Raw genomic sequence first — 57,202 nt, forward strand, 5'->3', positions numbered from 1 at the left:
GGACTTCGACAACACCGAGGCGGCCCGGATCACCACGGTCCGGGTGCTTCCCGGCTGGGGAACCTGGCCGCGCCGACGTGGCCGGGGGTGACCTGGCCTGGGATGACCTGGCCGGGGGTGATGCGGTTATGTCCGGCCTGACTTCCGGGCCTTCCGGCTGCCGGGCTTCGCGCCGCTCATTGCCGCACGGTCAGCCGCAGGGCCGAGGGCCGGCTCGCCTCCAGTTCGAATCCGCAGGCCATCAGGAACCGGACGGCACCGAACTCACCTACCGCCCGCGCCGTGGTGATCCGAGCTCGCTGCATCTCCTCGGTGAGCAGCGCGACCAGCCGACGGCCGATGCCCAGTTGTCGCAGCTCCGGCGCCACGACCACGCCATCCAGGACGATCTCGCGCTGGTCACCGAGATCGACGCCTCGCAGCAGGTCCTCGCTCCGCTCGTGCGCGCGCAGCTCACCGACCAACGCGCCGCCCGGTAGCTCAGCGAGGAACCGCCACGATCCGTCCGGCAGGCCCTGGCGCTCCCGCCTTACCCGGATTTGCCGGCGGAGCCGTTCACGCCAACGCCGCTCGTCCCGGCGTTCACGGTCGAGGTCGTAGGTCACCTCTGGAACCCGTAACGGCCACTTCTCAGGTGGCAGCGTGTACCAGTGCGCCCACCACGCGCCCGGCCAGTCGGTGAGCTTGCGCACCTCCCGCAGGTCCAGGTGTGGCGGGTAGCGCCGGCCCGCCTCGTCCCGCCGCCCGTCGTCCGCCGGGATGGGCAGATCGTCGGACCCGTTGTCGCCGGTCAGGGCGGCGCGCGGCACTCCCACCGTCAGCGCTCCCCCGGCCGCCCGGACCAGCCGATCCACCGTCGCGAATCTCGGCTCGGTGCCCTGGCCGCTCTCGATGCGCGCGAGGGTGCTCTTGGGGACGCCCGAGCGCTCGGCGAGTTCCCGCTGGCTGAGGTCGGCCTGCCGACGCAACGCACGGAGCATCGCCCCCACGTCGATCCGGTCGCTGGTGTCCGTCACCTAGCGATCGTCCCGAGCCGGCTCTCCCGTTTCAACAGCCTCGGCGCTGCCTGTGGATAACCCTGTGGACTGTGGATAACCCGCCTGCACGGAGTAGGTCTCCTTCGCTGCCTGTCGAGCTGCCCCATATTTGAGACCAGCTACAAAAGGATGCATACGGCGCAAATCCAATGCCGCCAGCCCCGGCCGCAAATCCCAACGGTCTCGCCGGGGACGGACGAACGCGGTGCCCGCGAGCGCCCGTCCCACCCGGCAGGCAAGGCACGTCGAGGGGGCTTGAGCCGCCTCGGCCGCTGCGCCGCGTGAGCCGCGTGAGCCGCCTCGGCCGCTGCGCCGCCCGGACCGCTGAGCCGCGCGAGCCGCCCCGGCCGCTACACCGCCTGGACCGCCTGGACCGCTGAGCGGCGTGAGCCACCTCCGCCGCTACACCGCCTAGACCGCTGAGCCGCGTGAGCCACCTCCGCCGCTACACCGCCTGGGCCGCCTGGACCGCTGAGCCGCGTGAGCCGCCTCCGCCGCTGCGCCGCCTGGGCCGCCTGCACCTCGGCACCCTTCGTCCGTCGCGGGCGCACCCGTGCCCCATTTCTGGGGCAGCTCGACAGCGTCCACAGGAGCACTACCGGCGGGGCTGAGCGCCGGCTTCGATAGCCGCCGCGGCGCCGCAGTGGCGAGGCGGCGAGGCGGCCACGCGGTCACACGCGCCCCGGCCACACGCCCCCGGTCACCGTCTCGCGGGTCACGGGGTCACGGGGTCACGGCAAGCGGCCACAGGCACGGGCCACGGGCACGGGGCACGGGCCACGGGCACGGGGCACGGGCCACGGCCACGGGGCACGGGCCACGGCCACGGGCCACAGGCCACAGGCCACAGGCCACGGCCGCGGGCACGGGGCACGGGTCACATCGTGGGGCCGGGTGGGGAGATGATGCGAAGGCGGGACTACGGTGGGGTCGTGGCGCTCTCGTTGGCATTCTCGCCCTGCCCCAACGACACCTTCATCTTCCACGCCCTGGTGCACGGCCGCGTGGCCGGCGCTCCGCCGGTCGACGTGACCTACGCCGATGTGGACGTCACCAACACCGCGGCCGAGCGTGGGGCGTTCGACCTGGTGAAGGTGAGCTACGCAGCGCTGCCGTGGCTGCTGGACAAGTACCACCTGCTGCCCTGCGGCGGGGCGCTGGGCCGCGGTTGCGGCCCGCTGGTGCTCACCCGCGGCGACCGTACCGACCTCTCGGGCGCGACCGTGGCGGTCCCCGGCGACCGCACCACCGCGTACCTGCTCTTCCGGCTCTGGGCAGCCGACCGCCCGCCGGCGCGGATCGAGGTGGTTCCGTTCCACGAGATCATGCCCGGCGTGGCCGCCGGCCGATACGACGCCGGCCTGGTCATCCACGAGGCCCGATTCACCTACCACCGGCACGGCCTGACCGCCCTGGTCGACCTCGGCGAGTGGTGGGAGGCCGACACCGGTCTCCCCATCCCGCTCGGCGCGATCCTGGCCCGGCGCGGCGTGGTCGACCCAGAGGCCGCCGCCGGGTGGATCCGCGAATCCGTGCGGCAGGCCTGGGCCGACCCGGCCGCCAGCCGCGACTACGTGCTCTCGCACGCCCAGGAGATGGAGCTCGACGTGGTGGACCGGCACATCGGTCTCTACGTCAACGAGTTCTCCGCCGACCTGGGAGATGCGGGATTCGCCGCCGTCGACGCGCTGCTGGGCCGGGCCGCCGCCGCCGGGCTGGTGCCTCAGACCTCCAGCTCGCGCGCCACCGCGTGGACCAGCTGAGCGATCTTCTGCGCGGTCTTCCGGTCCGGGAATCGACCCCGGCGCAGGTCCGGCTGAACCTTCGCCTCAAGCACCTTGATCATGTCCTCGACGAGGCCGTGCAACTCCTCCGCCGGCCGGCGGCGCAACTCGGCCATCGACGGCGGCGCCTCCAGCAGCTTGACCCCCATGGCCTGCGCGCCACGCCGGCTGTCGACCACACTGAAGTCGATTCGCTGACCACCCTTGAGGTCGGTGACACCCGCCGGTAGCGCGCCCTTCGGCAGGAACACGTCGCCACCCTCGTCGCTGGTGACGAAACCGTATCCCTTGGTCGCGTCGTACCACTTCACTCGACCCGTAGGCACCTGAGATCCCCTGCTTCGTTTGAGACGTTTACTGCTCCAAGGCTAGCTGGATCATGCGGTCCAGTGCCCCTGGGAATCCGCTGAGATCGTCGAGCACCACTTCCGCCCCAGCCGACCGCAGCTCATCGGCCGAACAAGGGCCGGTCGCCACGCCTATCCCCGGCACCCCGGCCGCCTCCGCGGCGACCATGTCCGCCACATGATCACCGACGTAGTGGGTCGCACCGTGCTCGCGCAGGGCGGTGGCCTTCCCCTCGGCGAAGAGGTCGCCGGCCACCTCGTCCACCGCCAGTCCGAGGTGATCCAGGTGCAGCCGGGCCAGCCGGCCGAGCTTGGACGTGACCACCAGCACACGTCCGCCCCGCGCCCGGACCAGCTCGATCGCCTCGCGGGCGCCGGGCAGCGGGACGGTCGGGGTGATCGCGTACGCCGGGTAGAGCTCGCGGAAGATCGACACTGCCGGCTCGACCTGCTCCGGCGGGAACCACCGGGCGATCTCGGAGCGCAGCGGCGGCCCGAGCCGGGACACCGCCGCGTCCGCGTCGACGGGCACCCCGGTGCGCGCCGTGAGCGCCCGGTACGTGGCGGCGATGCCAGGGCGCGAGTCGACCAGGGTCATGTCGAGATCGAACCCGACCGTCAGTGCAGGCATGCGGAGAACGTACCGGCCGGCGCCACAGCGCTCCGGAGGCCGGTACCCGGTGAGCCAGCCGGACGTCCGAGGGGCGGGAGCACCCTGTGCCGGGCTAGCGTGGAATGACGATGACCACCTCACTCGCCGACCACCTGCGGTCGCTTCCCGACGAGTCGCTGGCCGCCCTCCTGCAGCTGCGGCCGGACCTCGTCGTGCCCGTGCCGGCCGACGTCTCCGCGCTCGCCACCCGGGCGCAGTCCCGCGTGTCGGTGGCCCGGGCCCTGGACGGGCTGGACCAGTTCACCCTTCAGATCCTCGACGCCGCCCGGCTGACCCGGGACCCGGCCGACGGCACCACCTCCACGGAGGCCGTGCTCGCCATGGCGACATCCGGGGCACGGCCGCCCGCGCCGGCCACCATCCGGGGCGCGGTCGACCGGCTGCGCGCGCTCTTCCTGCTGTACGGCACACCGGAGGCGCTCAGCGTGGTCGCGAGCGTCGACGAGGTGTCGCCGTACCCGGCGGGGCTGGGCCGACCAGCCGCGGACCTGGACTCGCGTAGCGCCGCGCTCTGCGCGGACCCGGCGAAGCTGCGCCGGACGCTGCTGGCCGCGCCGCCCTCCGCCCGGGCGATCCTGGACCGGCTCGCGGCCGGACCGCCGGTGGGCAGCGTGCCTCCGGGCGCCCTGCAGGCGCCGCCGCTCGGCGAGGAGGACCAACTGCCACCAGACCCCGTGAACGGTGGCGCGCCGACCGGGTCGCCCGTGCGCTGGCTGGTGGAGCACCGGCTGCTCGTACCGGTCTCCGCCGGCACCGTGGAACTTCCCCGCGAGGTCGGGCTGTTGCTACGCCGCGACACCGGGCCGCTCGGACCGCTGCGGACCAGCCCGCCGGCGGTCGCCGCGGCGCCCCGCGAGCCGAAGGCCGTCGACTCCGCCGGGGCCGGCCAGACCATGGAGGTCGTACGCCACACCGAGGGGCTGATGGAGCAGCTCGCCGCCGAACCGGCCCCGGTGCTCCGTTCCGGCGGCATCGGCGTACGGGACCTGCGCCGCCTGGCCCGCACCGGCGGGCTGGACGAGCCGACGACGGCACTGCTGATCGAGGTGGCGTACGCCGCCGGGCTCCTCGGCGAGCTGGAGCTGCCCGGCGTCACCACCAGCCGCTACGGCGCCGACCAGCAGGTGCTGCCGGCCGCAGGCTACGAGGTGTGGCGGGCCGCCTCCCTGGCCCAGCGCTGGGAACAGCTGGCCCGGGCCTGGCTGACGATGACCCGGCAAGTGGGGCTGGTCGGGCAGCGCGACGACCGGGACCGGCCGATCACGGCGCTCTCGGCCGAGGCGGAGCGCGCCGGCGCCCCGGCCGCCCGGCGGGCCGTGCTCGGGGTGCTCGCCGACCTGGAACCGGCCACCGTGCCCACCACCGACGAGGTGCTGGCGCTGCTCGATTGGCGCTCGCCCCGGCGCAGCCGGGGGCGGGAGAACGCGCACCGGGAGGTGCTCGCCGAGGCCGCTCAGCTCGGCGTGACCGGCCTGGGGGCGCTCACCTCGTACGGGCGGCTGCTGCTGGCCAACGTCACCCACGCCGACGACGGCACCGACGACCCGCTCGGGCTGCACCTGGAGGCCGACAGCGAGGAACCGTCGACGGCGGCGCGAGCGCTGGACGCGCTCCTGCCCGCCCCGGTGGATCACTTCCTGATGCAGGCCGACCTGACCCTCGTGGTACCGGGCCCGCCCGAGCCGACGCTCGCCGCCGAACTGGACGCGGTGGCCGAGCCGGAGTCGGCGGGCGGCGCCAGCGTGCACCGGGTGACCACGGCGAGCGTGCGCCGGGCGTTGGACGCGGGCTACACCGCCGACGACCTGCACGGGCTCTTCCGGCGGAGGTCCCGGACACCGGTGCCGCAGTCGCTCACGTACCTGATCGACGACGTGGCCCGCCGGCACGGCGGGCTGCGGGCCGGGTCCGCCGGCGCGTACCTGCGCAGTGACGACGAGGCGTTGCTCAGCGAGGTCTGCGCCGACCGGCGGTTGGAGTCGCTGGCGTTGCGCCGGCTGGCGCCGACCGTGCTGGTGAGCCCGTACCAGGTGGGGCGCCTGCTGGGCGCGCTGCGCGACGCCGGGTACGCCCCGGTGCCGGAGGACGCCAGCGGCGCGGCGGTGCTGTCCCGCCCGAAGACACGGCGAGCGCCGGCCCGGGTGTCGGTGGCCACCCGGACGCTGGACCCGCTGGCCGCGCCGAGGGTGCCGATGCCGCGCCTGCTCGGAGTGGTGGAGCAGATCCGGCGCGGCGACGCGGCGGCGCGGGCGGCCCGACGGGCCCCGGCGGCGGTACGGGGCGGCGGACGAGGTGCCGCCGGTCCGGCGCCGGTGCAGGGCCACAGCGACGCTCTCGCGGTGCTCCAGCAGGCGGTCCGGGACAAGGCGCTGGTCTGGGTCGGCTACGTCGACGCGCACGGGGCGACCGCCTCCCGGCTGGTCAAGCCGGTCTCCATCGGTGCCGGCTACCTGCGCGCGGAGGACGAGCGGACGGAGATGCTGCACACCTTCGCGCTGCACCGGATCACCGCGGCGGTACGCCCCGACTGAGCCGCCGACCGACCGTCGCCGGGCGGGTGGCCGACGCCGGCAACCGCGCCGGTCAGCGGCGGCTACGTCGTACCGTGCCGACGATCGAGACGATCAGCAGCAGCGCGAACCCGGTGCCGGCCGCCTCGCCCACCGAATTGACGAAACCCTGCCGGAGCACGAGCCAGCCGTAGAGGAACCAGCCGAAGACGGCCACCGCGGCGACCACGTACGCGACCACTGTCGCGGTTGACACCTTCTCGCCCTGGTCGTGCTCCCGGGCCACGTCATGATCGAGCGCCATCTGCGCCTCCCCGTCCGGTACGACGCCGGACGTTCAGCGTGGCACCGTTGTGGCGCGAGTGACAGGGCGAAACACCCTGGTTTCCGCCCCGCTGACCAGCCGCTCAGGTCGGTGCCGTCCCGTTCTTGGACGTTCGCGAGTGCCGGGACGGTTGCAGCCGGTACGCGTTTCCCTGCCCAACTCCGGCCGCGTGCAACACTGGATGGTCGGCCCTCGGTGGGTACTCCACCGTGCCGGGCAGCCCATCGGACGGAAGGACGCTGGCGTGAGCGGTGGACCCCTGATCGTGCAGTCGGACAAGACCCTGCTGCTGGAGATCGACCACCCTGACGCGCAGGCGTGCCGGATGGCCATCGCCCCGTTCGCCGAGTTGGAACGTTCCCCGGAGCACGTGCACACCTACCGGCTCACGCCGCTCGGCCTGTGGAACGCCCGGGCCGCCGGCCATGACGCCGAGGGTGTCGTCGACTCGCTGATCAAGTTCTCCCGCTATCCGGTGCCGCACGCCCTGCTGGTCGACGTGGCGGAGACCATGGACCGGTACGGCCGGCTCCAGCTCGTCAACGACCCGGTGCACGGCCTCGTCCTGCGGGCACTGGACCGGCTGGTACTGGTCGAGGTCGCCAAGAGCAAGAAGCTCGCCGGCATGCTCGGCGCGAAGATCGACGACGACACGATCGCGGTGCACCCGTCCGAGCGGGGCCGGCTCAAGCAGGCGCTGCTGAAGCTCGGCTGGCCTGCCGAGGACCTCGCCGGGTACGTCGACGGCGAGGCCCACCCGATCGATCTGGCGGAGGCCGGCAAGGAAGGCCGGAAGCCGTGGACGCTGCGGTCGTACCAGCGGGAGGCCGTCGAGGCGTTCTGGGCCGGCGGCTCGGGCGTGGTCGTGCTCCCCTGCGGCGCGGGCAAGACGCTCGTCGGGGCGGCCGCGATGGCCGAGGCGAAGGCGACCACGCTGATCCTGGTCACCAACACGGTGGCCGGGCGGCAGTGGAAGCGTGAGCTGATCGCGCGCACCTCGCTGACCGAGGAGGAGATCGGCGAGTACTCGGGCGAGCGCAAGGAGATCCGCCCGGTCACCATCGCCACGTACCAGGTGCTCACCTCACGGCGCGGCGGCGCGTTCACCCACCTGGACCTGTTCGGCGCCCGCGACTGGGGCCTGGTCATCTACGACGAGGTGCACCTGCTGCCCGCACCGATCTTCCGGTTCACCGCGGACCTCCAGGCTCGCCGCCGGCTGGGCCTGACCGCGACGCTGGTCCGGGAGGACGGCCGGGAGGGCGACGTGTTCAGCCTGATCGGCCCGAAGCGCTACGACGCGCCGTGGAAGGACATCGAGTCGCAGGGCTGGATCGCCCCGGCCGAGTGCACCGAGGTCCGGGTGACGCTGACCGATGCGGAGCGGATGGCGTACGCGACGGCGGAGGCCGAGGAGCGGTACCGGATGGCGGCAACCGCCCGGACCAAGCTGCCGGTGGTGAAGGCGCTGGTCGACCGGCACCCGGACGACCAGGTGCTGGTGATCGGGGCGTACATCGACCAGCTGCACCAGCTCGGCGAATACCTCGACGCGCCGATCGTGCAGGGTTCGACCACGAACAAGGAGCGGGAGCGGCTGTTCGACGCGTTCCGCTCCGGGGAGCTGCGCACCCTGGTCATCTCGAAGGTCGGCAACTTCTCCATCGACCTGCCCGAGGCGGCCGTCGCGATCCAGGTGTCCGGCACGTTCGGGTCGCGCCAGGAGGAGGCGCAGCGGCTCGGCCGGGTGCTCCGCCCGAAGGCCGACGGCCGGCAGGCGCACTTCTACACGGTGGTCTCCCGGGACACCATCGACACCGAGTACGCCGCGCACCGGCAGCGCTTCCTCGCCGAGCAGGGGTACGCGTACACCATCGTGGACGCCGACGACGTCCTCGGCCCCTCGCTGCCCTCGTTCGACTAGCGCGTGTTGCCCACCGCGGCCCGACTGGGATCGAGCGGCGTGGGGCCTGGGTGGCGGGTTGACGGGCCGCCGTGCCGCGGCCCGTCAACCCCGCTAGTTTTGATCAGCTCTTGCCGCCGCCGGCCCGGAAGGCGACCCAGGCGTCGCTCATCCGGTCCGCCTGACCCGGCGTGAACATGTTCATGCAGGAGTCCTGCGTGTAGTCCATGAAGTTGTGGATCGGGTCCAGGCCGGGCGCGGTGCAGGTGTCGGCGCCCACCGGGCAGTCGAACTGGGGCGCCGCCTCCCGCGGAGTGTCCGCCACGAAGTCACCGGACGCGGAGCACCCGTGCGCGAAGGTGTGCTCCAGCATCAGCCAGTGCCCGACCTCGTGCGTCAGCGTGTCACCGAGGGAGTACTTGCCCGCCGTGCCGCCCGGCATCGACTCGTCGAGCATCACCACGCCGTCGATGTAGTCGCGGCCGTTGTTGTAGCCCTTCGGGAAGTACGCCCAGCCGAGGAGCCCGCCGCCGATGTTGGCCGCGTACACGTTCAGGGTGCGGGCGTCTCCGGTGTAGAGCGCCTTCTTCATGTCCCGCTCGTTCTTGCCCGGCACGACGGTGTACCAGTCGCTGTTCACCGTCCACGTCGTGTCGACCAGCGAGAACCGGAACGGCGTGTCGGAGGCGTCCGGCGCGGTGCGGCCGGCGTATGAGTCGTTCAGCACCTCCATCTGGTCCTCGATCATCGTGTTCCAGCGGGCCGTCTCCGCCGAGCTCAGCGGGTGGTCGGAGATCATGTGGAAGACCGTGGGGATGGTGACGCTGCCGTTGGGCAGGCGCGGCGAGTCCTTGATGACCCCGTACGCGTTCGCCTCGTTCTTCGAGTACAGCTCCGGCTCCTGCGCGGTGGCGCCCTCGGCGACCCGGGCCACGCTGGACGCGTCGGTGCCCGGCTCACACACCGCGCCGCCCGGGGAGACGGTCACGGGTGCCGCCGCCACCGCGCTGTAGGCACCGCCGGACGCGAGGAACGTCGCGGCGGAGGCGGTGAGGACCGCCAGTCGGAAGATCGGTCTCCTGCTCATCGGTGCACCTTTCAGGGGATGGAAGCGGTGCGGCATCGACGCGGGGTTGCCACGACCAGGTCGATGGCGTCGTCTGTCCGGTATGAGACCACGTCAAGAGCGTCGGCAAAAGCCCTGCTCAAGGGGCTGACGTCGATGTAACGAAAGGCAGCCGGGGAACGCTTTCGAAGAGGCACCCGGACGGGCGGGAGGAACGCCCGTAGCGAAGATCGGCGTCGCCCACAACCCGGTGAAGGTCCGGTTTACCCAGCCGGATGCAGTTGGCAACATCGATGCGACCGCTCGCGCGTGACGATCCCTTCCAGCAGCGCCGGCTCGACGTTTCGGGTGATCCCACGCGCCCGCCCTCCTGGCAGACGGGAGCCTTCATGGGCAACAGCACTGATGCCACCGCGACACCGACCACAACGGAAGGCGCCCGGCCGGGCGTCAGCCGCCGGTTCCTGCTCGGCGGCGGTGCCGCGGCGGCCGGTGCGACGGTGGCCGGCCTCGTCACCGCACAACCGGCCGCAGCCGCCCCTGACTCCACTCCGGACCTGCTCACGCAGCTGCCGCCGGTCGGCCGGATCCCGCGCCGGTCGCGGATCGTGGACTACGAGCTCAGTGAGCTGATCGTCCTGCTGCGGGCCCGGAAGGTGACCTCGGTCGAGCTGACCGAGGCCTACCTCGACCGCATCGACCGGCTGAACGGCCCGTTCGAGGTCTACGGCGACAACGGCGGGTACAACGCGTTCGTCCGGATCGACCGGGAGGGTGCCCTCGCCCAGGCCGCGGCGGCGGACAGGCTGCTCCGCCACGGCCGGCGGTCGCCCCTGCTGTGTGGCATTCCCTTCGGAATCAAGGACTCGATCGCGGTCAAGGGGCTGGAGGCGAAGAACGGCACCCACGCGTACGACGGGAACCTGTCGCGCCGCGACGCGACCATCGTGGCGCGACTGCGCGCCCAGGGTGCGGTGATCATCGGCCACACCATCGCCTCGGCGTTCTCCGGCAGCATCGCCGGCACGTTCGCCGGCAACGCCTGGAACCCACGCTTCATCCCCGGCGGGTCGAGCCAGGGATCCGGGGTGGCCGCCGTGGCTCGACTGGCTGCGGCCACGATCGGTGAGGAGACCGGAGGCTCCATCATCATGCCGGCGGCGGCGAACGGCGCGAGCGCCATCAAGCCCTCGCTGGGCCTCGTCTCCACCGCCGGGACGATGCCGCTCTCGCCGGGCTACGACGTGCTCGGGCCGATCACCCGTTCGATCCGGGACGCGTCGCTCGTGCTGGCCGCCGTCCTCGGACCGGACCCCGCGTCCGACCCGCTCACCCTCTCCGCCCCGGACCCGTTCCCCGCGCTGCCGGTGGCCGCGCGGCGTGGCGGTCGCCCCCTGGCTGGTACGACCATCGGCATCCCAGAGACCGACTGGATGACCCGAGGCGGCACGGGGGTCCCGCCCGCAGAGACGTACGACGGCGACTACCGGGCCGCCTTTGAACGGTTCAAGGCCGAGCTGGCCGCCCTGGGAGCCACGGTCAGGGAGTTCCCCGGCCTCGACGTCACCGTGGCGGCGAACGACCCGTACTTCCGCACCACCGAACGTCTCCCGCTGCCCGACGGCAGTGTGGTGTCGCCCGCCACGGCGCTGCTCAATCCGAACCGGTACGAGATCCGCTACTGGCAGGCGATCCAGGCGTTCGCCGAGTCGCACCCCGAGAACGCCCCCGCGTTGACCCGGCAGTTCGGCGACCTCGCCGAGGCCGCGGCGATCGCCGGCGCGATCCCCACCGCCGTGCGTGACGAGGGCGAACGCCGCCGCCGTACGCTGCAGGCCAACTACCAGCGGGCGCTCGACGAGGCCGGCGTCGACTTCATGCTCGTGCTGCCGATGGGCGCGCAGATCGGGCCCCGGTTCGGCGGCACCCAGCTCCGCAACTACCGCAGCTTCTACCAGCTCCCCAACGCGCTCACCTGGCCCATGGTGACCTTCCCGATCGGTTACGACAGCACGGAAGGGCTGCCGATCAACGCCGCCTTCTGGGGACCCCGGTTCTCCGAGCCGGAGCTGGTCCAGGCTGCTCTGGACTACCAGGACCGGCATCCGCAGCACCATCGAGCGGCTCCGCCCGATCCCGTCTTCGTGCCGCAGCACACGCGGGGTCTGGCTCCGGCCGAGGAGACGGTGCCGCCTGAGCTGTCGAACGACCCGCTCGTCGCGGAGAGGGCGTGGTCATGACCGAGCCCTTCCTGACCGTGGAGTGGCAGCCGCTGCTCAACGCGGGCCTCCCGCTGCGTGAGCCGGACGATGAGCCCGAGCCGGCGCTGACCGTCGAGTGGGGGCCGAAGCTCGGCACGAGCTGGTACGCCTACGGCGAGGACCTCTCCGAGGAGGCCGACGCCCGGTAACGAACCGCGACCGCCCGCCAGCTGCCTGCTTGATCGACTCGGCTTCCTTGAAGTCGGGGTGTCCAGCCCGAGCCGGACACCCCGACTTGTCTGCCAGCCGAGTCGGTCGAGCGGTTCAGCGCCGGTAGCGGATCAGCTCCAGATTGCGGCGACTGCCTCGGCGTGGGCGGCGCCGACGGCCCGGCCCGCCTGGGCAGCCGGACCCCGGGTCGCGGGTGACAGGGCGTTGGTGCCGAACGCGTCGACGGAGGCCTGGTCGGCGCTGATCACGTGCACCTTGGCCGGGGCAAGCTTGGCGATCTCGTCGTCGAGGTTGCCCCACGGCTGCGGGGTGCCCTCCAGGATGGGCTGGATGATCAGCACCCGGTCGGCACCGGCGGCGAGGTCGGCATTGGTCATCGAGCGCACCCCGCCGTCGATGTAGTGGCGGTCGCCGATCGCCACGGGCGGCCAGATGCCGGGCACCGCGCAGCTGGCGGCCACCGCATCGCGCAGGGACACCCCGGAGTCGCCGGTGAAGACGGTCACCTCACCGCTCTCGGCGTCGACGGCGGGCAGCCGTACGTCCCGACTCGGCCAGGCCTTGACCGGGAGCCGGGCGTCGATCGCGGCGAGTCGAGCAGCAGGGTCCACGTTCTGCGCGGCGAGTGCGAGCGCACCCAGGCGGCGGCGGGCCTCCGCCGGATCGGAGATGCCGGTCAGCACCGCGCCGTACTCGCCGAAGAGCTTCTCCGTGTCGACGTCCACCTCGATCTCCGCGGTCTCCGCGCGCAGCTGAGCCGCGTACAGGTCGTCGAGCGGGGTGCCGCTGGTGATCTGCGCGGCGACCGCCGAACCGGCCGAGGTGCCCACCACCAGGTCGGCGGCGAGGATCCGGTCGGCGAGCGCCGGATCGGCGTCGGCGAGGCCGCGCAGGACCCCGAGTTCCCAGGCGATGCCGGCGACTCCGCCGCCGGCCAATACCAGTGCGCTACCCATGAACGGAGCCTTTCACAGCGCCCAGGAGCCAGGAAGGCGGTTCGGCTGTGACGCGCGTCGTTGACTCCGGCGGCCCGGGGGCGGCACGCGGCTCCGCCATGCCGCCGAAGCGGAGCCGAAGCCGGAGCCCGATCCGGCAGGCCGTCAGGCGGTCAGAGCACTCGGGTGACCTGCTCGGCGACGATGCGGGCGTCGAGCGTGGACCGGTCCAGGTTCGCGCAGATCAGCACGGACGCTCCGACGGAGAGCGGGGCGAGCAGCCACTTGAGTGGCTGTTCGTGCTCGGCCGCGTCGACCAGCAGCCGGTCGCCGACGCCCAGGCCCCACATCTCGGCCATCTCCCGTGCGAGCCCGCCCCACTCGCCGTACGTGGTGCCGTCCGGACTCGCCGGGTCGGACGGGCGGATCTCGGTGTAGTTGGGCGTGGTGCCCGAGTGCCGCAGCACCTCGGTGGACCAGTCGAGGAAACCCACCGGCACGTCGGCCAACGGCTCCGGCCCGGTGCCGACCAGGTAGCGGTGCGTCCCGTCCGGCACGTCCTCCAGCCAGTCGTCGAGGCGCTCCGGGGTCACGAACACCGCGTCGTACGGCCGGTCACCGCCCGGTTCGAGCACCGGAAGGCCGGCGAGGGCCCGTGGCCGGTAGGACACCGACATCCCGACCGACCAGGCGCCCAGCAGCACGGCGGCGGTACGCCAGTGCGGCGGCAGCAGCACCGCCACCCGGCTACCGGGCGCAAGCCCGCAGCCGTCGCGCAGCAGGCCAGCGCTGCGTGCCGCCCATTCACCGAGCTGCGTCGCGGTCAGGTCGATCCGCGCGCCGGTCGCCTCGTCGAGGTAGCTGAGCATCGGCCGGTCGGCGTCGTGCGGAGCCTGCCGAACGGTGGTCACGGGGGTGCTGGCGGTCATCGTGGACGCTCCTCCCTGCCGGTGCGCCCCACCTTAGCCACCGACGCGCCGGTCGGCGCGGCACCCGGGCTCACCCCGTTGTCGACGAATCACCAAGAGCGTGAGCTGCCCGCGACCGTCGGGCCGCGGGCAGCTCAGGTAGGAGGGACTACTGCTTGACCTTGACGACGTCGGCGGGACGCTCCACCTTCACCTCGACGCCGTAGTCGAAGAGTTCGAGCGTCGCGGTGGAGTTGCCGGTGTCGAGCCGGCCCTTCGCCGTGGACCGCCAGGTGCTGTCCAGCACCACTGTCGCGATCCGGCCGTCGGCGTCGAGCGTGACCTCGCCGGAGGCGCTCGTCGATCCAGCCGTGGACTCGGTCGCATACTCGAAGTGCAGCGTGCCGTCCGGGTTCTCGGTGATCGTCGCGTCCGCCCGCTTCAACGCCGTGAAGAGGGCCGCCGGGTCGGGTGAGGCGGCACCCAGGACGTCGTTCCCGTCGGCGAAGAAGGACAGCCGGTCGTACTTGCCCGGGTACTGACCGTAGCGGCCGTACGTCTCACCGGGGCCCTTGTCGGCCGGCAGCGGGCCCTGCGGTCGTTCGCCGCCCTCGTACCGGGTGCCGTTGATCAGCAGCTCGACCATGACCGAGTCGTCCTTCGGGGCACGCACGTACCCGGTGGCGGTCCTCGGGTCGAACGCCCCCTCGTACTTCTGGCCGCCGCCCGTCTGGGTCAGCCGCATCCGGTAACTGATGTTCTCGCTGGCGGTGACCGCCGAGACCAGCTTCATCCCAGGCGAGGTCGGCTGCGACACGCCCTCGGCGGTGACCGCAGGGCGGTCCGACGTGGGCACCGTCGCCACGGTCACCGCCGTGGCGGCCCCGAGTGCCAGGAACGCGCACGTCGCGCCGGCCATCACGGTGTTCCGGCGCCGCCGCGCCCGCCGGCCCTGGCCGAGCAGCGCTTCCATCGGAGGTACGGAGTCCGGTTCGCCGTCGACGATGTCGTGCAGTCGGTGGGCGAGCTGCTCATCGAGTGTGTTCATGACTGATCACCTGCTTACCGCGTAGGAGGATTCATCGAGTAGGTGGCGGAGCTTGTCCAGCGCCTTGGCGTTCTGGCTCTTGACCGTGCCGAGCGAGCAACCCAGCACCCGGGCGACCTCACGCTCGGTCAGGTCCTCGTAGTGGCGCAGCACCACGACCGCGCGCTGCTTCGCCGGGAGCGACATGAGCGCCCCGCGCAGGACGAGGGCGTCGGGGCCGACTTCGCCGGCCGGAGCGGCCCGGTCGGGGACGTCCGCCACGAGGTTCTCCCGGCGACGCCGCCGCCAGCCGGACGTGTGGTTGTTGACCAGGGCGCGACGCAGGTAGGCGTGCGGGTCGTCGAGCCGGGACAGCCGCCGCCACCGCTCGTACACCTTCACCAGGCTGTCCTGGAGCAGCTCCTCGGCCCGCCAGCGATCGCCGGTCAGCAGCATGGCGAGCCGGATGTGTCGCCGCCAGGCCACCTCGACGAACGCCACGTACGACCGATCCGCCGTGGACATCGCTTCTTCTTGGTCGGTCACGCCCCTACCACGCATCAACGCCGGGAAAGGTTGTCCGCGGCGCGCCGGTTGGCGGCGGCGTGGATGCTGCGCGCCCTTCGTCGACTGTTCACGTGCACGCAAGCTGATGCTCCCCGAAGGGTGCCAGCCTCCGACCGGGCACGACCTTACGGAGGAAGTCCTTTGACCCTGAGAAGAGCCTTCACCGCGCTGACCGCAGCCGGTGTCGCCGCCGCCAGCCTGACCGGCGCCACCCCCGCCTCGGCCGGCGGTAACCACCACCCGGGCAAGCCTCTCGCCTTTGACCGGGTCGCCACCTACCCCGTCTTCCAGAACCGCCCCGCCGGTGAGGACCCCACGTCTCCCACCGTCGCCGAGATCTCGGCGGTCAGCGAGGACGGGCGCACCCTGATCTACACCGACGCCCTCGGACGCCGGATCGGTTTCCTCGACATCTCCCGGGCCGACAAGCCCCTGGGCCTCGGCACTCTTTCCCTGTCGCAGCTCGGTGACGCGGAGGACGAGCCGACCTCGGTCGCCGTGGTCGGCAAGTACGTGCTCGTGGTGGTGAACACCAGCCGCAGCTACACCGAGCCGTCCGGGCGACTGGACGTGGTCGAGTTGGCCACCCGTAAGCGGGTTCGCAGCTTCGACCTCGGCGGCCAACCCGACTCCATCGCCATCAGCAAGGACCAGCGGTACGCCGCGATCGCCATCGAGAACGAGCGCGACGAGGAGGCCACCCCGCCCGGCGGCGAGGAGGGCGACCTGCCTCAGCTCCCCGGCGGTTTCGTGCAGATCGTCGACCTGACCGGCGTGAACCCGGCCGGATGGCGGGTGCGGCCGGTGCCGCTGACCGGTCCGGACGGCCAGGCGCTGCCCGCCCTCGTCAAGGCCGGCCTCACCGCGCCCATCGATCCGGAGCCGGAGTACGTCTCCATCAACAGCCGCAACGAGCTGGCGGTGACGCTGCAGGAGAACAACGGCGTCGCACTGATCGACCTGCCGAGCGGTCGGATCAACAACGTGTTCAGTGCGGGTACCGCGACGATCAGCGGGGTCGACACCAAGAAGGACGGCGTCATCGACCTGACCGGCACGATCACCGACGTGCCGCGGGAGCCGGACGCGGTGGCCTGGATCGACGACCGCTACCTCGCGACGGCCAACGAGGGCGACTGGAAGGGCGGCACCCGGGGCTGGACCGTCTTCGACAGCCGCACCGGCAAGGTCGCCTGGGACGCGGGCAACACGTTCGAACGGCTCGCCGCGACGTACGGCCTGCACAACGAGGACCGCGCCGGCAAGAAGGGCACCGAGCCGGAGGGCGTGGCGGTCGCCGAGTACGACGGCGTGCGGTACGGCTTCGTGGGTTCGGAGCGGAGCAACTTCGTCGCCGTCTACGACCTCGGCAACCCGACCAAGCCGGTCTTCAAGCAGGTGCTGCCGTCCACCAACGGGCCGGAAGGGCTGCTGCCCATCCCGTCTCGGGGGCTGTTCGCCATCTCCAGCGAGGAGGACGACGCCTCGGTCAACGTCCGGGCCTCGGTCTCCCTCTACCAGCTGGGCAAGGGCACGCCCGCGTTCCCGAGCATCGTGTCGGCCTCGGACGAGCAGGGCACGCCGATCGGCTGGGGTGCCCTCGGCGCCCTGAGCGCCGTCCCCGGTGAGCCGAACCAGCTCGTCAGCGTCACCGACGCGGCGTACTCGCAAACCCGCATCCTGACCGTCGACGTGAGGCACTCGCCGGCCGTCATCAGCGGCGCGCTGCCCGTCAAGGACACCGCCGGCAAGCCGGTCGGCTACGACGCCGAGGGCATCTTCGCCCGTCCGCAGGGCGGCTACTGGCTCGCCGTCGAGGGTGCCACCGGTCCGGAGAACGCACTGGTCCGCCTGGACGCCGCCGGGGTCACCCGCCAGGTCGTCCCGCTGCCGGCGGACGTCGCCGCCGGGCTCGGCAAGCAGGGCCTGGAAGGGGTCACCGCCACGACCGACCGGCGCGGCCGGGAGATCGTCTGGGTGGCCGTGCAGCGTGAGCTCTCCACCGATCCGGCCGGCATCGTCCGGCTCGGCCGGTACGACGTCGCGGCCGGCACCTGGAGCTGGTTCGGTTACCAGTTGAACAGCACGGACGTGCCGGCAGACTGGGTCGGCCTCTCCGAGATCACGGTGGTCGGTGACCGGCTCGCGGTGATCGAGCGGGACAAGCTGAACGGCCCTGCCGCCGCCCTGAAGCGGGTCTACACCGTGCCGATGCCCGACTCGGCGGCGGCACCCGGCCCGCTGCGCGTACTGCCGAAGACCCTCGCGCTCGACGTGCTGCCCGCGCTGCGCGCGACGAACGGGTGGACGCAGGAGAAGCTCGAGGGTCTGACCGTGGCCGGCAACGGCCAGGTGTACGCGGTCACCGACAACGACGCGCTCCAGGACGCGACCGGCGAGACGGTCTTCCTGCAGCTGGGAACCAGCCGGAAGGTCTTCGGCCGCGACTGAGCCTCGGTAACGTTCGACTGCTCTGCCGCCGGCCCGGCGTCCACCCCGCGTGGGCGCCGGGCCGGCGGTCTTCTGGGGCGGCGCACCCGCGCCCGTTCACGCTCGCCTCAGGCGCGGCGGAGCAGGTAACGGGCTCGCCGGCCGGCGTCGGCGAAGCCCAGCCGTCGGTACAGCTCGCCGGCCGGGTTGTCGTCGTTGACGCAGAGCCAGGCCTCGCGGGCCCCCTCGGCGGCGAGCGACCGCAGCACGCTCGCCACCAGGTACGCCCCGACCCGCCGTTTCCGCCACGCCGGTACCACCCCGACCTGGTCGATCCAGGCGCCGACGACGTTGACGAAGCCGACGGCCTCTCCGTCCGGGCCTCGGGCCAGCAGGGACAGGTCCGGCCGGTATTCGTCGTCCTCGCGCAACTCCCCCAGCCACTCGTCGGCCTCGGGCGCCACGAAGCCCGGCCGGTCGGTGAACGCCGCACAGTAGGTGGCGAAGCGATCCGCACCGGATTCGGCGGTCACCGGCTCGGTCACCACCGTCTCGGGCAGCGGAACGGCGGGCACGACGTCGAGGTGGTGTCGCAGCACCGACTCGGAGAAGGTCCGGTGCAAGCCGTGGGCCGTGAAGAGCCGCTCCGCGGCGGCGCTCCACGTCTCGGTGGTCAGCAGCAGGTCGGCGTGGCCGGCCCGCTGGTCGGCCCAGCTGATCAGCCGGGTGCCGAGTCCTCGACCGCGCCACCGCGGGTGCACGAGCCCGGTGGCGGTGGCCGGTCCCTGCGGACCGGCGCTCGGCGGCGCGCTGTCTCCGACGCCGACCGCGGCGACGAGCTGACCGTCGTGCCAGGCGCCGAGCGTGTACGACTTGAGCAGGCGCGCCCGCAGCAGCGGAGGTCGGGCGAACAACGGCAGGCCGCCGTCGACCGCGAGGCAGGCCTCGGCCAGCCCGGTCAGCGCCGCGAGGTGTTCCTCGTCGAGCTCACCCCAGCTGAGGGTGTCCATCGGTTCCACGTGTCCTTCTCACCGGTTGGGAAGGCCGCGCCGACCACGCGCCCGGTGGCAGTAGGCGACGCGAGCGGTTCAGGTGTCAACCGGATTCACGGCCCAGCGCGAGCCCTTCACCGGGCGCGATCCCATCACCGAGCGCGACTTCGACGCCGCCCACGGCCCACCCAATCCAGACGCTTTGCTCTGCACCCGTATACGCACCAGCCACGTTTAGTGATCGCCCCTAGGATCGGTGCTGGTGCCGGGCGATCCCATATCCGCAGGTCCAGACGGTGGCGCATATGAGGGTGCAGAGCAAAGCGGCGAAGTGCGGTACCAGTCCGCGCCACGTCGGGTCACGCCGCGTCACTTTGGGTCGACGTCACGCTGGGTGACTCAGGTGTCGGGCAGTTCGGGACCGCCGTCGAGCAGTGGGGCCAGCAGGTCACCGGACTTGTCCACCCGCCTGAGCACCTCGTCCGCCGTGTACGGCTTCGCCGCCGGCCGCTTACCGGCCGCGCCCGCCTCGACCTCGTCCCAGGTCAGCGGCGTCGACACCGAGGGGACCGACTGGGCCCGCAACGAGTAGGGAGCGACAGTGGTCTTCGCCGCGTTGTTCTGGCTCCAGTCGATGAAGACCTTCCCGGGCCGCAGGTTCTTCGCCATCTTCGACACGACGACCTTCGGCTGCGCCCGCTCCAACTCCTGGGCGATCCGCTTCGCGTACGCCGACACGTCGTCCGACGATTGCGTGCCGGCGATCGGGCAGCAGAGTTGCATGCCCTTCTTGCCGGACGTCTTGGGGTAGCTGTCAATGCCGTCCTGGGCCAGGCGGTCGCGCATCGACAGCGCCACCTGGCAGCACTGTTTCAACGCCGCCGGCGCTCCCGGATCGAGGTCGACGACCATCATGTCCGGGTGCTCGCCGACCTTCCACTGCGGTGTGTGCAGTTCCAGCGCGGCGAGGTTGGCCAGCCAGACCAGGGTGGGCAGGTCGTCGGCGACCACGTAGTCGATGGTCTCCCGTCCCTTGCTCGACCCGGGCGCGGGCAGTGTCTCCGTACGCACCCAGCCGGGAGTGGCGGCCGGGGCGTTCTTCTCGAAGAACGAACCCCCTTCGACGCCGTTGGGGAAGCGGATGCGGGTCAGCGCCCGGTCCCGCAGGTGCGGCAGGAGCACGGGGGCGATCCGCGTGTAGTAGTCGATCACCTCGCCCTTGGTGAACCCGGCGGCCGGGTAGAGCACCTTGTCCAGGTTGGACAACTCCAGCGCGCGTCCCTCGACGTCCACCCGCAGCCGCTCAGCTGGCATCGTCTACCTCCTCGGCCGGCTTGTCCGGTCGGAGCCGGAGCACCCGCGGGAAGCGCAGCCGCCCGTCCGGGGTGCGCTGGCCGTACTTCACCTCCACCACGACCCGTGGTGTTACCCAGATCGCGCCGCGCGCATCCTCGCGGGGCACGTCCCCGACGAATGGGGGGTCCGGCGTGCGCAGCGGCTCCAACTCGGCGAGGAGTTGTCGTTCCAGGCCGGCCCCGATCCCACCGCCGACCCGGCCACGGTAGGTGAGCCGTCCGTCCGGGCGAGGAACCCCGACGAGCAGTCCGCCGATCTTCCGCGCCCCCGGGCGCCATCCACCGATGACGAAGTCCCCGGTCACCTCCAGCTTGACCTTCACCCAGTCCGGCGAGCGCACCCCGGCCCGGTAGACGGCACCCAGCCGTTTGGCCATCACCCCCTCCAGACCGTGCTCGCCGGCCGCCTGATAGGTGGCCGGGCCGTCGGAGAAGACCGGCGGCACGGCCCAGCGGGCCCCGCCCAGGCCGAGGCCGTCCAGGGCCGCACGGCGGCGTTCGTACGGCCAGCCCGTCAGGTCCTCGCCGTCGTGGCGGAGCAGGTCGAAGATCATGTAGGTCACCGGCATGACCGCCGCCAGACGAGCGGCCTTGTTCCGGTCCCGTACGTGCATCCGCTCGGCGAGCGCGGTGAACGAGGGCTGCCCCGACTCGCCGAGCAACACCACCTCGCCGTCGAGCAGCGCGTCGTCCACCTGCTCGCGCAGCGTGGCCAGCTCCGGGTACGCCACGGTGATCTCCACGCCGGAGCGCGCGTACAGGTGCTGCCGGCCGCCGGAGATGTCGGCGAGTGCTCGGACGCCGTCCCATTTGAACTCGTACGCCCAGCCGGCACCCGCCGGGAGCTGCCCGGTCATCGCGAGCATCGGCTTCAGAGGCGCGCCGGGCACCTTCTGACTGTAGTTCGCGGCGGAAGTCCTCGCGCCCGCTTCGATCCTTTGCGATCCTGAGCTTTACCGGGGAGAGGAGCCGACATGCGGGCCATCTGGAAAGGAGCGGTCTCGTTCGGGCTGGTCTCGATCGCGGTCAAGCTCTACTCCGCCACCGAGGAGAAGGACATCCGCTTCCACCAGGTGCACCGGGAGGACGGCGGACGGATCAAGTACAAGCGCACCTGCTCGATCGACGGTGAAGAGGTCACCTACGACGACATCGCCAAGGGGTACGACATCGGCGGCGGCGAGATGGTGATCCTCACCGACGAGGACTTCGCCGACCTGCCGCTGAGCACGTCCCGTGCGATCGACGTGCTGGAGTTCGTACCGGCCGACCAGGTCGACCCGATCCTCTACAACAAGGCGTACTTCCTCGAGCCGGACGGTTCGGCTACCAAGCCGTACGTGCTGCTGCGTGACGCGCTGCTCGACTCGGAGCGGGTGGCCATCGTCAAGGTGGCGCTGCGCCAGCGGGAACAGCTCGCCACCCTGCGCGTACGTGAGGGTGTGCTGCTGCTCAACACCATGCTCTGGCCGGACGAGGTGCGCCGGCCCGATTTCGGTTTCCTCGACGAGGATCTCAAGGTCCGCCCCCCGGAGCTGGCGATGGCCAGCTCGCTGATCGACTCGATGACCGGCGACTTCGAGCCGGACGTGTTCACCGACGACTACCGCGCGGCGTTGCAGGAGGTCATCGACGCCAAGGTGGAGGGCCGGGAGGTGGTCCAGCCGGAGGAGGTCGAGGAGGCTCCCGCCGCCGCGGTGGACCTGATGGCCGCGTTGAAGGCCTCCGTGGAGCGGGCCCGTTCGGCGCGTGGTGAACCGGCGGGTGGCGGGCGGGCTGCGGAGCCGACTCCGATCTCGGCGGCCCGCTCGGCGCAGAAGAAGGCGGCGGAGAAGAAGGCCGCCAAGGCACCGGCGAAGAAGACCGCCGAGAAGAAGGCCGCCCCGAAGAAGGCGGCGGCCAAGAAGGCGGCGCCGAAGAAGGCCGCCGGGGCCGAGAAGAAGGCCGCGCCCAAGAAGGCCGCGGCCAAGAAGACCACCCGCAAGACCGCCTGAGCGCTGCCCGCGGGCCGATCTGTCGACTCCGGGGTGGGCACGGATGGCGTTGGGGCGGGTACCGTGTGCGTCGGCTGTCCCCCCGGCACCGGTGCCGGCCACCCACCTCTTCCCAGGGAGTCGACGAGTGAGCGAGCGGACCCAGAACCGGTCGAAAACGGAGCGGCGGCTGGCTGCTCAGCTGGCCGCGCAGAAGGCGGCTGAGGCGAAGCGCCGCCGGCAGGCGTGGCTCGGCGGGCTTGCCGCCCTGGCCGTGGTCGCGGTGCTGGTCACCGTCTTCGTGCTCGTCAACCCCGGAGGCGACGACAAGTCCGCCCCGCAGGCCGGGGCCACCCCGTCCGCGGCCGCCGAAGGCGAGCAGGCCCCCGCCACCCCCGGCGCCCCGCAGCTGCCCGAGGGCGCTGACCCGGCCCTGGGCACCGCGCCGAAGGTCACCGCCGGCAAGGGCGAGCTGAAGAAGCTCACCGTCACCCCGCTGATCAAGGGCACCGGGCCGGCGGTCAAGGCCGGCCAGACGATCACCACGAACTACGTGGGCGTGCTGTACAAGGACGGCAAGGAGTTCGACTCCTCCTGGAGCCGGGGCGAGCCCGCGAGCTTCCCGATCGGCGTCGGCCAGGTCATCCCCGGCTGGGACCAGGGCCTCGTCGGGGTCAACGTGGGCAGCCGGGTGCAGCTCGACATCCCCTCCGAGCTGGCGTACGGCGACGACGCCGCCAACGGCGTCTCCGGTCCGCTGCGCTTCGTGGTCGACGTCCTGGCCGCGCAGTAGCCGGGCGGCATTCCGGTTCGTCCCGATCCGTCAGCTAGTGGCGGTGCAGTTCCCCACAGAGGTCTTCCAGCCCCTTCCTCACGTCCAGTAGGTTCCGGATCACCCTGGGCACTCACGCCCGGGGTGACCCGGACGCGACGTGGAGGTACCCGTGACGGCGCTGGACGGCCCCGGGCCGACCGCTCGGCTCATGTGGCGGCACTACGAACCGGTACACGCGGTCACCTACTTCCATCCGCGATCACGAGCCGCGTACGAAGCGGCCGGGCTTCGCGGGTACTGGCGGGGCTACTTCGCCGGCCGGGCCGCTCCGCTCGGCGCGACCGCCGCCGCCCCGGTGATCGCCGCGTTCTACACGTTCGCCCCACCGATGGTGAGCCGGGCGCTGCCCGCCGTATGGCGGCTGGCCACCCCGCAGGAGGCATTGCGGGCCCGGCTCACCGGTGCGGTGCAGGCGCTGGCGGAGTTTACGTACGAGCTGCCCGAGACGCATCTGGTCGAGGCCGCTGACCTGCTCGAGGAGGCGGCCGGCGAGGTGGAGCCCGGTGGCCGGGTGCTCGGCGCCGCCAACGCCGCCCTGCCGGCCGGCGAGTACCCGCTGGCCCGGCTCTGGCAGGCCGCCACCACCCTGCGGGAACACCGGGGCGACGGGCACATAGCCGCGCTCGTCGCCGCCGACCTCGATCCGGTGGAGACGCTGGCCTGGCGGGTCGCGGTCGACATGCCCGCGCAGAACCTGCTCGGACGAGGCTGGACCGAGGAACAGTGGCAGGCCGCCCGCGAGCGGCTGACCGAGCGGGGTTGGCTCACGCCGGAGGGGCAGCCCACCGAGCGGGGCCACGCCGCGTTCCGGGCGGTCGAGGACGCGACCGACGCCGCGGCCGCCCGGCCCTGGCGCGTCCTCGGCGCGGACCGTGTCGAGCGGTTGTGCGAGCTGCTGCACCCGATCGCCGGCGCCTGTCATTCGGTCCTGCCGCCGGAAAATCCGATCGGCCTGCCGGCGCTGGCGGGCTGATCGCTCGCCCGGCCCGGTGCCGGTGCCGGTGCCGGTGCCCAGGGTCGGGCCGTCGGAGGGGCGGGCTCGCCGAGGCGTCAGGTCGTCGAAGGTGCGGGCTCCCGGCAGGCGTCCGGCCTTCGTGGTCGCCCGGCCGTGCAAGACCACGCGCGGTCGGGGACGCTCGGCACACCTGGCTTGCCGATCAACGACGATCGGGCAGGATGGGGGCGTGGTGGACGCAGTGATCTTCGACCTGGACGGCGTGATCGTGGACTCGGAGCCGGTCTGGGAGGAGGTTCGGCGGGCGTACGTGGCGACACACGGCGGCACCTGGCAGCCGGACAGTCAGCGCCGGCTGATGGGGATGAGCACCGGCGAGTGGGCCCGCTACCTGAGCGACGAGCTGGGTGTGTCCCGTACGGCCGAGCAGGTGGCCACCGAGGTGATCGACGAGATGACCCGGCGGTACGCGGAGCGCGTACCGCTGATCGACGACGCCGACGAGGTGGTACGCCGGGTGGCCGCGCGCTGGCCGCTGGGGTTGGCGAGTTCCTCACCGACCCGGCTGATCGCCGCGACGCTCGCGGCGACCGGGCTGACCGGCTCGTTCCGCACGACGCTCTCCACCGAGGAGACCGCCCGGGGCAAGCCGGCGCCGGACGTCTACCTCGCCGTGGCGGAGCGGCTGGGGTTCGATCCCAGGCGCTGCGCCGCCGTGGAGGACTCGTCGAACGGGGTGCGTTCGGCGGCCGCCGCCGGTATGCGGGTGGTGGCGATCCCGCACGGGTCGTACCCGCTGGACGAGGACGCCGCCGAGCTCGCCGCCGTGACGCTCGGCTCGGTCGACGAACTGACGCCAGAGGTGGTGGAGCGGCTCTCTTGAACCGCCGCCCCGGCAGTGCCGACCGCCTACGGTCGGTGCAGGGGGCGGCGGGTGGGCCAGGGGTTACGGAACAGGGCAGGTCAGGAGGAGACGGCGATGAAGGCGATCGTTTACGAGCACACCGGCGACCCGTCGGTGCTTCAGCTGGTCGATCGGCCGGTGCCGGAGCCCGGCCCGGGTGAGGTCCTGGTGCGGGTTGCCGTCTCCGGCGTGAACCCGACCGACTGGAAGGCCCGGCGGCACGGGCCGATACCGGGTGAGTGGCAGATCCCCGGGCAGGACGGCGCCGGGGTGGTCGAGGCGGTCGGCGAGGGTGTGGACCAGCAGCTGATCGGCGAGCGGGTCTGGATCTGGGAGGCCGCCTGGCAGCGGCCGTGGGGCACCGCCGCCGAGTACACGGTGGTTCCGGTCCGGCAGGCGGTGAGCCTGGGTTCCGCCTCGTTCGATCTGGGCGCGTCCCTCGGCATTCCGTTCCTCACCGCGCACCGGTGCCTGACCGTCGGCGAGTACATGCCCCAGAAGCTGCACGCCGGCGCGCTCAGCGACCACACGGTGTTAGTGCAGGGTGGGGCGGGCGCGGTGGGCAACGCCGCGATCCAGCTGGCCCGCTGGGCCGACGCGTGCGTCATCGCCACGGTGAGCAGCGCGGAGAAGGCGCAGCTCGCGGCGGCGGCCGGCGCCAGCCACGTGATCAACTACCGCGAGCAGAACGTGGTCGAGGAGGTCCGCAAGATCGCGCCCGACGGGGTACACACGATCGTCGAGGTCGCTCCCGCGACGAACGCGGCCACTGACGCGCAGGTGCTGCGCAACGGCGGTGCGATCTGCGTCTACGCCAACGAGGGCGGCGACGAGGTCACCGTTCCGATCCGTCCTTCGATGACGCCCAACGCACGCTGGCAGTTCGTGCTGGTCTACACCGAGCCGAAGGCGGCGAAGGCGCACGCGATCCGCGACGTCTGCGCGGCGGTCGTCCAGGGGGCGGTACGGGTGGGCCCGGAGGCCGGGCTGCCGCTGCACCACCATTCGCTGTCCGCAGCCGCTGCGGCCCATCAGGCGGTGGAGAACTCGGTGGTCGGAAAGGTGCTGATCAGCACCAGTGAGCAGTGACGACCTGCGCTGAACGGATTTCTCCGTCATCGGGACGGAGGCGAACAACTTTCGCAATAATGGCATTGCGGGTCGCCCCGCGTGGAACGGGCGGCCCCGGCGCGGTGCGAACGCCGGGGCCGCCCCTGGGGAGGCAGGTCTGCGAGAGTCCACTCCCTCTGACAGGCGTCGGCCCGTGCAGAAACGTTACTGGGGACTCAACTCTCGTACGGTGAGTTCACCGTCCGCGTACCGCGAACGGACGACCTTCTTGTCGAACTTGCCGACGCTCGTCTTCGGCACCGCGTCGATGAAGGCCCACCGCTCCGGCAACTGCCAGCGGGCCACCGAAGCGGAGAGGAAGTCCCGCAGCTCCTCGGCGTCGACCGAAGCGCCCTCCCGGATCACCACCGTCGCCAGCGGACGTTCGTCCCAGCGCTCGTCCGGCACCCCGACCACGCACGCCTCGAGCACGGCCGGGTGCGCCATCAGGGCGTTCTCCAACTCGACCGAGGAGATCCACTCCCCACCCGACTTGATGACGTCCTTAGCCCGGTCGGTGAGCGTGATGAAGCCGTCCGGCGAGAGCATCCCCACGTCGCCGGTACGCAGCCAGCCACCGCGGAACTTCTCCTCGTCCGGGGCGTCCTCGCCGACGTACCGCGCGGTGACCCACGGCCCGCGGACCTCCAGCTCGCCCACGGACGTGCCGTCGGCGGGCATCGGCCTCCCGTCCGGCCCGACGATCCGCGCCTGCACGCCGGCCGGGATCCGCCCCTGCGTGTAGCGGTAGCGCCAGGCCTCCTCTCCGGTCGCCCCGGCGGGCGGCCGGGAGACCGAACCCAGCGGCGACATCTCCGTCATGCCCCAGGCGTGCACCACCTGGATGCCGTACCGCTCGGCGAAGGCGCGCATCAGCGCCGGCGGGCAGGCCGAACCGCCGACGATCACCTCCTTCAAGGAGGAGACGTCCACCTCGTGGGTGTCCAGGTGGTTCAGCAGATCGGCCCAGATCGTCGGCACCGCGCCCGCCAGGGTGGGCCGCTCGGCGGCGATCATCTCGGCGATCGGCGCGGCCTGGAGGAAGCGGTCCGGCATGAGCAACGAGGCGCCGGAGAGGAACGCCGCGAACGGCAGCCCCCAGGACATCGCGTGGAACATGGGCACGATGGCCAATTCCCGGTCGGTCGGGCTGAGGCCGAACCCCTCCGGCATGCAGACCTGGAGCGAGTGCAGGTAGATCGAGCGGTGCGAGTACGCCACGCCCTTCGGGTTGCCGGTGGTGCCGGACGTGTAGCAGAGCGCGGCCGCGTCCCGCTCGTCCACCTCCGGCCAGTCGTACGTGTCGGGGCGGCCGGCCAGCAGGTCGTCCCACCGGTGCACGACGATCCGGTCGCCGGCCGCCTCGACGAGGGGTGCCGGATCGCCGCCACCGACCACGACCACGTGCCGCACCGTGGTCATCGCCCCGATCGACCGCGCCAGGAGCGGAATCAGTGTGGTGTCGACCAGCACCACCCGGTCCTCGGCGTGGTTCGCGATGTAGGCGACCTGGTCCGGGAAGAGGCGGATGTTCAGCGTGTGCAGCACGGCGCCCATGCTCGGCACCGCGAAGTACGCGATCAGGTGCTCGTTGTTGTTCCACATGAAGGTGGCGACCCGCTCGTCGCCGGTCACGCCGCACTCGGCGCGCAATCCGTGGGCGAGGCGGGCGGCGTCCCGGCCGACCTCGGCGTACGTCATCCGGTGGGGCTCGGCGCCGGTCCACGTGACCGACTCGGCCGTGCCGTGCACGGTGGCGCCGTGGTCGAGGATCCGGGAGACCTGAAGGGGGGCGTCCATCATCGTGCTCCGCATGGGTGACAAATTAGTGTCGCCGGTCACACCTTGGGAACCCCGGAAACCCGCCTACCCCCGGCCGTGACTCGTAGATTGTCCGGGTGAGCATCTCCTGGGCCGATTCGTACGTGGGTCAGCTGCGCGCCCTGGCCGGGGACCGGACGCTGATGTTCGTCGGGGCCCGAGCCGTGGTGCGGGACAACGCCGGTCGGGTTCTGCTGATCCGGCGGTCGGACAACGGCCAGTGGGCGATGCCGGCCGGCGCGATGGAACTGGGTGAGTCGATCGCCGACTGCGCGGTACGCGAGGTGCGCGAGGAGACCGGGCTGCGGGCACTTCGGGTGTGCGCCTTCGCCCTCTACACCGGCCCCGACCGGACGCACACCAACATGTACGGCCACACGTACCAGATCTTCACGACCGCGTTCCGGGTCGAGGAGTGGGACGGCACGCTGTCCAAGGTGACCGACGAGACCACCGACGCCAGCTTCTTCCACCGGGAGCAGTTCCCGTCGCCGCTCTCCCCCTCGGTCCTGGAGACCCTCGCCGATCTGGACGTCTTCGAACAGACCAACCGCCTGATCCTCAAGTGACCGCCGCGCCCCGTCGGGGCCCGGATCGGCGCCCGGCCACGGGCCGGGATCGGTTCCCGCCCACGGGCCCGGATCGATGCCCGGCTTCACGCCCGCGGTCCAGGCCCGGGCCGAGGGTCAGATCATCGTCTGGGAATTGGCCTCCATCTGCGCGGCGGCCTGCTCCTTCGACTCCTTCGACAGTGGTTTGCCGCCGGCCGCCGGCGCCTTGCCGCCGAGCGGGTCGACACCGCCGGTGGCGCCCTGCGGGCCGGCGCCGCGCAGCTGCGCGTTCGGCATGAAGACGGTGACCAGCACGGCCACGATCGCGATCAGCCCGGCGGTCAGGAAGACCGGGTGCAGCGCCGCCACGAACGCGTCCTGGATCGCGTTACGCACGGGGCCGGGCAGCGCCATGATGGTCGCCGGGTCGTTGATCGAGATGCTCGTCCCGCCGGCCGCCTCCGCGGCGGCCCGCTGGTCGGGGGGCAACTGGGCGAGCGCGCCGGGCAACCGGCTGGCCAGCCCGGTGGCGAGCCCCGACGAGAGCACGGTGCCGAGGATGGCAACCCCGAACGAACCGCCGAGCGACCGGAAGAAGGTCGCCGAGGAGGTACCGGCGCCCAGGTCCCGGACGGAGACGGCGTTCTGCACGGCGAGGATCAGCGACTGCATGCAGAGCCCCAGCCCGACGCCGATCACGACCATGTAGAAGAAGGCCAGCCAGAGCGTGGTCGCGACGTGCAGCTGGGTGAAGAGCAGCATGCCGACGACCAGCACCACCGAGCCGGCGACCGGGAACCACTTGTACCGCCCGATCCGGGTCATGGCCCGGCCCGTGAGGATCGAGGTGCCGATGATGCCGACCATCATCGGCAGCATCAGCAGACCGCTCTGGGTCGGCGAGGCGCCCTTGACGATCTGGAGGTAGAGCGGGATGAAGATGATCGACCCGAACATCACCAGGCCGATGACGAAGATGGCGGTGTTGGCCAGCGCGAAGGTACGCAGGCGGAACAGGTGCAGCGGCAGGATCGGCTCGGCGACCCGGCGCTCCTGGAGCACGAAGAGCGCGCTGAGCACCGCCCCGGCCACGATGAGCCCGATGATCACGCCGGAGCCCCAGGCGTACTCGTTGCCACCCCAGCTCAGCGCCAGCAGGATGGAGCTCACCCCGGCCACCAGCAGCGCCGCGCCCAGCCAGTCGACGGTGCGCTCCCGGTGTTCGAACGGGATCATCCGCATCACGTGGTAGCAGACCACGATGGCCACGAGGGCCAGCGGCACGTTGATGTAGAAGATCCACCGCCAGTTCGTCTCCGCGAAGTACCCGCCGACCAGCGGGCCGGCCACCGAGGCGATACCGAAGACCGCGCCGAAGAGACCCTGGTAGCGACCACGTTCCCGCGGCGAGAGCACGTCCGAGATGATGGTGAACGCGAGCGTGATCAGGCCGCCGGCGCCCAGTCCCTGGATACCCCGGGTGAGGATCAGCTGGGTCATGTTCTGTGACAGCCCGGCCAGCAGCGAACCGACCAGGAACGCGCCGATCGCGAAGAGGAAGACCGGACGGCGACCGTAGAGGTCGGAGATCTTGCCGTACAGCGGGGTCGACGCGGTCGAGGCGAGCAGGTACGCGGTCACCACCCACGAGTAGTGGTTGATTCCGCCCAGCTCGCCGACGATGGTCGGCAGGGCCGTACCGACGATGGTCTGGTCGAGCGCCGCGAGCAGCATGCCGGTCATCAGGCCGATCATGAGCAGGCGGATCTGTCGGCGGTTCAGCACGGGTGAGGCTGGGGCTTCGCTGGTCACCCGCACTTCTTTCCCGGCGTACGAGGAACATGCCCCGGGCCAGGAGAGTTCCCCAGCCGATCATGAGGTTGGCGGATGGGCTGAAGATCGTATCGCCGCCAACCCTATGATCAACGGTGTCCGGACGAGCGGACGCGTCAGTGGCGACCTTCGGCGAACTGTTCGACGATCCTGGCGCAGAACGCCGGCAGGTCGTCCGGTTTGCGGCTGCTGACCAGACCGCGGTCGGTGACGCACGGCTCGTCGACCCAGGTCGCCCCGGCATTCGTCAGGTCGGTCCGCAGGCTCGGCCAGGAGGTGATCCGCCGTCCGCGTACCACGTCCGCCTCGATCAACGTCCACGGCCCGTGGCAGATCACCCCGACCGGCTTGCCGGCGTCGAAGAACGCCCGCACGAAGCGGACCGCGTCCGGGTCCGTACGCAGGAAGTCCGGATTCGCCACCCCACCCGGCAGCACCAGCGCGTCGTAGCCACCGGCGTCCGCGTCGGCCACGGTGACGTCCACGTCGTACGGCTTCGAATGGTCGAGGTGGTTGAACGACTGGATCGAGCCAGATTTGAGGGAGACCAGCTCGACGGTCGCGCCTGCCTTCTCCACCGCCTCGCGGGGCTGTACGTACTCGACCTCCTCCACCCCGTCGGCGGCCAGGAAGGCGATCCGCTTGCCCTGAAGAGTCATCGCTGACATCTCGTTGCATCTCCTTTCCGAGGGGTACCTACGGATCGTTCCCGGGACACCAGGTGCGAAACCCCCGGCATGGTGGGCGCTGCGACGGCGACCTGGTTTGACCCCTCGGGCCGGGGGGATCCGGAGCGACATGGCAGGAGCAGCAGCGGAACAGCGGCGGCTCGCCAGCGTGGTGGAAAGCTGGCAGGGACGCCCGGTCCTGGTGATCGGTGACGCCATGCTCGACGAGTGGCGGTTCGCGGAGTCCGACCGGCTCTGCCGGGAGGCGCCCGCACCGGTGCTCACCCTCCGCCGCCGGATCTCCGCGGCGGGCGGAGCGGCGAACACCGCGGTCAACGTCGCCGCGCTCGGTGGCCGCGCGGTGTTGGTGGCCCCGGTCGGGGCCGACGTGGCCGGCGACGAACTGCACGACTGCCTGGACCGGGCGGGAGTCTGGGACCGTACGGTCAACCAGCCCGGCCGGCCGACACCCTTGAAGCGGAGGATGCTGGCCGGGAACCAGATCCTGCTCCGCGAGGACTCCGGCGAGCCGGACGACCCGCTGGACCCGGACGGGGTGCAGCGGCTGCTCACCGCCCTGGACTGCGCCACGGAGGAGCTGCGCGCCATCGCCGGCGGCGAGGCTCCCACCCTGGTGGTCTGCGACTACGGGCTCGGCGCACTGCCCGCGCCGGTGCGCGCCTGGCTGGTCGCCAACCGGGAGCGCTTCGCCACCGTTGCGCTGGACGCGCACGACCTCGCGGACTGGCGCGGCCTCGCCCCGACCGTCGTGACCCCCAGCTTCGCCGAAGCGACCCGCCTGCTGGCCCGGGCGACCCGGCGCAGCGCCGGCCCCGAGCTGCACCTCGACCACCCGGACGGCGACCCGTCCGACGGTCCGTCCGAGCTGACCGTAGGCGCCGCGCCGGGTGACCGTACGCCCAGGGCGGAGGAACCCCGCGGTGACGGCGCTGCGGTCCGGACGAACCCGGACCCGGCAACGCCCGGCCCGGCCGGTCCCGAGCCGACGGCCGCCGAGCTGGACGTGACGAGCCGCACGGCCCGGATCGACCGGACCGGCCCCACCGGGGAGCCGACACCGGGCGAGAGCCGGGTGGCGATGACCGGCGACGGGCTCAGCGTGACCGCCACCGGAGTGACGGTGAACGCGGCGGCCGGCGAGGGCGTCGATCGCGCGATGCTGGCCGAGTCACGCCTCGCCGAACTGCACGCGCACACCGGTGCGGACGTGGTGGCGGTGACCCTGGACACCGAGGGCGCGGTGGTCGGCGCGGCCGACGGCGAGCGGCGACGCAGCCACAGCACGCCGGTGCCGGCCAGCCACGCGGTCGGGGCCGGCGACGCGTACCTGGCGGCGATGACGCTCGCCCTGGCCGCCGGCGCGCCGCTGTCGACCGCCGCCCAGCTCGCTCAACTCACCGCCACCATCACCGTCTCGGACACCGGAACCTGCGTGTGCCGCCGCGACGATCTGCTCACCGCACTCGACCAGCCGGTGCAGGACCCCGGCCGCCCCGTGGTGGTCGGCGCGGACGAGCTGACGGCCATCGTGGAGGCACAACGCGACAGCGGCCGGTCGGTCGTCTTCACCAACGGCTGCTTCGACGTGCTGCACCGAGGCCACGTTCGCTACCTGGAGCAGGCCCGCACCCTCGGTGATCTGCTGATCGTGGCGGTGAACTCCGACGAGAGCGTGCGGCGTCTCAAAGGGGCGGACCGCCCGGTGAACCCGGTCGAGGACCGGGCCGCGCTGCTCGCCGCCCTCTCCTGCGTCGACCACGTGGTGGTCTTCGAGGAGGACTCACCGGCCTCGCTGATCAAGGTCGTCCGCCCCGACGTGTACGTCAAGGGCGGCGACTACCCGCCGGAGATGGTGCCGGAAGCGCCACTGGTCCGCCGGTTGGGCGGTCAGGTCCGCACCCTCGGCTACGTGCCGGACCGCTCCACGTCGCAGATCATCGAGCGGATCCGTACGCACAGCCAGGAGCGGGAGACCGACCCGTCACTGTCCAGCAAGCCGTCGTGAACCGGCCGCTCGATCCGGGCACCCCGGAGGGGTTCCGCGCCGACCGGATGGTCGACGTGCTGATCCCGACCCGCAACCGCCCCGCCGAGCTGGCGGTCACCCTCTCCGGGCTGGCGGCCCAGGACGGCGTGCCCGGGTTCGGGGTGGTGGTGAGCGATCAGTCCGACGGGGAACCGGCGTACGCCCACCCGGCAGCCGCCACCATGGTGCGGGCGCTGCGGCACCGAGGTCACCCGGTACTGCTCACCCGCCGGCTGCCCCGCCGCGGGCTGGCCGAGCACCGGGCCTACCTGCTGGCCGCCTCGGCCGCCCGGTACGTGCTCTGCCTGGACGACGACGTCTGGTTGGAACCGGGGACGCTGCACCGGCTGGTGACCGCGCTGGCCGAGCTGGGCTGCGGGTTCGTGGGCAACGCCGTGCACGGTCTGTCCTACGTCGACGACGTACGGCCGGAGACCCACGGACACTACGAGCAGTGGGAGACCGCGCCGGCGCCAGAGCGGATCCGCCCGGGCACGCCCGAGTGGGATCGGGCGCAGATCCACTCGGCGGCGAACCTGCTGCACGTCACGGAGAAGCTGGAGCTGCCGCCCGGCGCCTGGCGCGCGTACAAGGTCTCCTGGATCGGCGGATGCGTCCTGTACGACCGGGCGAAGCTGGTCGACTCTGGCGGTTTCGACTTCTGGCGCAGGGTGCAGGAGAAACACCAGGGCGAGGACGTCGCCGCCCAACTCGCCGTTCTCGCCCGCCACGGGGGCGCGGGGGTGCTGCCCAGCGGGGCGTACCACCTGGAGTCGCCGACCACCGTCACGGAGCGGGACGTCGAGGCGTGGGAGGTCGTCCTCGCCGACGAGGACGCCGCGCAACCCGCCTGAGCGGGCCTCCCCACCTACCGGAGCAGTTCGTGGGCGGCCTCGATCACCTCGGCCACCGGCACATCGGTCACGAACGAGTCCCGGTGCGGGCACCCGTCGTCGCCGGGCCGGTGCGGGTAGATGTCGGTCGTGCAGTCCACGCCGCAGACCGGGCAGCGAACCGTCCACGAGATGATCGGCCGGTGCCGGCCGCGCAGCGGCGTGGCGGTGTTGATGAGGTTGCCGACCCAGAAGATGCCGACCGTCGGGGTGCCGACCGCCGCAGCCAGGTGCAGTGGCCCGGTGTCGTTGGAGATCACCAGCGCACAGTCCGCGTAGCAGCCGGCCAGCCCGCCGAGGCTGAGCGTGCCGACCTGCGGCCGGACCGACGCCTCGGCCGCCGCGACCACCCGATCCACCACCTCCTGCTCCGTCGGTGTGCCGGTGACCAGCACCTCGTACCCCGCGCCGGCCAGGTCACGGGCCACCTCGGCGAAGCGTTCGGCGGGCCAGCGCCGCCGGGTGTCGGTCGCGCCCGGATGCAGCGCCACCCGGGGCTGCCGGGCCGGGCCGAGCACCCCGGCCGCCTCGTTCCGGTCCGCCCCGGTGACCGTCAGCGCGGGCACGATCGTGGTGGCCGGTGCGCCGACGAGCGCCGCCACCTCCAGGTAGCGGATCACCTCGTGCTGGTAGTAGACGTACCGGATCCAGCGGTCCAGCGGTGGCGCGTTCTCGGTGCGCAGCCCGGCCGTGACCCGGGCGTCGAGCGCCGTGATCAGCGGGTTGGAGTTGGCGCCACCGCCGTGCATCTGCAACGCCAGGTCGAAGCGTTCCGCCCGCGCCGCGGCCAGGAATTCGTCAGTCGCGGCCGGCTGTTCGTCCGGCTCCGGCTCACGGATCCCGTTCGCGGGCGGCACCACCAGCACCCGGTCCACCGGGCCGGGCCGGTCGCGCCAGAGCTTCGCGTGCCACGGCGCGCCGAGCAGCACGATCTCCGCACCGGGGTACGCGGCCCGCAACGCGTCCAACGCCGGGATTACGAAGATGAAGTCGCCGAGCGCGTTGGCACGCAGCACGGCGATCCGTTCGACCTCGGGTACACGCTCGGCGACCGGGCCGAGCAGGGACGGGGCGACCACCGGGCCCGCTACGGCCGGTCGATCTCGCCGACAGCGGTGTCCGGGCGGTGCAACTCCCGGTCCGCGGCCGGATCACCGGGTGCCGGCGTACGGCCGCCGAGCGAGCCGGTACGCGGCCCGGCGCGGCCGACGGTGATGGTGCGCGGAGCAGGCCGGGCGGCGCGTGGCAGGTGGACCCGGAGCAGTCCGTGGTCCATCACCGCGTCGATGGCGTCCGGGTCGACGCGGATCGGCAGCTCGACGCGATACTCGAAGCCGCGGGTCTCGAAGCCGCCGGGTATGCCCTGGTCGGCGTTGACCTCGGCCTCGGAGCGCGCCCGTACGCACAGCTCGCGGTCGTCCAGCTCGACGGCCACCTCCTCCGGCACCACCCCGGGCAACCGGACGATGACCTCCCAACCGTCGGGCACCTCGGTCAGCTCCACCTCCGGCGGACCGGACCGGCCGCCGACCAGCCGGCGCAGCTCGGAGCGGAGCGACTGGAGTTCACCCATCGGGTCCCAGCCCTGCTGCCGACCACGCCAGCGGCCGAACCCGCCGCCCTGATCGCTCATGCCGTCGCCTCCTCCGGCCGGTCCGCGCGTTGCGTGAGGCGGTACCCCCGGGCGGTGCCGGCAAACCTCGGGACGATCGGTCGTACGCTGTCCGGCACGAGCCGCGGCGCGGCGGCTCCGCCTACACGTTCGGCGCGGGGAGGACCACGTGACGGTGGAGATCACTTCAGCGGAGGAGCTGCGCGAGCTGCTGGGCACGCCTACCGAACACGCCGCCAACAAGGAACGCACCCGACTGCACGAGCTGGACCGGCAGTGGCTGGCCGCATCACCGTTCTGCCTGGTCGCGACCGCCGGGGCGGACGGCAGCTGCGACGTCTCGCCGAAGGGCGACCCACCGGGCTTCGCGTTGGTGCTCGACGACACGACGATCGCGCTGCCGGAGCGGCCGGGCAACCGGCGGGCGGACGGCTACCGCAACATTCTGGAGAACCCGCACGTCGGGCTGCTCTTCATGATCCCGGGGCGGGCCGACACGCTGCGGATCAACGGACGCGCGCGGCTGGTCCGCGACGCGCCCTGGTTCGCGGAGATGACCGTCAAGGGCCACCGGCCCGTCCTCGCCGTGCTGGTGGAGGTCGAGCAGATCTTCTACCACTGCCCGAAGTCCTTCCTCCGCTCGGCGTTGTGGAAGCCGGAGACCTGGCAGCCGGACGTGCTGCCTTCCCGGGCCCGCCTGGTCAAGGAGCTGGAGGCTCCGGAGAAGGACATGGCGGACCTGGAGCGCCACTACGGTCCGGACTACCTGAAGAAGCTCTACGCCTGACGGCCGGCGGCGGCCGAGGCCGGGCGCCCAAAAAATAGACGATAGTAAACGCCGTTCGGCCGGAAACGGCAGTGGCCACGGTTAGGGTCATGCCCATGCGTCGAATGATCCCTGTCGTTTCGATCGCCCTCGCCGTGCTCGTAGCCGGCTGTGGCACCGGCTCCGACAGCCCCACCGACTCGCCCGCGCGTGCCACGTCCGCGGCAGACCCGGTCACCACCATCAAGGAGGGCATGGGTCGCGGCCTCTCCGGCACGGTCACCATGGACGCCTCGGTGAAGATCGGCCAGGCGGCGATGGAACTCACCGGCAAGATGGACCCGGCGGCCAAGGTGCTCACGGTCGTCACCACGGCACCCGAGGAGATGGAAGCCCGGCTGATCGGTGACGCCGCCTACATCAAGTCGGAATCGGTCGGTAGCGACAAGCCCTGGATGAAGATCGACCTCACGAAGCTCCGGCCGGAGAGCCCGCTGCGCCAGTCCTTCGACCTGCAGTCGCAGACCGGTCTGGTCGGCGGCATCGTGACCGCCGAGAAGGTGGGCGAAGGCAGTTACAAGGGCACCGCGGACCTGGAGAAGGCCGTGCAGGCCGCGACCGACGACGGCGGGATGCGCGAGGGCCTCGAGTCGACCGCCAAGCTGGCGAAGGACCCGAAGGCGATCCCGTTCGAGGCGACCGTCGACGCCGAGGGACGGGTCACCTCCCTCTCCTACACGATCGCCACGAAGAGCCTCGGAGATCTCGTCACCGAGCTGCGGATGAGCGGCTTCGGTGAGAAGGTCACGGCGACCGCGCCACCCGCCGGCGAGACCGAGGACGCCTCCCCGGACATGTACAAGTTCCTCTGACGCGCCGCCTAGCTGGGTGGTGCCGCCGGCTCCGGCGGCCGTCCTCGGGCACGCATCGCGTCGGCCACGGCGATCGAGGCCAGCACGATGGCAGGCACGATGGCGACCGCCAGCGGCGGCAGGAAGAACATCACCGGTGAGCCGGCGGCCAGCAGGATCAACCCGACCACCCGGTCTCTGGATACTCGGCCGAACACCGCGTACTCGAACATGCTCCGTCCGACGAGGAACAGCGCGGGCCCGCCGAGGATGACCGCGATCCAGGCCGGTTGCGTGTGCCCGAACGGGTGGTCGATGACAAGCTCGACAGCGATGGCGCTCGGGACAAGGCCGGCGACCATCACCAGGTGGGCGTTCAGCGCCAGGATGCTGGCCCGGACCGGGTCGGCCGCGGCGGCGAGCGCCACCGCCAGCAGTCCCCCGGCACGGTGGATGTAGATCCGCCACAGCAGCGCCGTGGTGGCGAAGGCGACCACGACCGCGGCGATCCGGGCGGGCCCGAATCCGCTGCCGCTGATGGTCAGCCCGGTGACCAGGACGAGCTCGCCGAGACCGATGATGAAGAGCTGCCGGTAACGTTCGGCCACATGTTCGCCGGAGATGGCGAACTCGGGTCGCATGTACGCGCGCCCCAACCACGGTGTCGGTAGGCCCAGCGCGACGCCCGCGTTCTCCACCACCACCGCCACCGCCCACAGCACGCTGCGCGCCACGTCGTGCGCGACCGCGCCCGCGATCCACGGCACCGCGGACAGGCAGTGCCAGAACAGCACCCGCGCGAAGGCGCGCCAAGCCTCGTGGGTCCGCAGCAGGAAAAGCGCGATGAGCGCGCCACCGATCTGCGTGACGACCAACGTCACCGCGAAGAAGAGACCTCGGCCGTTGAACGCCTCCGGCGCCGCGGCGGCCATCAGCAGCGTGCCGAACATGGTTGCGAGGACCAGCAGCTGCACCAGCGGTTGCTGCGGATTCATCCGGTCGGTGAGCCCCGCCGTCGCGGTCCAGACCCCCCACAGGGCGAGCAGCAGCACCAGCGTCTGGAAGGCACCCTGCCAGCTCAGGTTCTTCACCAGCCCGGCGGAGAGCGCCGCGAGCGCGAAGACGAACACCAGGTCGAAGAAGAGTTCCAGGAAGGCGGCGCGTGGTTCCTCCGGTCGGCGCAGCAGCGCGGCTACCCCACTCGTCATCGCTCGCCCGTTTCTACCGGTTCCGGCTACCGGCAGTCGTACCACACGGGAACGCCCGCGAGCTGCGAACCCACAGCTACGGGTCGGCGGCCGATTCCGCGCACCGAACCGGCTCCGCGCAGGCCCTCGGTGGCATCGTGCCGACCGGTGGCCGACCGGCGGGTGGCGGCCGCGCGTCGGAGGCTCGTACCCGATCTCCGGTCGGTCTCCGGACCCTGGCCTTGCCGGACCGGGGGTTGGCGGGCAGATTCGATTGATGGACGCGGATGTGGTGGTTGCCGGATGCGGACCGGTCGGAGCAGTCCTCGCCGCGTTGCTCGGCGACCGTGGCATCCGGGTCGTCGTCGTGGACCCGGCGTCCGACTCCAGGTCCGGGTCGCATGCCCACCCGCGAGCGGCGGTCCTCGATTCGCACGTGCAACGGATCCTCCGCCGCATCGAAGGCCTGGCCGGCTGGTACGAATGGGCCACGGCGTTGCGCCGCTCGCGACTGCTCGACCCGGACCGCCGCACGTTGCTGACGCTTCGACTGCCGGACGGTGTGCCGGCCGGCGTCATGCTCGACCAGCCGCGCCTGGAGCGGGCGCTACGCGACCGGCTGGCGCGGATGCCCACGGTGCACCTGCACGCCGGCCGGTCGGTGACCGCGCTGGACCAGGCGGACGACAGCGTCGCCGTCACGCTCGACGACGGCTCGACGATGACCGCCTCCTGGCTGGTCGGCTGTGACGGGGCGTCGAGCACCGTACGGGGCTTGATCGGAGCTTCCTACGACGGCGTCAGTTACCCGGAGCCGTGGCTGGTCGTCGACGCCCGCACCGACGAGCCCGGCAGCGGCGAGCCGACGTTCTCCTACGTGCTCGACCCGGCCCGGCCGATGGTGGCGTTCGAGCGGCAGGGCGCGCGGAGATGGGAGTGGAGGCTGCTGCCCGGCGAGGACCCGGCCGGCATGGTGGCGCGGGCCGGGGAGCTGATCCGCCCGTGGGTGGATCCTGCGGCGCTGCGGATCGAGCGGGCCGCGGTGTTCACGTTCCACGCTCGTACGGCCTCGACGTGGCGCCGCGGCCGGGTGCTCCTCGCCGGGGACGCCGCGCACTCGATGCCGCCGTTCACCGGTCAGGGCCTCGGCGCCGGCCTGCGCGACGTCGCGACCCTGTCCTGGCTGCTGGCCGACGCGCCCGGTGACCTCGACCGCTACGAGCGCGAGCGGCGGCCGGCCGTGGCACGGATGACCCGCAGCGCGCTGCTCACCGGTCGAATCGTGCTCAGCCGCAACCGTCTCGCGGCAGCCGCGCTGCGCCGCTTCGTCCGGACCGTCGGGCTGCTCCCAGGGCTCGACGCCCGCGTCGGCAAGGCCGCCGCGGCGCCGGAACGCCTCCCCGACGGCACCCGGCAACTGCCCGACACCCCGCTCGTCGTCGATGGCCGGCGGACCACAGTCGACGAGTTGCTGGGCAACCGGTGGGGCGTGATCTGCGGCGGGGCCGGCACGCTCGACCCCGAGACTCGGGCGTGGCTCACCGCGCACGACGCCGTCTTCGCTGACGTGGACGGGTTCGGCAAGGGGCAGGTGACGATCGTGCGTCCCGATCGCTTCACCGCGACCACCGTCCCGCTCGACTGAACACCCCCGGCCCGGCGGCCGGCCGTCACCGTCGCGCCGCCGCCCTCGCGTCGGCGACCCGTGGCTGCTTACCGCATGCGCTGCTGCGGTACCCGTACGGACGCCATGCCGGCCGCGGTCGCGGCCTGGATGCCCATGTCGGTGTCCTCGAAGACCAGGCAGTCCTGCGGAGCGACACCGAGAAGCTCGGCTGCCCGCAGGAACGCCTCCGGGTCCGGCTTCGCCCGCGCGTAGTCGCCGGCGCAGACCAGCACGTCGAACTTGTCGAGCAGACCGAGCGTGCCGAGGGAGGCGGTGACGGACTCGCGGGTACTGCCGGAAACCACCGCGAACGGAACGCGCCGGTGGGACCCGACGATGTGTTCGAGGACTTCGGGCACGGCGGTGAGCTTCGGCAGGAACTGCCGGAAGAGGGCCTCCCGACGTTCGGCGACGGCCGCCACCGGCATGGCGAGACCGTGCCGCTCGTTGAGGTCCACGATGATGTCGGCGACCGGACGACCACCCCACGCGTAGAAGAGGTCCTCCGGGAACTCGCAGCCCCACTCCGCCAAGGCCTGCTGCCAGGCGACATAGTGCAGTGGCATCGAGTCGACGATGGTCCCGTCGCAGTCGAAGAGGTACGCCCGGTATTCACCGGCAGGCAGGGGCAGGCTCACCCGATGCAGGGTAGGACCTCCCGCAGCCCAGCTTCGAGCCGGCGTAGTCATGCATCGCCGCGGCCGCCCGGTGGCAGGCCGGGCCGGTTCTCCTCCAGACCCGGTTCAAGGAGCTGAAAAAAGGACCTAGCCCCGAGAGGCCGCCCCGGCACCATGCCGGGGCGGCCTCCGCTGGACTGCGCGCCGCACGGAGGCCGGCAACGATCTGCCGGGCACTCCATGCCCTCTCGTACGCGCGTTGAACTTCCGGTTGGCGGAGCGTCAGACGATGTAGATCGACCGCACCTGGGTGTTGCCCTTGGTGTCGACGTACACCTTGTAGTCGCCGACGGTGTAGGTGCCGGCGGCGTTGTTGTCGATGGTGAACGTGGCCGTCTGGGCCGACTCGCTGCCGTCGACGTGGGTCTGCTTCACCGTGACGGTCAACTCGTTCTCGTTGCCCTTCAGCTTCTTCACCACCGCCGACGGCTTGACGTCGACGACCGCGTTGGCGACCGTCACGTAGACCGCGTCGGGCGAAGAGAACTCCGCGTTCTTCTGCCCATCACCGAACTGGAAGAAGCCCCGCTGCTCGACGGCTCCACGCCCGGGGAACGGATCCGGGTGCGAGGCCAGGTAGTCCGGATTGACCTTGTACAGGTCCGTCTTGGAATCCGCGAGGACGGGCTTCACCCCGGTGTACGGGGCATCGGTGATCGCGAGGTTGACCGACAGGTAGATGGCGTCGGGGTTGGTGGCCGAGGTACGCGAGGAGAAGTACTTGTCCGCGCTCTGCCCCGCGGGAACGGCCAGCGGGACGACCTTGTCACCGACGAGGATGTTGAACTGGAAGTCGCCGTAGCCGCCGGCCACGAACTTCGCCCAAGCCGCGTCCGACATGTGGTCGGGGCGCTCGACCTTGAACTCCAGGCGCATCGGCGCCACATACGTGCTGCTCAGGTACTCGGGGTCGGTCAGAGGCAGATAGACGCCGCCCGGCTCGTGCCCCAGTTCGTAGGCGGACGCCGTCGGCGTCGAGTTGCCGCGCCCGTTCCACATCGGGATGTTGAACGACGTGGCGCCGAGCAGGGCCTGGGAGCCCAGCCGGCTCTTGTCGACGGCGGCCGAGGCGTCCTTGTAGGTGCCGATCGTGGCGTCGAGCAGGTCGAGGTCTGCCCGGTCGGAGTTCAGCCCCGGAATGTCCGCCCACATGAACTTGGCACCGGCGGGACCGGAGTAACGGGCCATCTCCAGCATGCCATCGGCCATGATCTTGGTCATCTGCACTGCCGAGTCGACCTTCATCCGCTCGTTGGCGGTGTGCCACCAGCGCTCGTTACCCGGGATCACCGCGCCGAAGGCGGTCATCTTGTTGCGGAAGCTGCTGGCCAGGGTGCCGCCGGTCGTACCCTGCGGATAGACCACGTCCCGGAGGGCGTACGGATCCGCGAACTCCTCCGTGTTGCAGTTGATCGAGGCCTGGTAGCTACCGAACTGAAGGGCCGTCAGCGGGTTGTCGTGCGTGACGTACAGCCCGGCGCCGACGGGCGCGCCGAGGCTGCCGATGGTGAACCCCTTCGCCTCGAAGGCGGCCGTGACCGCCTGCGTCGCCTGGCTGGAGTCAGCGGCGGTGACGTGCATGCTGCGCACGTACATCGGGATGCTGAGGCTGCCGGAGGAGGCGGTGTAGAAGCTCGTCGGCGTCTCCGAATTGATGCCGCCCATGAGGGCGAAGGTCAGGTTCGGGGTGCCGTTGCTCGGGTTGCGCAGCAGGTTCGCCGGGATGCCCATGTACTTGCCGATGTAGGCCTCGCCTTCGACCCCGTCGCGGAAGAACAGGTCGGCGATGCCGTCGGCAGCCTTCTTCAATTGCAGGTCGGCGGCCGTGCCACCCAGCGCGCCAAGCCCCTGGGAGAGGAGGAACATTCCCCACACGACGGCATTCTTGCCGTACTGCGGGGTCGGCATCTCCATCGCCACATCGGTGTTGATCTCCAGCGTGAGCGAGTCACCGGTGATCGTGGTCTGCACCTTGGGGGTGGTGCCCGGAGCGGCCGGGAGCCAGCCCTTCGTGGTCGCGGCGGCGGTGATCGCCGCGACGAATCGGTCGCGCTCGGTCTCGCCGGACCCTGCGACGTCAAGGGTGAAGATCGCCCGGGAGGCGATCTGCGTGGTGCTGCCGTAGGCGATGTCCTTGAGCGTCGGATCGCCTTCCCGCAGGGTGACGCCGGCCTTGGCGTCCGTCAGCCGGAAGGGCTTGGCGCTGTCCGCGGACAGGTTCATCGACACCGACGGGGTGACCGATCCGGAGTTGCCGACGATGACCGGGAACCGCGAGTCGGAGGTGTAGCCCGCGATCGGCATCTCCTCGCGGTTGAGGTTCTTGTAGGCCCAGTTGTCGTAGAAGCTCGGGTTCGAGTTGTACGGGATGGACTGGAAGGTCGCGGTGTTCGCCGCCGAGGGCGTACCGGGACCGCCGTCCTCGTAGATCCCCATGACGATGCGGATCCGTCGGTCGAGAGGCAGTCCCGCCTCGAGCAGCGCCTTGGCCGCGAGCAGCGTCGCCAGCGTCGGACCGCTGTCGTCCTGAAGTCCCGCCCCGTAGATCCAGCCGTCCTTGACGTAGGGCGAGTGGTACGCACCAGGAGTGCCGAAGTTGCCGTCGGCGTCCCGCCAGCGGGCCAGCTGAGCCGGCGAGACGGAGGCCGTCGGCGAGTCGAGGTGGCTCAGCGCCATGACCATTTCCGGGGCGTCCGGATCGCCGATCTCCACGTAGACGTACTTGTCGGGCTGGCGTTGGACCACCACCGGGAAGCCCAGGTCCTTGGCCAGCTTGACCACCCAGGCGAGCTTGGCGACCTTACGGTCGTACTCGTTCTGGTTGGCCGCGGTGTTGCTGACCGGGAAGGGGTACGACGTCGCAGCCGTGCCGCCCCGGGAGATGGAGTCGTAGCTCGACCCGTCCAGCATCGCCCCGATCAGACTGAGCGGATCGTAGGTTCCGTCGCCCACCCGCGCGCTGTTGACGCGGCCGGCCAACGCCTCGACTTCCGCGTGGATCGCGTCCCGCTCGTCGCCGGTCACCGACAGGTCGTAGGTGGTACTCGGCTGGAAGCGATCTTCGCCGAGGCCAGTCCCTCCCGTTGCGAGGCCGCGGCCGGCGGCAAACGCGGGACCGTTACCCGCTACACCAATGGACAGGACCAGTGACATGCCAAGTGTCAGGGCAAGAGGTTTCTTCCGCATCGCCGTGACCTCCCCGAATGGTCAGAGCCAGAAAAACGTGGGATGAATCTTGATGTACGCGAGACCCTTGCAGGCCCCTTCCAGCTTGTCAATGAGTCTTCGAGGTAACGGTTGGTGACGCTGCCGGCCGTGACGTCAGCGCCTGCTCACGCGGACGCCCGTGCCGCGCTTGTCGGGGCCGCCGCCGGGCCGATACGACGCGAAATGCGCCGTAAAACGAGACGATCCAAAATGCACGGTTGAGTTCGTTTCGCTCGGTTGTGGCAATGGCGGAGTCGGAGGCGTGGTGGCCGTGTCCTCACCACTACAACCTCGCCGGGCACTCGATGCCGCCACCCGCCGGCAGCTGGTCTCCACACCGATCCGGCGGTACCGGTCGAGGCCGAGTCCACCCCGGTTGCTCCTGACGGATGGCTTCTCGGGCCGATGGATGACCGACTTGGCTGTACGGATGGCTGCACAGCCGCATGGTCGGGCCGGACGTCATCACGATGTGCCCGAGGTCCCCTGAGTAACCGGCCCGGGTAGTCTCCGACGATGGCTAGCCGGTTCGAGCAGGACCTCAGTTTGGCGCTGGAACTCGCTGAGCAGGCCGACAAAATCACGATGGCGCACTTCGCTGTCGGATCGGCCGTCACGGTCAAACCCGACCGAAGCTTGGTCACGGAAGCCGATCTGGAAACGGAACGGGCACTCGCTGCTGTATTGGCTGAGCGTCGGCCGGAAGACGTCATTGCGGCAGAGGAACTACATGGCGACCGGGTCGGCGGTGGCCGCTGCTGGGTGATCGACCCGATCGATCACACCAACAACTTTGCTCGTGGCCTGCCGTACTACGGCACTTTGATAGCCCTGCTTGAAGACGGCCGCCCGGTAGTGGGTGTGGTCAGCGCCCCCGCGCTCAGGCGGAGATGGTGGGCTCTTCGTGGCGGCGGAGCGTTCGCTGACGGCCACCCGATCCGAGTGTCGGGCGTGGGAAGCCTTGCTGAGGCGCATTTGAGCTTCGCCCAACTGGAGGCGTGGAGTCATCGCCAACTGCTTGATCCATTGGTCGGGCTGGTGTCCGACGCACGCTGGACTTTCGGATCGGGCGGATTCCTCGCACAGATGGCAGTGGCGGAGGGAACGATGGACGTCGCCCTGGACCCCACAGGGTATGTGTGGGACCTGGCACCGAGCCAGATCATCGTGGAGGAAGCCGGGGGAACCTTCACCGACGTGAATGGGGTCGCCGACGCCAGCCGCGGAACGGCCATTGTGAGCAACGGCCTTCTGCACGAAGAGGTGCTTTCGAGGCTGACAGCGGCTAAGGGACGTGCCGTCGGGCAGTTGTAGACCCCCCAGGCCTGGCGGACCTGGCTGCTGGCCCACGGAGAGCCCGCCGATATTGATCGGTTTGGCTCCTGCTCAGGACACCCGTGCCCGTCCTCCCACGCCCACCAGTATCGCAAGGTTTGCTTGCTACGGTCCGTGCATGGGCTTGTCCAAACGCTCGCCGTATGTAGCAACGATCAACGGCGAGATTTTTCGGTGTGTGGTCTGCCAGGGCGGCCTCTTCACCAGCCGCACCATCAAGCTGAACACCGGGGTCATGGAGTTCCTCGACATGGCCTGGGCCAACAAGTCCTCCCTCGGCCTGATCTGCACGAACTGCGGTTACGTACACGAGTTCCTCGGTGATGCAGTGCGACTGCGGGATCCGGAAACGGGCATAGCCGGCTAACCCGCCCCGATCGCCTGAGGCGCATCTCCGCCGCGAGTCCGCGCCTTGAACCGCTTGGCCGGCAGCCGGCCCGTCCTCAGGTCGGCCTGTGGGCCTTTAGATCCGCCTGACGGAATCGAACCGTCGACCTACGCATTACGAGATCAAGTTGCCCACCTCGGTCTACCTGCCCTAACCCCGCCTGGCCTGCGGGAACCCCTCTTGGCATCTCTCAGTGTCTGTGGTCGCGGTCCGGCCTCTTGAGGACTAAATGAGGACTGATGCAGTGCGGTGCCGCCATCTGATCCGTAGATTCCCAAGACCCCTTCGCAGCCGTTCGGCAACGTCCGCGTCGCCCTGGTCCTCGCGCTCCCGGCGGCTGGATCGGTCCGGGGTCGTCCGGCTTCGTCCGCCCCGATGGCTCCCGGCCGTGGCTCCCAGACCTGTCAGCTTGGGAATTGTCGATCTCCGGCAGGCCACCGGCTTGGCGGCCTAGTCTCGGCAGACTCTCGTGGCCCCGATTGGCCCCCGCTGTCCTCGCCCAATGGCACGCTAATGGCACGCCCGGTTGCTCTTACCGTTGCTGTCGCGGGCGGCCCTCCTTGGCCGGTGTCTTGCGGACCCCGATGTCTATTCGACGTCGGCAGAGTTCACAAGCTCTCGCAGTCGGCGCACCTCGTCGAGGATCTCGCCGTCGGTGGGGACGATGAGCACCGGGCGGCCGGCCGGATCCCGTTCAGCTACGACCATTCCCAGCGTGACGGCCAGCGCGGCACGAAAGTCGCCAAGTTGCTGGGCTGGATCCCCGACTAGTTCGCGGGCGGGACCCCCGACTTCGAATGCGGCATTGCGTTTTGCGATCTTGTTGACCTCGTGGAGTGCACCGACGAGGCTTTCTGGTACCGCGTCGTTCTCGTCGCGGCCCGTGGACGGCCCGTGATGGCCTTGACTGGTGTCTGCTGCGCGAGCCAGCCACTGTGCGAGGGCGCTCGCTACGCCGTCCATCTCGTCAGCGTTCACCGCCTGACCGTCCGGCTGCCCCAGGAACCCAAACACGTTCGGTCCCCGGCGGTCAGCGGGCAGATCGGCCGGCCGTGGGATCACGTGGAAGTGAACGTGGCCGAAGCCCTCCGCCTCCGCGAACTGCACGACGTACGTCTTCACGCATCCAGTCACGGCATGCAGCGCTCGCGACAGACGCACCTGCCAGTAGCCCAATCCGGCGGCCTCGGCATCGGTCAGGTCAGCGATGGTGAGCACGTGACGACGCGGGAGGAGCACGAGCCAGCCCGGTAGCCCGGTGCCTACGGCATGCGCCACACGCCAGTGCTCATCGCTTGCAATCCGCTCACGCGGCGGCAGTTCGTCAAATCGGGCGGCGTTCTCACAGGAGAAGCAACCTCGCTTGATCGTCACTGTGGCAGTAGAGCTGATGCTGTCCGCTTCTGCCACCCCGCCTTGGGGGCGGATCTCCTCGTCGGGCAGTCGTAGACCGTCCAGCCTCCCCGGACGGGGACAAGGTGGAGCGACTGCCGAATTCCCCTCTTAAGGATCAAGGCGGCGCCGGCCCGGCCCCGGCCTGCTGGCGACCCTACTGGACGAACGACCTTGGCCCCGTCCCGGGAGGCTGGTAGCCCTTGTGGTGCCCGGCGAGGTGATCCGCCCGCCCGATCTCTGAGGAGGGCCGGGGTTCGGGGCGGAGCCCCGAGGTCTTCCAGGTCTTGCCGTCCGTCAGCGTGGCCGGCCGGCCCGGCCGATGCCGGCCGGAGGTCAACGGGTCCATCTATGTGATGCCCCTGGCAAACAGCGCCACCACAGTCGGGTTTTTCGTGCTGAGGCCGATTCGCTCGGCCCAACGTCCGAGGCCGATGAGTCCAATCTCGTGGGCCTCTTGTTCAGTGACGGCCGTGACCACCGCGCTCAGGGTGGTCGCACGATCGCCAAGCTTGGAGATGGCGATCGGGTGTACCCGTGGGTCGTCCGTGTCGCCGTCACTCTCGCACCAAGCGGGCGACGTTCCGGCGTACTCCACTGTCATGGCCCACGTCAGGGTGGCTGCTGATTTCATGGCTGTCCTTTTGAAGCGCAATTCGGCAGTCTGGAACGCAACGCTATGCGTCGAGTAGTTGCGTGCAGTAGGCGGCGGTCGCATCGTCGTGGGCCTTGCCCGGGGCCAGCGCTCGCCGTGCAGGTCGGAGTCTTCTGCGGCACGAACGCGGCGGATCAGCTCGGCTGGGCCGGTCGGGCTGGCTGGGCTGACTCCGCACGACCTGGGGCACACGGCGGCGAGTTTGGCCGTGGCGGCGGGTGCCAACGTCAAGGCGGTGCAGCGGATGCTCGGGCACGCCTCGGCGTCGATGGCCCTGGACGAGTACGCGGGCCTGTTCGGTGACGACCTGGACGCGGTCGCCAACCGACTCGACGACGCGGTAGCGGCACGCGACAAGGACCATTCAAGGACCGGCACGGCCGGCCGCAGTGTTGTCGACCTCGGGAAACGGCGAAGCCCAGGCCGATGACCTGGGCTTCTGCACCGAGCCGCCTGACGGAATCGAACCGTCGACCTACGCATTACGAGTGCGTCGCTCTAGCCGACTGAGCTAAGGCGGCAACGGTCACCAAGTGTACGGCACGGCTCCGCAGCCACCGAATCCGATACCCCCGTCATCGCCTGCCCCGAAGCCGGGCATCAAGCGCGAAACCGTCGTTCGCCGGACAGCGCTCGCGTTGGGGCCGGACTACGCTGCGCCCGTGACCGACGATCACGCCCGCCCCGACGACCCGGACCGCCCCCTCGACGGCCGGTCGGCCGCCGCGAACAGCGGCGACCAGGCCGCCACGGGTCGGGCTGGGGAGCGGGCCGCCCGCCGACCCCGGAGCACCGACCCGCTGGAGTTGGGCTTCACTCCACGCAAGCCGGTCCCGTGGCTCGCGCCGTTCCTGCTGATCAGCACCGGCATCCGTACGCTCCTCGCGATGCTCTTCGGCGCGTACCTGGACAAGCGGGAGCTGCAGAACTCGCTCGAGGCCCGCATCGAGCGGCAGGTCGGGCCGGACGGCGGGCTCTGGCTGGACTACGTGGCGGACCTGGGCGACGGCTTCAACGCCACCTACTCGATCGCGTACCTGCTCGCCCAGCCGGAGCTGGACATCGACGGGCACCGGCTGCCGCGCGCGCAGACGCTCGTGATGGGCGGCGACCAGGTCTACCCGTCGGCGGCCTTCGAGGCGTACGAGGACCGGTGCAAGGGCCCCTACCAGGCGGCGCTGCCCGTCACCCCGCCCGAGCGGCCCACGCTCTTCGCGGTTCCCGGCAACCACGACTGGTACGACGGTCTCACCGCCTTCCTGCGGCTCTTCGTCCGCTCCCGGGATCGACACTTCGGCGGTTGGGGTACCGGCCAGTCCCGGTCGTACTTCGCGGTCGAGTTGCCCGCCGACTGGTGGCTGCTCGGCCTGGACGATCAGTCCGGTTCGTACCTGGACGACCCGCAGCTGGCCTACTTCGACACGGTGGCGCAGCAGCTGGGTCCGCAGAGCCGGGTGATCCTGGCGGTGCCGGCACCGACCTGGGTCAAGGCCGTCGACCATCCCACGGCGTACGACTCGATCGACTACTTCATCCGTACGATCATCGCGCCCACCGGGGCCCAGGTGCGTCTGCTGATCTCCGGCGACCTGCACCACTACGCCCGGTATTCCGGCCCGGACCGGCAACTCGTCACCTGCGGCAGCGGCGGCGCCTATCTCTATCCGACGCACAAGCTGCCCGAGCGGATCGAGGTGCCCCCGAAGGACACCCTGGCGCGGCGGGCCAGCCTCTCCCGCCCGTACGACCTGGCGGCGCGCTACCCCGACGCACCCCGCAGCCGGCGGTACGGCTGGGGGATCTTTCCCCGGCTGCCGCTGCGCAACCCGGGCTTCACGACACTGCTCGGCACCCTGCACACCCTGCTGATGCTCGCCATGGCAGGCGTCGCGGCTAACCGGGTCGGCACGACCGAGCAGCGGCTGTTCAGTGTGCCTCTGGTGCTGATGCTGCTGGTCACGCTGCTCGGGGCCGCGTTCTTCGCGAAGCCGCCGAGCGCCGGTGGCAAACGGCACGCCCGGCACTGGATCCTCGGCGTCGGGCACGGGCTGGCTCACCTCGCACTGGGTGCGGCCGGTACCTGGGTCTGGTTGCAACTGCCCTTCGCCGACTGGCCGTGGCCGCTGCCGGTGGTCGCCGCCGCGGTGATCTACGGCCCGGTCAGCGGCCTGGTGGCGAGCCAGTTGGTGGCGGCGTACCTGCTGGTCGCCGGCGCGTTCGGGGTGAATCTCAACGAGCTCTTCGCCGGGCAGGGTATCGAGGACTCGAAGGCGTTCCTGCGGATACGGATCGACCCGGACGGCGCGCTCACCATCTATCCGATAGCCGTGGATCGGGTCGCCCGGGACTGGCAGGTCAACCCCGACGAGACCCCCACGGCCTCCTGGCTGACCCCGAGGACCCCCCTGACCCCCCGCCTAGCCGAACCCCCAATCAAAATCACCTAACCACCCACCCCACCCCCTCCCACCCCACCCGGCCGCCCGGACCCCGGGATTCCCGCGGTGATCATCAAGTTATTGCCGTGACACGCCGAGGCGGCCGGCAATAACTTCATGATCAACCGGGGGGACCCGGAGGGGAGGCCGGGACGGGGGGACCCGGAGGGGAGGGGGAGGGGTTAGGCGTTGTAGTGCTGGTCGTGGGCTTGGCGGGGGGCGCAGACGGACGCGCGGGAGCAGGAGCAGCGGGAGCCGTCGGCGTCCAGACGGACCGTCACCGAATCCCGCGGAACGCTGTGGCCCACCACCCGGCCGTCGCCCTCAGGCGTGGTGACCCTGGCACCGACGGGCGGTGCCGACTCCTGGAACCGCTGGTAGAGCGGGTGCTCGTACTTCAGGCAGCACATCAGTCGGCCGCAGGCTCCGGAGATGCGCAGCGGGTTGAGGGGAAGATCCTGGTCCTTCGCCATCCGGATGGTGACCGGCTCGAAGTCGGTGAGGAAGGTCGCGCAGCAGAGGTCCCGCCCGCAGGAGCCGATTCCACCCTGGACCCGAGCCGAATCCCGGGCGGAGAGCTGGCGCAGCTCGACCCGGCAGTGCAGGGTCGCCCCGAGATCGCGAACCAGCGAGCGGAAGTCCACCCGGTGCGGGGCGGTGAAGTAGACGGTGGTCCGCTCCCCGCCGGCCTCGGCGGAGCCGAGCACATGGTCGATGGCCACCACCTTCATCGGCAGCCCGTGTGCCCGGATGAGCCGCTTGGCAGCCACCTTCGCCTCGGCCTTGCGGCGGCGAAGCGCCTCGTCACGGCGTAGGTCGTCCTCGCCGGCCAAACCGGCCAGTTTGGGGAAACCGTCCGTGTCCTCGCTGACCCACTGCGCGGCCCAGACGCACTCCGCCACCTCGGGCCCGTCGTCCGTGGGCACCAGCACCTTGTCGCCGACCTGGGGGCGAAGCTCACCCGGGTCGAGGTAGTAGAGGCGCCCGTACCGGTTGAAGCTGACCGCGCAGAGCATGCCCATGCCCCCACCCTACGACGAACCGGCGGCCCGTGTCGGGGCCGCCGTCGCCGGCCGACTACGCCGTGCAGTCATCCACAAGGGTCGAATCGACTGATTCGGCGGCCACCCGTCGTGCCGTTGATCCTCGCCCGGACGGCTGAATCCGGGCCGCGACACGCGACAAACGACCGGCGGGCGCGTTGAGTGGAGACCAGACCTGCGGGGGGTGCAGGGGGAAGTCCACGGCGTCGCCGCCGGCACCGGCCTCGGCCGGGTGCCCGAGCGCGACGCCGTGGGCTGTCCGGGGTCACCAGCCCACGCGGGTGACCCCGTCGTAGCGGGGACGGCCGACCACCGACGGACGCCACGTCGACTCGGCGAGGCTCGGCCCCCACTGCCGCAGCAGCGTCTCCGCCCCGTCGTAGGCGACGCAGAGCACCGCGAGCACCCTGGCGGCGATCTCCGCCGCCGCCATGACGCGCGGACCGGCCGGCCCTGGTCGGGACGCAGCCCCGGTCAGTACGGAGGTCGCGGCGACCACCGCCACGGCCTCGGCCGAGCGGAGTACGTCGGCCAGCGCCCGGGCCAGTGCGAGTCGGCTGCCCTCGACCCAGTCGGCGAGCGCGTCGGCGTAGCCGGCCGTGGACTCCAGCCGCCCGACGAGGCTCTCCGGCCCCTCGTCCAGGTGACGCAGGAGCGCCGCCCGCGCCTGCCCGTACGCCTCGGCGGCCGGCCCGGACCAGAGCACCGGATCGGTCAGCGTGGTGGAGACGTCGTCGTACCCGTGCACCTGCCGGCGCACCCCGTGGCCGGCGTCCGCAAGCGGGGCGGGGCGCAGATCCAGGAAGTGGCGTACCGCCTCGCCGGGGAGCACCTGCATGCGGCGCAGCAGCGGCCAGACCCGGTGTTCTTCCGGAGCACCGGCGGCGAGCAGGGTGTCCACCCGGCGCAGCAGGTCGAGCCCGGGCTCGGCGAGCCGGTCCAGGGCGTCCATCACGCCTCCCCGACCAGCCGCCGTCGTACCTTCTGGTCGACTTCGACGTAGTGCTCGGCCGCCTCGCGCACCGCCGAGGCGGCGGCGTTGAGCCGGCCGGCAGCCACCCGGGCCTCCCGGGACCGGCTGTCGGTGGCCGCCGTCCACTGCCGGTGCAGGGCCCGGCCGATCTCTCCCGGCCGACCCGGCGCGTCGGCGCCGAAGGCGGCCTGCGGCGGGTCGCTCGCGGTGACGGTGTGGGACAGCGTGGTGAGTGCGGCAGCCGCCTCGTCGAGGCGGTCGGCCAGAGCGCGCAGGGCGTCCATCTCAGGCCCCCGCGAGCGGTCGGTAGGCGGCGAAGGTCTCGTTGTGCAGCTTCTCCCGGGCCCACTCGGCGGCATCGGCCGCGGCGGTGACGGCGGCCTGCACCGAGCCGGCCACGTCGCGGGGATTGCGGGCGTGCAGCGGGCCGAGGAAGCGGACGTCGGTGATCCGGCCGCCGGCGGTCACCACCACCTCGACCAGCCCGTCGGGCGAGCGCACGGTGACCTCCACGGTCGACACCGCCTGGTCGAACTCGGCCTGGAGTGACTCGATGCGGCGGTAGCGTCGTACCGCCTCCTCGATCCAGGCCTCGTCGATCTCCCCCCGTGGCATCGGCGGACTCCTCCCCCGGCTCATCCTCACTGAGCGTGGCGCCCCCGTCACCACGACATTCCCCGGGACCGTACCGTATGGAAATCGCGCCTGTCGATGCCTGTGGACGACCGGTCCGGCACGCGGGACCGGCGCCGCGCGGGGCGTGCCGGCACCCGCCGCAAGTGGCAGCCGGTCGCGGCGAACCGGAACTCGCCGGGCCGTACGGGCCGGAGACCGCGGCCGGTCCTGCCCGGTCAGCCCTTCCAGAGGGCGAGCATCATCGCCTCGACCGCGATCCGGGGCTTCACGTTCGCCTCGATGGCCGCGCGGCAGGCGAGCACCGCCTCCAGGCGGCGCAACGCCCCCTCGGCGTCCCACTTCTGCGCTCCGGCGGCGGCCATCTCGGCGGTATCGGTGTGCACCGGTGCGACCGGAGCGCGCAGCGCCATGGTGAGCGCGTCGCGGTAGAAGCCGGCGAGGTCGACCAGCGCCCGGTCCAGCGCGTCCCGCTGGGCCCTGGTGGCCCGCGACTTCTGGCGCTTCTCCAGTTCCTTGAGCTGCCCGGCGGCACCGCGGATGGCGCCGGCCGCGCCGCGACCGGTGCCGCCCGCGCCGAGCGCCGTCTCCAGGGCCGCCCGTTCGGCGGCGTCGGACTCCGCCACGGACGCCTCGGCCTCCGCCTCGGCGGCCTCGATCAACGCGGACGCCGCGTCGAACGCCGCACCCACCCCGGTGAGCCGGCGCGGGACCGCGAGCACGGCGTCGCGCCGCTTGCGGGCCTCCGGGTCGCGGGCCAGCCGCCGGGCCCGGCCCACGTGCCCCTGGGCGGCCGCTGCCGCCCACTGCGCCACGTCGGGGGCGACGCCGTCGCGCCGGGCCAGCACCTCGGCCACCGCGGCGGGCGGCGGCTGCCGCAGTGGTACGACCCGGCACCGCGACCGGATGGTCACCGAGATGTCGTCCGGGTGGGTGGACGGGGCGCAGAGCAGGAAGACCGTACGTGGGGGCGGCTCCTCGATCGCCTTGAGCAGCGCGTTGCCGGCCGCCTCGGTGAGCCGGTCGGCGTCCTCGATGATCACCACCTGCCAGCGCCCGCCGGACGGGGTGCTGGCAGCCCGCAACACCAGCGCCCGCATCTCACCGACGCCGATGGAGAGCCCCTCCGGCACCACCAGCCGGACGTCCGCGTGGGTGCCGGTCATCGTGGTGTGGCAGCCGGGGCACTCGCCGCAGCCCGTGCCGTACACGCACTGCAGGGCGGCCGCGAAGGCGCGCGCCGCCACCGAGCGCCCGGAGCCCGGCGGCCCGGTGAAGATCCAGGCGTGGGTCATCCCGGCACCCGGGTCGGCGGCGGGCGTACCGGCGTCGGCGTTCCCGCCCGGCGCGGACGTCCGGTCGCCGGCGGCGTGCCGCAGCACGGCGGCCGCCGCCGCGGCGGCCCGGCGCAGGGTGGCCACCGCCTCGTCCTGGCCGACCAGGTCGGCGAAGACGTCAGGCATCAGGTCCGTTGCTCCATCGTCACCATCTCCGCGTCGGATAACTCCGGTTGCACCGAGGTGTCCGGCCCCTGCGCCCGGCGGGGGTGCACGATCCCGGCCGGGTCGCCGAGCAGATCGTCGACCCGCTGGGCCACCAGCCGCGCGATCTCCTTGACCTGCCAACCGGCGTCGAGCACCAGGTAGCGCTTCGGGTCGGCGGCCGCGAGGTCGAGGAACGCGTACCGGACCCGCTCGTGGAAGGCCACGGACTCGGCCTCCAGCCGGTCGGCGGACTCGCTGCGGGCCGCGACCCGGGAGAGCCCGGTGCGCGGGTCGACGTCGAGCAGCACCACCAGGTCCGGCTTGAGCCCGCCGGTGGCCCAGGAGGAGAGCCAGGAGACCTCGTCGACCGGAAGCGTACGGCCCGCTCCCTGGTACGCCAGGGAGGAGTCGACGTACCTGTCGCTGATCACCACGCCGCCCCGGGCCAGCGCCGGGCGGACCACCGTGGCCACGTGGTGGGCGCGGTCGGCGGCGTAGAGCAGCGCCTCGGCGCGCGGCGACGGGGCCTCACCCTCGGTGGGGTCGAGCAGCAGCGACCGGATGCGCTCACCCACCGGCGTGGCGCCCGGCTCGCGGGTGACCACCACGTCCCGGCCCTGCGCGCGCATCCGGTCCGCGAGGATCGCGAGCTGGGTGGACTTCCCGGCGCCCTCGCCGCCTTCGAAGACCACGAAGAGCCCGGTGGAGACGAACGGCTCGGCGGGCATGAGCGGACGGCCCCGCACCGAACCCCAGAGGTCGGCCAGGACGGGTACGCCCTTCTTGTCGTCCATCTGCCCGAACGCGCTGATGCCGGCGAAGATGCCGGCCGCGCCGGCGGCGAGCAGCAGCAGCCGGGTGGAGGAGACCGAGATGCCCAGGTCGGCGATCTCCAGCTGGCGGGATCCGCCGACACCGGCGAGCAGGCTGCTCAGCGCGATCGCCAGGATGAGCACCAGCCGGGTGCCGATCTGCACGACCGCGAAGACCCGCCCGCGTACCTCGTCGGCGATCTCCCCGCCGAGCAGCGTGGTGCCGGCCAGGAAGGCCATCCCGGCGCCGGCGCCGACCAGGATCGCGCCGACGATCGCCATCGACAGGTGGATGGCGAAGGCGAGCGTCATGACCGCCGCGCTGGCCAGCACGATGCTCATGCCGAACCAGCGACGCCGGGACATCTCCTTGACGATCATCGGGCCGAGGCCGATGCCGAGCGCCAGGCCGACGAAGATGGCGCCGAAGAGCAGGAAGAAGGCGGCGTCGCCCGCGCCGAGCGAGTTCGCGAAGAACCGGGCGGTGCCGATCACGATGCCGCCGCCGGCGAACGCACCGAAGATGCCGAGCACCAGGCCCCGGACCAGCCGGGTCTGGGAGATGAACCGCCAGCCCTCGACGAACTGCCGGGTCATGCTCTGCTCGGCGTGCTCGTGCTTGCCGCCCCGGCTCTGGCTGATCTCCTTGATCCCGAACGCCACCACCACGGCGGTGGCGAGCCGGGAGAAGGAGTTGAACCAGAGTGCCAGCTGGGCCGGCTCCGCCCAGCCGGGGACCTCTCCGCCGGTCGCCGCTCGCACGCTGCGGTCCAGCCCCGCGATGGCCAGCGCGGCGAGCACCGGCGTCAGGCCGTACGTCGTGATGAGGGTGAGCTGGTTGGCCGTCTCCAGCCGGGCGCGCGGGATCAGGTTGGGTACCGCGGCCTCCTTGGCCGGGATCCACATCAGGGTGATCGACTCGATCAGGAACGTGGCGATCGCCGCCCAGGTGACCACCAGGGCGCCGCTGGCGCCGGTGAGGGCGTACAGCGGGATCGAGGCGAAGAGCACGAAGCGCAGCAGGTCGCAGATGACCATGGTCCAGCGCCTGTCGAACCGGTCGGCGAAGACGCCGGCGAGCGGCCCGAGCACGAGCGCCGGCAGCAGCCGTACGGCGATCACGCCACCGAACGCGGCGCCCTGCGCCGTGCTGCCGTGCACCTGCGCGGCGGCGAAGACGGAGGTGGCCAGGAGGCCGAGCCAGTCGCCGAAGGAGGCGACGCCGAGCACGATCCAGAGCCGGCGGAACGGCCGGATACGCAGCACCGAGCGGATCGCGCTGTAGCCGGACCGGTCGGTCTGTGGCGGGGTGGTCGGTTTGCCCGCGGCACCGCCGATCTGCCCCTCAGCGCTGCCGAGCGGGGCGGTGGGACTCTCGGCCGGGCCCTGCGGGCCGTCGGACGGCGACACGCCGGGCGACTCGCCGTTGTTCTGGCTTTCGATGGCCGTACCTCCACGTGCCGGCCCATCCCTGGGCATCCCCGGTGGAACACTCTAGACCCGGTGGGCTGCTACCCCACCCTGACATTCTCCTGCTCGCCGAGCCTAGGCCGCCGGGACCATGACCCGCAGCCGGGCGGACGCGAGGCTATTTCGTATTGACCGCCGGACAGTTAGCGTGCACACGTGGCCATCGAAAGTGACGAACTTCGCGAGCGCCTGGAGCGGGCGACCGGGCACCTCGATCCGCCGTACGCCGTGGTCGACCTGACCGCCTTCGACGCCAACGCGGTCGAGCTGGTCGGCCTCGCCGCCGGGAAGCCGGTCCGGCTCGCCAGCAAGTCGGTACGCAGCCGCGAGCTGATCGCCCGCGCACTGCGGCGGCCAGGCTGGCGGGGCGTGATGGCGTTCACCCTGCCCGAGGCGATCTGGCTGGTCCGGGCCGGTGTCTGCGACGACGTGCTGGTGGCTTACCCGACCGTCGACCGGGCCGCCCTGGCCGCGCTGACCGGCGACACCGAGCTCGCCGCGGCGATCACGTTGATGATCGACAGCCCCGACCAGCTCGACCTGGTCGACGGCGTCCGCGCCGCCGACCGCCGACCCGAACTGCGGGTCTGCCTCGAACTGGACGCCTCCTGGCGACCGCTCGGTGGACGCGTGCACATCGGTGTGCGGCGCTCCCCGGTGCACGGCGCCGCGGCGGCCGGCGCTCTCGCCGCCACCGTCGCCGGACGAGCCGGGTTCCGGCTGGTCGGTCTC

50 protein-coding genes and 1 tRNA gene (1 of these 51 cut by a window edge) are annotated in these 57,202 nt (G+C 71.5%); 22 read left to right on the forward strand and 29 right to left on the reverse strand.

What is annotated here, in order from left to right:
* Positions 1-176: 176 nt before the first annotated feature.
* Positions 177-1,016, reverse strand: a complete 840-nt coding sequence (locus AB0F98_RS29215; protein ID WP_357741933.1) for a GNAT family N-acetyltransferase — start codon at positions 1,014-1,016, stop codon at positions 177-179.
* A gap of 953 nt (positions 1,017-1,969) precedes the next feature.
* Here AB0F98_RS29215 and AB0F98_RS29220 point away from each other — a divergent pair.
* The gene (locus AB0F98_RS29220) at positions 1,970-2,800 is read left to right on the forward strand and encodes a 1,4-dihydroxy-6-naphthoate synthase (protein WP_350791590.1); all 831 of its coding nucleotides are present in this window, start codon (positions 1,970-1,972) and stop codon (positions 2,798-2,800) included.
* Here AB0F98_RS29220 and AB0F98_RS29225 read toward each other — a convergent pair.
* Together AB0F98_RS29225 and AB0F98_RS29230 are read right to left on the reverse strand one after the other, a co-directional pair.
* On the reverse strand, positions 2,761-3,147 hold the full coding sequence (locus tag AB0F98_RS29225; protein ID WP_355144078.1) for a cold shock domain-containing protein: 387 nt from the start codon (positions 3,145-3,147) through the stop codon (positions 2,761-2,763). The genes AB0F98_RS29220 and AB0F98_RS29225 overlap by 40 nt on opposite strands.
* Before the next feature lie 28 nt (positions 3,148-3,175).
* Complete coding sequence (locus tag AB0F98_RS29230) at positions 3,176-3,799, reverse strand: HAD family hydrolase (RefSeq protein ID WP_357741937.1); 624 nt, start codon at positions 3,797-3,799, stop codon at positions 3,176-3,178.
* 110 nt (positions 3,800-3,909) lie between these two features.
* Between AB0F98_RS29230 and AB0F98_RS29235 the strand changes: the two genes are divergently transcribed.
* Positions 3,910-6,372 carry a helicase-associated domain-containing protein gene (locus AB0F98_RS29235; protein ID WP_357741940.1) on the forward strand — a complete coding sequence of 821 codons (2,463 nt, stop codon included), beginning with the start codon at positions 3,910-3,912 and terminating at the stop codon, positions 6,370-6,372.
* 52 nt (positions 6,373-6,424) lie between these two features.
* Here the strand turns inward: AB0F98_RS29235 and AB0F98_RS29240 are convergent, their stop codons facing one another.
* Positions 6,425-6,655, reverse strand: a complete 231-nt coding sequence (locus AB0F98_RS29240; protein WP_357741943.1) for a hypothetical protein — start codon at positions 6,653-6,655, stop codon at positions 6,425-6,427.
* A 265-nt stretch (positions 6,656-6,920) separates the two neighbouring features.
* On the opposite strand from AB0F98_RS29240, the gene AB0F98_RS29245 reads away from it, so the two are divergent.
* A complete protein-coding gene (locus AB0F98_RS29245) occupies positions 6,921-8,600 on the forward strand; it encodes a DNA repair helicase XPB (protein WP_355144068.1) in 1,680 nt (559 codons plus the stop codon).
* Between the two features lie 103 nt (positions 8,601-8,703).
* On the opposite strand, the gene AB0F98_RS29250 is transcribed toward AB0F98_RS29245, so the two are convergent.
* Positions 8,704-9,666 (reverse strand): zinc metalloprotease, encoded by a 963-nt coding sequence (locus AB0F98_RS29250; protein WP_357741947.1) that lies wholly within the window; start codon positions 9,664-9,666, stop codon positions 8,704-8,706.
* Between the two features lie 368 nt (positions 9,667-10,034).
* On the opposite strand from AB0F98_RS29250, the gene AB0F98_RS29255 reads away from it, so the two are divergent.
* Positions 10,035-11,885, forward strand: a complete 1,851-nt coding sequence (locus AB0F98_RS29255) for an amidase (protein ID WP_357741950.1) — start codon at positions 10,035-10,037, stop codon at positions 11,883-11,885.
* Positions 11,882-12,055 (forward strand): hypothetical protein, encoded by a 174-nt coding sequence (locus tag AB0F98_RS29260; RefSeq protein ID WP_357741953.1) that lies wholly within the window; start codon positions 11,882-11,884, stop codon positions 12,053-12,055. Before AB0F98_RS29255 ends, AB0F98_RS29260 begins: the two co-directional genes overlap by 4 nt.
* Positions 12,056-12,187: 132 nt before the next feature.
* On the opposite strand, the gene AB0F98_RS29265 is transcribed toward AB0F98_RS29260, so the two are convergent.
* The 4 genes from AB0F98_RS29265 to AB0F98_RS29280 form a co-directional block, all read right to left on the reverse strand.
* Complete coding sequence (locus AB0F98_RS29265) at positions 12,188-13,033, reverse strand: patatin-like phospholipase family protein (protein WP_357741955.1); 846 nt, start codon at positions 13,031-13,033, stop codon at positions 12,188-12,190.
* Between the two features lie 152 nt (positions 13,034-13,185).
* Positions 13,186-13,941: a TIGR03089 family protein gene (locus tag AB0F98_RS29270; RefSeq protein WP_357741958.1), complete on the reverse strand. Its 756-nt coding sequence runs from the start codon at positions 13,939-13,941 to the stop codon at positions 13,186-13,188.
* Positions 13,942-14,089: 148 nt separating this feature from the next.
* A complete protein-coding gene (locus AB0F98_RS29275; RefSeq protein ID WP_357741961.1) occupies positions 14,090-14,968 on the reverse strand; it encodes a hypothetical protein in 879 nt (292 codons plus the stop codon).
* Between the two features lie 6 nt (positions 14,969-14,974).
* Positions 14,975-15,472, reverse strand: coding sequence for a SigE family RNA polymerase sigma factor (locus AB0F98_RS29280; RefSeq protein WP_357741964.1), 498 nt, complete (start codon positions 15,470-15,472; stop codon positions 14,975-14,977).
* A gap of 183 nt (positions 15,473-15,655) precedes the next feature.
* On the opposite strand from AB0F98_RS29280, the gene AB0F98_RS29285 reads away from it, so the two are divergent.
* Positions 15,656-17,965, forward strand: a complete 2,310-nt coding sequence (locus tag AB0F98_RS29285; protein ID WP_357741966.1) for an esterase-like activity of phytase family protein — start codon at positions 15,656-15,658, stop codon at positions 17,963-17,965.
* 107 nt (positions 17,966-18,072) lie between these two features.
* Here AB0F98_RS29285 and AB0F98_RS29290 read toward each other — a convergent pair whose 3' ends face one another.
* The 3 genes from AB0F98_RS29290 to ligD (AB0F98_RS29300) form a co-directional block, all read right to left on the reverse strand.
* The gene (locus tag AB0F98_RS29290) at positions 18,073-18,954 is read right to left on the reverse strand and encodes a GNAT family N-acetyltransferase (protein ID WP_357741969.1); all 882 of its coding nucleotides are present in this window, start codon (positions 18,952-18,954) and stop codon (positions 18,073-18,075) included.
* Positions 18,955-19,335: 381 nt separating this feature from the next.
* Positions 19,336-20,250, reverse strand: a complete 915-nt coding sequence (gene ligD, locus AB0F98_RS29295) for a non-homologous end-joining DNA ligase (protein ID WP_357741972.1) — start codon at positions 20,248-20,250, stop codon at positions 19,336-19,338.
* Positions 20,240-21,181, reverse strand: a complete 942-nt coding sequence (gene ligD / locus AB0F98_RS29300; RefSeq protein ID WP_357741975.1) for a non-homologous end-joining DNA ligase — start codon at positions 21,179-21,181, stop codon at positions 20,240-20,242. Before ligD (AB0F98_RS29300) ends, ligD (AB0F98_RS29295) begins: the two co-directional genes overlap by 11 nt.
* An 84-nt stretch (positions 21,182-21,265) precedes the next feature.
* Between ligD (AB0F98_RS29300) and AB0F98_RS29305 the strand changes: the two genes are divergently transcribed.
* From AB0F98_RS29305 to AB0F98_RS29325, 5 genes are all read left to right on the forward strand, one after another.
* Positions 21,266-22,285: a Ku protein gene (locus AB0F98_RS29305; protein ID WP_357741978.1), complete on the forward strand. Its 1,020-nt coding sequence runs from the start codon at positions 21,266-21,268 to the stop codon at positions 22,283-22,285.
* Between the two features lie 91 nt (positions 22,286-22,376).
* Positions 22,377-23,057: an FKBP-type peptidyl-prolyl cis-trans isomerase gene (locus AB0F98_RS29310; RefSeq protein ID WP_357741981.1), complete on the forward strand. Its 681-nt coding sequence runs from the start codon at positions 22,377-22,379 to the stop codon at positions 23,055-23,057.
* A 190-nt stretch (positions 23,058-23,247) separates the two neighbouring features.
* A complete protein-coding gene (locus AB0F98_RS29315; protein ID WP_357742091.1) occupies positions 23,248-24,072 on the forward strand; it encodes a hypothetical protein in 825 nt (274 codons plus the stop codon).
* 211 nt (positions 24,073-24,283) lie between these two features.
* On the forward strand, positions 24,284-24,937 hold the full coding sequence (locus AB0F98_RS29320; protein ID WP_357741984.1) for an HAD family phosphatase: 654 nt from the start codon (positions 24,284-24,286) through the stop codon (positions 24,935-24,937).
* Between the two features lie 96 nt (positions 24,938-25,033).
* Positions 25,034-26,047, forward strand: coding sequence for an NADPH:quinone reductase (locus AB0F98_RS29325; protein ID WP_357741987.1), 1,014 nt, complete (start codon positions 25,034-25,036; stop codon positions 26,045-26,047).
* 186 nt (positions 26,048-26,233) lie between these two features.
* On the opposite strand, the gene AB0F98_RS29330 is transcribed toward AB0F98_RS29325, so the two are convergent.
* Positions 26,234-27,868, reverse strand: a complete 1,635-nt coding sequence (locus AB0F98_RS29330) for a fatty acid--CoA ligase (RefSeq protein WP_357742094.1) — start codon at positions 27,866-27,868, stop codon at positions 26,234-26,236.
* Between the two features lie 98 nt (positions 27,869-27,966).
* Here AB0F98_RS29330 and AB0F98_RS29335 point away from each other — a divergent pair, with 98 nt between their 5' ends.
* Positions 27,967-28,458, forward strand: coding sequence for an NUDIX domain-containing protein (locus tag AB0F98_RS29335; protein WP_357741990.1), 492 nt, complete (start codon positions 27,967-27,969; stop codon positions 28,456-28,458).
* Between the two features lie 117 nt (positions 28,459-28,575).
* On the opposite strand, the gene AB0F98_RS29340 is transcribed toward AB0F98_RS29335, so the two are convergent.
* Positions 28,576-30,252: an MDR family MFS transporter gene (locus AB0F98_RS29340; protein ID WP_357741993.1), complete on the reverse strand. Its 1,677-nt coding sequence runs from the start codon at positions 30,250-30,252 to the stop codon at positions 28,576-28,578.
* 137 nt (positions 30,253-30,389) lie between these two features.
* A complete protein-coding gene (locus AB0F98_RS29345) occupies positions 30,390-30,941 on the reverse strand; it encodes a type 1 glutamine amidotransferase domain-containing protein (protein WP_357741996.1) in 552 nt (183 codons plus the stop codon).
* 130 nt (positions 30,942-31,071) lie between these two features.
* Between AB0F98_RS29345 and rfaE2 the strand changes: the two genes are divergently transcribed.
* Both rfaE2 and AB0F98_RS29355 read left to right on the forward strand, forming a co-directional pair.
* Positions 31,072-32,967, forward strand: a complete 1,896-nt coding sequence (gene rfaE2, locus AB0F98_RS29350; protein WP_357741999.1) for a D-glycero-beta-D-manno-heptose 1-phosphate adenylyltransferase — start codon at positions 31,072-31,074, stop codon at positions 32,965-32,967.
* A complete protein-coding gene (locus AB0F98_RS29355; protein ID WP_357742002.1) occupies positions 32,964-33,842 on the forward strand; it encodes a glycosyltransferase family A protein in 879 nt (292 codons plus the stop codon). The genes rfaE2 and AB0F98_RS29355 overlap by 4 nt, the downstream gene beginning before the upstream one ends.
* A gap of 14 nt (positions 33,843-33,856) precedes the next feature.
* On the opposite strand, the gene AB0F98_RS29360 is transcribed toward AB0F98_RS29355, so the two are convergent.
* Both AB0F98_RS29360 and AB0F98_RS29365 read right to left on the reverse strand, forming a co-directional pair.
* The gene (locus AB0F98_RS29360) at positions 33,857-34,960 is read right to left on the reverse strand and encodes a glycosyltransferase family 9 protein (protein ID WP_357742005.1); all 1,104 of its coding nucleotides are present in this window, start codon (positions 34,958-34,960) and stop codon (positions 33,857-33,859) included.
* A gap of 8 nt (positions 34,961-34,968) precedes the next feature.
* On the reverse strand, positions 34,969-35,514 hold the full coding sequence (locus AB0F98_RS29365; protein ID WP_357742008.1) for an Hsp20/alpha crystallin family protein: 546 nt from the start codon (positions 35,512-35,514) through the stop codon (positions 34,969-34,971).
* Between the two features lie 148 nt (positions 35,515-35,662).
* Here AB0F98_RS29365 and AB0F98_RS29370 point away from each other — a divergent pair, with 148 nt between their 5' ends.
* Both AB0F98_RS29370 and AB0F98_RS29375 read left to right on the forward strand, forming a co-directional pair.
* Entirely contained in the window at positions 35,663-36,280 is a 618-nt protein-coding gene (locus tag AB0F98_RS29370; protein WP_357742011.1) for a pyridoxamine 5'-phosphate oxidase family protein, read from the forward strand.
* A gap of 104 nt (positions 36,281-36,384) precedes the next feature.
* Complete coding sequence (locus AB0F98_RS29375; protein WP_357742014.1) at positions 36,385-37,131, forward strand: hypothetical protein; 747 nt, start codon at positions 36,385-36,387, stop codon at positions 37,129-37,131.
* 8 nt (positions 37,132-37,139) lie between these two features.
* Here the strand turns inward: AB0F98_RS29375 and AB0F98_RS29380 are convergent, their stop codons facing one another.
* Positions 37,140-38,318, reverse strand: coding sequence for a low temperature requirement protein A (locus AB0F98_RS29380; RefSeq protein WP_357742017.1), 1,179 nt, complete (start codon positions 38,316-38,318; stop codon positions 37,140-37,142).
* A gap of 256 nt (positions 38,319-38,574) precedes the next feature.
* On the opposite strand from AB0F98_RS29380, the gene AB0F98_RS29385 reads away from it, so the two are divergent.
* A complete protein-coding gene (locus AB0F98_RS29385; RefSeq protein WP_357742020.1) occupies positions 38,575-39,942 on the forward strand; it encodes an FAD-dependent monooxygenase in 1,368 nt (455 codons plus the stop codon).
* A 68-nt stretch (positions 39,943-40,010) separates the two neighbouring features.
* On the opposite strand, the gene AB0F98_RS29390 is transcribed toward AB0F98_RS29385, so the two are convergent.
* Together AB0F98_RS29390 and AB0F98_RS29395 are read right to left on the reverse strand one after the other, a co-directional pair.
* The gene (locus AB0F98_RS29390) at positions 40,011-40,601 is read right to left on the reverse strand and encodes an HAD family phosphatase (RefSeq protein WP_357742023.1); all 591 of its coding nucleotides are present in this window, start codon (positions 40,599-40,601) and stop codon (positions 40,011-40,013) included.
* Positions 40,602-40,862: 261 nt separating this feature from the next.
* Positions 40,863-43,664, reverse strand: coding sequence for a M20/M25/M40 family metallo-hydrolase (locus AB0F98_RS29395; RefSeq protein ID WP_357742026.1), 2,802 nt, complete (start codon positions 43,662-43,664; stop codon positions 40,863-40,865).
* A gap of 699 nt (positions 43,665-44,363) precedes the next feature.
* On the opposite strand from AB0F98_RS29395, the gene AB0F98_RS29400 reads away from it, so the two are divergent.
* Together AB0F98_RS29400 and AB0F98_RS29405 are read left to right on the forward strand one after the other, a co-directional pair.
* Positions 44,364-45,161: an inositol monophosphatase family protein gene (locus AB0F98_RS29400; RefSeq protein WP_357742029.1), complete on the forward strand. Its 798-nt coding sequence runs from the start codon at positions 44,364-44,366 to the stop codon at positions 45,159-45,161.
* Between the two features lie 139 nt (positions 45,162-45,300).
* On the forward strand, positions 45,301-45,549 hold the full coding sequence (locus AB0F98_RS29405) for a hypothetical protein (protein ID WP_357742032.1): 249 nt from the start codon (positions 45,301-45,303) through the stop codon (positions 45,547-45,549).
* Positions 45,550-46,158: 609 nt separating this feature from the next.
* On the opposite strand, the gene AB0F98_RS29410 is transcribed toward AB0F98_RS29405, so the two are convergent.
* Both AB0F98_RS29410 and AB0F98_RS29415 read right to left on the reverse strand, forming a co-directional pair.
* Positions 46,159-46,944: an HIT family protein gene (locus AB0F98_RS29410; protein ID WP_357742035.1), complete on the reverse strand. Its 786-nt coding sequence runs from the start codon at positions 46,942-46,944 to the stop codon at positions 46,159-46,161.
* Positions 46,945-47,311: 367 nt separating this feature from the next.
* Positions 47,312-47,596, reverse strand: a complete 285-nt coding sequence (locus AB0F98_RS29415; protein WP_357742038.1) for a hypothetical protein — start codon at positions 47,594-47,596, stop codon at positions 47,312-47,314.
* 88 nt (positions 47,597-47,684) lie between these two features.
* On the opposite strand from AB0F98_RS29415, the gene AB0F98_RS29420 reads away from it, so the two are divergent.
* Positions 47,685-48,047, forward strand: a complete 363-nt coding sequence (locus AB0F98_RS29420) for a tyrosine-type recombinase/integrase (protein ID WP_357742041.1) — start codon at positions 47,685-47,687, stop codon at positions 48,045-48,047.
* A gap of 17 nt (positions 48,048-48,064) precedes the next feature.
* Here AB0F98_RS29420 and AB0F98_RS29425 read toward each other — a convergent pair.
* Positions 48,065-48,138: transfer RNA gene (locus AB0F98_RS29425), tRNA-Thr, on the reverse strand.
* Between the two features lie 141 nt (positions 48,139-48,279).
* On the opposite strand from AB0F98_RS29425, the gene AB0F98_RS29430 reads away from it, so the two are divergent.
* The gene (locus tag AB0F98_RS29430) at positions 48,280-50,064 is read left to right on the forward strand and encodes a metallophosphoesterase (protein ID WP_357742044.1); all 1,785 of its coding nucleotides are present in this window, start codon (positions 48,280-48,282) and stop codon (positions 50,062-50,064) included.
* 173 nt (positions 50,065-50,237) lie between these two features.
* Here AB0F98_RS29430 and ricT read toward each other — a convergent pair whose 3' ends face one another.
* The 6 genes from ricT to tmk form a co-directional block, all read right to left on the reverse strand.
* Complete coding sequence (gene ricT, locus AB0F98_RS29435) at positions 50,238-51,077, reverse strand: regulatory iron-sulfur-containing complex subunit RicT (protein WP_357742047.1); 840 nt, start codon at positions 51,075-51,077, stop codon at positions 50,238-50,240.
* A gap of 286 nt (positions 51,078-51,363) precedes the next feature.
* On the reverse strand, positions 51,364-52,050 hold the full coding sequence (locus AB0F98_RS29440) for a hypothetical protein (RefSeq protein ID WP_357742050.1): 687 nt from the start codon (positions 52,048-52,050) through the stop codon (positions 51,364-51,366).
* Positions 52,050-52,355 carry a hypothetical protein gene (locus AB0F98_RS29445; protein ID WP_357742053.1) on the reverse strand — a complete coding sequence of 102 codons (306 nt, stop codon included), beginning with the start codon at positions 52,353-52,355 and terminating at the stop codon, positions 52,050-52,052. The genes AB0F98_RS29440 and AB0F98_RS29445 overlap by 1 nt, the downstream gene beginning before the upstream one ends.
* A gap of 1 nt (position 52,356) precedes the next feature.
* Positions 52,357-52,686 (reverse strand): YbaB/EbfC family nucleoid-associated protein, encoded by a 330-nt coding sequence (locus tag AB0F98_RS29450; protein WP_355150629.1) that lies wholly within the window; start codon positions 52,684-52,686, stop codon positions 52,357-52,359.
* A gap of 236 nt (positions 52,687-52,922) precedes the next feature.
* The gene (locus tag AB0F98_RS29455; protein WP_357742057.1) at positions 52,923-54,167 is read right to left on the reverse strand and encodes a DNA polymerase III subunit delta'; all 1,245 of its coding nucleotides are present in this window, start codon (positions 54,165-54,167) and stop codon (positions 52,923-52,925) included.
* Positions 54,167-56,479 (reverse strand): dTMP kinase, encoded by a 2,313-nt coding sequence (gene tmk / locus AB0F98_RS29460; RefSeq protein WP_357742060.1) that lies wholly within the window; start codon positions 56,477-56,479, stop codon positions 54,167-54,169. The genes AB0F98_RS29455 and tmk overlap by 1 nt, the downstream gene beginning before the upstream one ends.
* 147 nt (positions 56,480-56,626) lie before the next feature.
* On the opposite strand from tmk, the gene AB0F98_RS29465 reads away from it, so the two are divergent.
* A protein-coding gene (locus AB0F98_RS29465; protein ID WP_357742063.1) for an amino acid deaminase/aldolase crosses the window boundary here: on the forward strand, positions 56,627-57,202 show its beginning. 633 nt of this gene lie beyond the right edge of the window; only the first 576 of its 1,209 coding nucleotides appear in the window; the start codon lies at positions 56,627-56,629; the stop codon falls past the right edge of the window.

The sequence above is a fragment of the Micromonospora sp. NPDC023737 genome (genome assembly GCF_040639715.1).
Lineage (GTDB): Bacteria > Actinomycetota > Actinomycetes > Mycobacteriales > Micromonosporaceae > Micromonospora.

Bases quoted from the DNA above. Each gene is read 5' to 3' on its own strand.
- tmk (WP_357742060.1), bottom strand. From the start codon at position 56,479: ATGCCCAGGGATGGGCCGGCACGTGGAGGTACGGCCATCGAAAGCCAG.
- AB0F98_RS29365 (WP_357742008.1), bottom strand. From the start codon at position 35,514: ATGAGCGATCAGGGCGGCGGGTTCGGCCGCTGGCGTGGTCGGCAGCAG.
- AB0F98_RS29255 (WP_357741950.1), top strand. From the start codon at position 10,035: ATGGGCAACAGCACTGATGCCACCGCGACACCGACCACAACGGAAGGC.
- AB0F98_RS29250 (WP_357741947.1), bottom strand. From the start codon at position 9,666: ATGAGCAGGAGACCGATCTTCCGACTGGCGGTCCTCACCGCCTCCGCC.
- ricT (WP_357742047.1), bottom strand. From the start codon at position 51,077: ATGGGCATGCTCTGCGCGGTCAGCTTCAACCGGTACGGGCGCCTCTAC.
- AB0F98_RS29330 (WP_357742094.1), bottom strand. From the start codon at position 27,868: ATGGACGCCCCCCTTCAGGTCTCCCGGATCCTCGACCACGGCGCCACC.
- AB0F98_RS29315 (WP_357742091.1), top strand. From the start codon at position 23,248: ATGTGGCGGCACTACGAACCGGTACACGCGGTCACCTACTTCCATCCG.
- AB0F98_RS29440 (WP_357742050.1), bottom strand. From the start codon at position 52,050: ATGGACGCCCTGGACCGGCTCGCCGAGCCCGGGCTCGACCTGCTGCGC.
- AB0F98_RS29400 (WP_357742029.1), top strand. From the start codon at position 44,364: ATGGCTAGCCGGTTCGAGCAGGACCTCAGTTTGGCGCTGGAACTCGCT.
- AB0F98_RS29375 (WP_357742014.1), top strand. From the start codon at position 36,385: ATGATCCCTGTCGTTTCGATCGCCCTCGCCGTGCTCGTAGCCGGCTGT.
- AB0F98_RS29455 (WP_357742057.1), bottom strand. From the start codon at position 54,167: ATGCCTGACGTCTTCGCCGACCTGGTCGGCCAGGACGAGGCGGTGGCC.
- AB0F98_RS29235 (WP_357741940.1), top strand. From the start codon at position 3,910: ATGACCACCTCACTCGCCGACCACCTGCGGTCGCTTCCCGACGAGTCG.
- AB0F98_RS29230 (WP_357741937.1), bottom strand. From the start codon at position 3,799: ATGCCTGCACTGACGGTCGGGTTCGATCTCGACATGACCCTGGTCGAC.
- AB0F98_RS29305 (WP_357741978.1), top strand. From the start codon at position 21,266: ATGCGGGCCATCTGGAAAGGAGCGGTCTCGTTCGGGCTGGTCTCGATC.
- AB0F98_RS29385 (WP_357742020.1), top strand. From the start codon at position 38,575: ATGGACGCGGATGTGGTGGTTGCCGGATGCGGACCGGTCGGAGCAGTC.
- ligD (WP_357741972.1), bottom strand. From the start codon at position 20,250: ATGCCAGCTGAGCGGCTGCGGGTGGACGTCGAGGGACGCGCGCTGGAG.
- AB0F98_RS29345 (WP_357741996.1), bottom strand. From the start codon at position 30,941: ATGTCAGCGATGACTCTTCAGGGCAAGCGGATCGCCTTCCTGGCCGCC.
- AB0F98_RS29240 (WP_357741943.1), bottom strand. From the start codon at position 6,655: ATGGCGCTCGATCATGACGTGGCCCGGGAGCACGACCAGGGCGAGAAG.
- AB0F98_RS29275 (WP_357741961.1), bottom strand. From the start codon at position 14,968: ATGAACACACTCGATGAGCAGCTCGCCCACCGACTGCACGACATCGTC.
- AB0F98_RS29415 (WP_357742038.1), bottom strand. From the start codon at position 47,596: ATGAAATCAGCAGCCACCCTGACGTGGGCCATGACAGTGGAGTACGCC.
- AB0F98_RS29380 (WP_357742017.1), bottom strand. From the start codon at position 38,318: ATGACGAGTGGGGTAGCCGCGCTGCTGCGCCGACCGGAGGAACCACGC.
- AB0F98_RS29445 (WP_357742053.1), bottom strand. From the start codon at position 52,355: ATGGACGCCCTGCGCGCTCTGGCCGACCGCCTCGACGAGGCGGCTGCC.
- AB0F98_RS29405 (WP_357742032.1), top strand. From the start codon at position 45,301: ATGGGCTTGTCCAAACGCTCGCCGTATGTAGCAACGATCAACGGCGAG.
- rfaE2 (WP_357741999.1), top strand. From the start codon at position 31,072: ATGGCAGGAGCAGCAGCGGAACAGCGGCGGCTCGCCAGCGTGGTGGAA.
- AB0F98_RS29270 (WP_357741958.1), bottom strand. From the start codon at position 13,941: ATGACCGCCAGCACCCCCGTGACCACCGTTCGGCAGGCTCCGCACGAC.
- AB0F98_RS29260 (WP_357741953.1), top strand. From the start codon at position 11,882: ATGACCGAGCCCTTCCTGACCGTGGAGTGGCAGCCGCTGCTCAACGCG.
- AB0F98_RS29280 (WP_357741964.1), bottom strand. From the start codon at position 15,472: ATGTCCACGGCGGATCGGTCGTACGTGGCGTTCGTCGAGGTGGCCTGG.
- AB0F98_RS29325 (WP_357741987.1), top strand. From the start codon at position 25,034: ATGAAGGCGATCGTTTACGAGCACACCGGCGACCCGTCGGTGCTTCAG.
- AB0F98_RS29265 (WP_357741955.1), bottom strand. From the start codon at position 13,033: ATGGGTAGCGCACTGGTATTGGCCGGCGGCGGAGTCGCCGGCATCGCC.
- AB0F98_RS29450 (WP_355150629.1), bottom strand. From the start codon at position 52,686: ATGCCACGGGGGGAGATCGACGAGGCCTGGATCGAGGAGGCGGTACGA.
- AB0F98_RS29290 (WP_357741969.1), bottom strand. From the start codon at position 18,954: ATGGACACCCTCAGCTGGGGTGAGCTCGACGAGGAACACCTCGCGGCG.